Here is a 57671-nt window from a genome sequence, read left to right on the forward strand (position 1 = left end):
CAGGAGATTAAAACGAATACTGAGTCATCGGTATCTTTGGCGTTTTCCCACATTGTAGAAACCAGCCAGAAGTTTCTATTGGCAAAACTTTCCTTTATCGGACTTGTGATTAATAGAAGAAAAAGGAAAAGCGACATCATTATAATTTTAACGGCTTTGCGTTGATTTTACAATTAAAAAAGAGTAAAATTATAAACTCCTGCGAGGAGTTGGCTATGATAGATGATTTTAATTTGAGAGAAATTGAGAAGAAATGGCAGAAGTTCTGGGAAGAGAAGAATTTGTACAAAACGAAAGAAGTTCCTTCCAGGAAATATTACGTATTGGAGATGTTCCCTTATACCTCTGGTGATCTTCACATGGGACACCTGAAGAATTACGTTATCGGCGATGTGGTTAGCAGAGTGAAGATGATGGAGGGCTTCGATATATTACATCCCATTGGGTGGGATGCCTTCGGATTACCTGCTGAAAATGCTGCTATTAAACATGGAATAAACCCGAAGACCTGGACTTATAATAACATTGAAAATTTCAGGAAAACCTTTAAAATGCTCGGTATCTCTTATGACTGGGATAAAGAGCTCGCAACTTGTGATCCAGAATATTATAAGTGGACTCAATGGCTTTTCCTACTTCTTTATAGAAAGGGTTTGGCTTACAGGAAAAATGAGTTCGTGAACTGGTGCCCCAATTGTAAAACAGTTTTGGCCAATGAACAAGTGGTAGATGGGAAGTGTGAGAGGTGTAAAACTCCGGTGGTTAAGAAACAATTGGAACAATGGTTCTTTAAGATAACGGAGTACGCAGAAAGGCTCCTTGATGATCTTGAACTTCTCAGGGGTAAGTGGCCTGAGAATGTTATAAAGCAGCAGGAAAACTGGATAGGTAGATCGTATGGTACGAGGATAGTCTTTAAATATGAAAAAGATGGAACAGATATACCGGTGTTTACAACGAGAGCGGACACGCTTTTTGGTGTAACCTTTATAACCGTTGCCCCTGAGCATGATCTTGTTAAGAAGTTTATTGAAGATTCCCCCTACGCAAAAATGATTGAGGAATATGTTGAAAATGCTGTACAAAAGAGTGATGTTGAAAGGGAATTCGGCGCCAAAGAAAAGAGTGGAGTATTCACAGGCCTTTACGCAATACATCCTTTTACCAAGGAAAGGATCCCTATTTGGGTGGGGGATTATGTACTTGCCCACTACGGAACGGGTGTGGTGATGGGTGTTCCTGCACATGATCAAAGGGACTTTGAGTTTGCGAAGAAGAATAACCTTCCAATAAAGGTTGTAATAAGGCCTGTGGACGGTGAGCTTGACGCTCATACCATGGATCATGCTTTTGAAGACTATGGAATAATGGTTAATAGTGATAAGTTTTCTGGGCTAACATCAGAGGAAGGGATAAGAGCTATCCAGGTGGAACTCGAAAAATTGGGCCTTGGTGGAAAGGCAGTCTCCTACAGGCTTAAGGATTGGCTCATTTCAAGGCAAAGGTATTGGGGGGCGCCAATACCTGTTATTCATTGTCCTCATTGTGGTATTGTACCTGTACCAGAAGAGAATTTACCCGTTTTGCTCCCAGAAAATATCAAAGATTTTAGGCCTAAGGGTAGGTCTCCCCTTGAAGATGTAGAAGAATGGATAAATACGAGATGTCCCGTTTGTGGAGCTGATGCCAAAAGGGACCCCGATACGATGGATACTTTTGTTGATTCCAGCTGGTATTTCTTGCGCTACATAGATGCCAAAAATTCAAGAGCTATATTTGATCCTAATAAGGTGAATAGATGGATGCCGGTTGATCAGTACATTGGAGGAGTCGAACATGCAACAAAACACTTAATCTATGCAAGATTTATTCAAAAGGTTCTTTATGATGAAGGACTTGTGAACCAGAAGGAACCTTTTGCAAGCCTGTTTGCTCAGGGACTTGTACACAAGAGCTTTAATTACTGTAAGTACTGTGGTGAGGTAGTTAAAGATGAGGAGGTTTTAGAGGGCATTCATGTTAAGTGTGGAAATAAAATTGAAGTCCTGACTGAGATGATGTCCAAGTCTCGAGGAAATATCGTTCCTGTTGCACCTTTTGTTGAGGAACACGGCGCTGATGTTGCCAGGATTACTATTCTTTTTGCGGGACCTGCTGAAAAAGATATGGTCTGGTCTGATGCAGGCGTAGAGGGTGCCAAGAGATTTTTGGTTAGGATACTCAGATTTTACAAAGAAAATGGCCACATCGTTAAAGGTCAAAAGATCTCCGTTGACCCTGGAAGTCTTGATGAAAGCGAAATATATCTTTATATTAGGCTTCAACAGACTATAAAGTCTGTAAGGGAAGACTCTTCTCAATTCCATTTCAACACTGCTATCGCAAAGATGATGGAGTTTTTAAATGATTTGCAGGATTTTAAGAGGAAAGATTCTGTTGTCCTCAAAAAGGCGTGTGTAGATTTCGCTTTGCTCCTTGCTCCTTTTGCGCCACATATTGCCGAGGAATTATGGCATATTATGGGCTTTGAAGACACTATTTTTGCTGAAAGGTATCCTGATTATGATGAGAGGTTTTTGCATTTTGAACAGATTGAAATCCCCATACAAATAAACGGGAAAGTACGTGGTAAGGTTACAGTGCCAAAAGGAGCCAGTCAGGAGGAGGTCCTAAACAGGGCCCTTGAAGTGGAAAAAATTAGAGGTTATTTAGGGAATGCTAATATTGAAAAAGTTATCTTTGTTCAGGATAGGTTGTTAAATATTGTAATAAAAATTCGGGGAGGTAAAGCTGATGGTTGAGAAGATTAGAAATGTTACTCTTATAGGACATGGCGGGAGCGGAAAAACCACGTTATGTGAGGCCATATTTTATAAGACAGGCATTATCAATAGGATGGGATCGATTGATCAGGGGAACACCTTGATGGATTATGATGAAGAGGAAATCAAAAGAAAATCCTCCATAAGGTTAGCTGTTGGGTATATTGAACACGATGGTTATCTTATCAATTTGATCGATACGCCCGGTTATCTCGATTTTGCAGGTGAAGTGGTTGCAGGAATTAAGGTTGCGGATAACGCAGTGGTTGTGGTGGATGCTACATCGGGAGTGGAGGTGGGTACAGAAAAATACTTTGAAATGGCAAAGAAAAAAGGGATCCCAATTTTTCTCTTCATAAATAAGATGACCGGACAGGAGATTAATCTCGATGGGCTCTGGGAAGAATTGAAAAATATTTTTGGGCACCATGTAACTCCTTTTCAGATACCTCTTGGAAAAGGTGCCAGTTTCAAGGGCGTTTTCGATTTGGTAGCGGGAGATGTGAATTCCCTTCCTTCTGATGTGAGAGAGTATGCAGTAAAGGAGAGGGAAAGGTTTAGAGAGAATATAATTGAGACTTCAGAAGATTTGCTTGAGAAATATATGGCTGGTGAGGAAATTACTGACGCGGAGTTGATGCCAGTTTTGAAAAAGTCTATTTTGAATCAGGAGATAATTCCGGTATTTTATGGCGATGCTAAAGAGGCTATTGGGATAATAGAGCTCCTTAATGGTATTACTTCTTTCGGTGCTTCACCCCTTGATGCAAAACCAGAAGTTGGAAAACTTGGTGGGAGTGATGTTGAAATTAAGGCTGATCCTGACGGTAAGGCTGTTGCTTTTGTGTTTAAGACCTTCCAAGAGGCTCACTTAGGTGAAGTGAGTATCATTAAAGTCCTTTCAGGGAAAATTGAATCGGGTAAAGAATATCTTAATTCGAGAACGCAGAGAACGGAAAAAGTTAACCAGATGTATATGATAAGGGGAGCGGACAGAAAAGAGGTTCCTTCTTTGACTACAGGTATGATTGGTGCTCTTGTTAAATTGAAAGATACGAAGACAAACGACACATTGAGTGATAAAGATTTTCCGATAGAAGTGGAAAAGATAGTATTTCCCGAACCGCTTGTTTCGATTGCCATTATCCCTGAAAGTAGGGAAGACCAGGATAAAGTTTCGGATGGGTTGAATAGATTAAAAAATGAAGACCCCACTATAGATTTTAGGTATGATCCTGAACTTAAGCAGACCTTGCTTTGGGGGTTAGGCGAAATTCACCTGGATGTTGTCATATCAAGGTTGAAAGAAAAGTATGGAGTCAACGTAAGAACGGAAAAGCCTAAGATACCTTATAGAGAAAGTATAAGAAAAACAGCCGAGGGATTTGGAAAGTATGTGAAACAGACGGGTGGCCATGGACAGTATGGTATATGTAATATAAGGATTGAACCGCTTCCACGAGGTGGAGGTTATGAGTTTGTGAACCAGATATTTGGTGGAGCTATTCCAAATAACTTTATTCCTGCTGTCGAGACTGGCGTTAAAAAGGCAATGGAAGCAGGAGTGCTTGCAGGTGCAAAAGTCGTTGATGTGAGAGTAGTTCTCTACGATGGTAAGTATCACCCTGTGGATTCTTCTAACTTGGCCTTTGAAATTGCTGGTTCTCTTGCCTTTAAGGATGCACAGGCTAAGGCAGATCCCTATTTGCTTGAGCCTATTTACGAACTTGAAGTTACTGTTCCCGAAGAATTTATGGGTGATGTGATAGGCGACATTAATGCAAGAAGAGGAAAAATTCAGGGTATGGATTCTCAGGGCAGATACCAGGTTATACGAGCCCTTGTCCCTCTTGCAGAGCTTTATAAGTATTCTTCAACTTTACGCTCCATTACAAAAGGTAGGGGTACATATACTATGAGGTTTTCTCACTATGATGAAGTCCCAGCGGAAATTGCCAAGAAGATAATAGAAGAGGCAAAGAAAGAGAAGAAGGAAGAATAGATTACTTATAACTCAGAATGTAATAAGTATTGAAACTCCTAAAATCCAATCTGAGATTGCAGAAAGCATCGACCATTGAACCTCTAACACCAAGGGGTTCAATGGTCCTTTTTGTTTTCGGTGAAGTAGGTGATTTGTAAACTATTTCAACATAACGGTTTTGCCTGCCAAGGAGAAAGATTTCCCTCGCAACAGGGTTTAGTTTAATATTGAAGTACCCTCTTTCATGAAGCTCTTTTAGTGTCTTAAACCCGTGAATTCGGAAATGTTCTAATAACTTTATCCAGATTTTCAGGGTAGTCTCTGCATCGGGCAGTGCTCTATGAAGGATGGTGGTTGAGATATCCAGTTCTTTTGATACAAAGTAGAGGGATTTCTCCCTTGGTGTTCCCAAAATTTTTGTAGCAACTCCTTGTACATCAATAACGTAATTGTAAAGGGGATTTTCCCCCTGAAGCCTCAGTTCTTTATTGAGGAGCGAAAGATCTAAAGAGAGGATGTTGAAACCGATTAGGATTGAATCTCCGATGAATTCAACTATTTTTTCCTTAAATTTTCTAAACTCAGGGGCGTTCTGGAATTCTTCTTTAGTGATACCATGAACACTTATCGAGTGCTGTGTAGGTTCTATGCCAGGGTTAAATAGCGTTTCGAAATATTGTTTTTTCCCATTGTACTCCCATTTCACTAAAGCAATTTCCAGAATTCGGTCTTCTTTAATTTTTAAACCAGTAGCTTCAATATCTAACGCTACAAAGGAACATTTTTCAAATGGGAACTCGTTTTTCAGATTTTTTTCAAAAATCACTTTGTATTCTCCTTTAAAATTTTCAAAAGTTCTACATTGTAATTAACAATTTCCTGGTCTGTGGCCCCGTGGTCTCTTGCTATATTGAGAAATTTAATGGCATTTGTGGTATCCTTTTCCCTTATGTAAAGATCTGAGACCATAAGACAGAAGTCTTTTTTAAACGGAAAATCTTTACTTGCGAAGTAGTTTACCAGTGAATTAAAGGTTGATACTTTACCTTCATTTTTCAGAGCTTTAAGAAGAAGTTCTACAATGCGATAAGAAGTATATTCTCTGATTTCTTCCGGCATTATTTCTGTTCCCAGCATCTCAACTTCGTTGTATTTATTTAATAAAAAATAGATTTCCATTATTTCAACTTGCGCCTGGTTGTAGTAGTTACCTTGCTTGACCAAGCCAAAGAATTTTAACGCATCATCATACAACCTTAGTCTTTTATAAAGTCTTCCAAGAGTTAAATGTACGTAATCTTCAAGCTCGGGATTTTTTATGAGTAGGTTCTTTAATATGGTCGAGTCCTCTAAGGAAGCTACGGGACTGCCAAAATACAGGCTGATTGCCTCCAGGGTTTTGGGATTTTTGAGGAACTTATCAATCATAAATAACAGTATTTCTCTTGCATTTTCTTTTTCTTCCGAGTAAATGTAGTTGAACAAAAGATCATAGGAAAGCTGAGGAATAAAAGGGCTTTCAGGGTATTTATTTAAGTAATTTTGGTAGACTTCCCTAAGGCTTTTGTAATCTCCTCTTTTATATTTCAACAATTCAATGTGGTAGTAAATTTCGTAGATTTTTGGCTTTTGAGTCACATATTGTAGCATTGTTTGATATGTACTGATTGCCTTGGAATACTCTTTTTGAGATTCGTAGATATTTGCTTTGATTTTAAGTAGCTTTAACCTTAATTCTTCCTGAATGTCTTGTTTCTTGAGGACTTCATCAATAATTTCGAGGGCATCGTCGTATTCAAGAATTTGGTAGTAAGCAGTGGCAAGATTGTAAGATGCATCATAATATAAATGGGAATTTCCCCTTACTTTTTGGAGAAATTGAATCGCTTTTTTATAATGCGCAAATTTCAAATAAGTTAATCCGAGCAAATAGTTGCAAGAATCCTTGGTAATGGGGTCCTGTGTTAAGTTGAAAGCGGAGACAAGATGCTGGGTAATCCTTTTTAGAGTGCTTCCTTTGTAATAAAGAGCTTTCCCTTTGATCCAAAACTATTCACCTTTGAGTGAAGGATATTTAGAAAAGAATTGAAAAGTATCGATGGTGTTTAAGATTTGAAGGCATCTGGACCATTGATTTTCTTGGCCCAAATCCTCTGCAAATAAGAATGATACGTAGTCCTCAAGTGGGTTACCTTTATTGGCAATAAGCCATTCATTATAGTAGCTCAGAGGGACTCTCCTTCCTGATTTTCTTAGCGAAAAAAAATAGAGTACTTGGAAGTAGGGTAGTGAGGGCTCATTTAAATCTATATTTAAGTGTTCAAGAAAAAAAGCAACAGAATCCCAAAGTTGTCGTCGGGCAAAGGAGAGGATGGTAAGCTCTTTCCAATTCAGATTCTTGCTAAGGGATTCCGCCTCGCAATATCTTCCCAGTTTGAACAGGGCGAAAGCTTTAACGTATTGGGCTTCTGGCAAATGGCATCTTTCAGTGACAGAGATTGCACTGTCCAGTTGATTCAAATTGAACATTGTTAAACTTACAATAAAATATAGGGTGTCATCTAAGGGAATTTCATCCTTCAATTCTAAGATTTGGTTTAGCTTTTTTAAGTTATAGAGGTAAATGAAGTAATCGATGTAGAAAGTTACTGAATCAGAATAGTTTGAGGCTTTTAAAAATTCCTGCAGTGCGTTGTAAGCGTCTTTTGCATTTCCTGAATACTTGTAAATTCTGTAAAGATACAGCAGGGCTTTTTTTCTCGTTTTTAAATTTCTTGAGCTTTTGAGTAGCTTTTTTGCAAAGTATTCTGCTGAGTCGGTAATTCCGGCCATAAGATATTTTTCAATTTTTGAATCCAAGGTTGTTCTCTCAAGAATATTCTCAAAAGATGGAATAAAAAAGTGGAGAGAAAGAAAGAGTAAAAGCATTCTACTTTCTGAGTGATTTAAAAAATGTCTGTATCAAGTTTTTGGCTTTTTCTTGTAATTCAGGATCTTCGAATTTCCGCACTTCAAAACGATGGTTGAATTTAAAAAGCTCATTCACGTTCAGCTGGCTTTGTAGTGCTCCAAATTTAGGATCTTCAACAAGGTATACCACCTTATCAATTCTTGAGAGTATGAGAGCCCCTGTACACATCAGACAGGGTTCCAGGGTAACGTACATTGTGCATCCGGTTAGTCTCCAGTTTTTAAGCTTATCTCCTGCTGATCCCATGGCAATGATTTCGGCGTGCGCTGTAGGATCGTTTAAGCTTTCAACACGGTTGTGCCCCTTTGCAATAATTTCACCGTCTTTTACTATAACACACCCTACTGGCACTTCGCCTTCTTTAAAGGCCTTTTCAGCCTCTCGGATTGCTTCTTCAAAATAATACTTCTCTTCATTAATCATTATAGAAATTTCAAAATGCGCCCGGAGGGACTTGAACCCCCAGCCTACGGATTCGTAGTCCGCCGCTCTATCCTGTTGAGCTACGGGCGCATCGTTTTAATTTTAAAATCAGAAGATCGAATATTCAATGGGTGGGAATTGTATTAACCAGAACTTATAGAAACCTTGACTGCATTAAAAAGTAATCTTATAATTAAAATATGTTGAACCTACAGGATGTTAAAAAAGGTTTATTTAAGGCAATTCAGAAAAAGAATTTCCACGAGGCAATGGAATATTATAACATTGCCGTGAATCAACAGTCCGATGATCCTTCGTTACGGCTCATTGGTGCAGATATCTATCTAAATATTGGCATGAAACAGCTTGCTATTGGTGAACTTCGGCAGGCATTCAACCTTTTCATGGAAAGTGGAAAAAAATCGCAGGCAGTATCGGTTGCCGAAAAGATACGCACCCTTTCACCTTCTGATACAGAAATACTTGAGATCCTCGGACGGCTTTACAAAGAATTAAATAGAGAGGAGAAAGCGGCTTTTTATTATGGTGAATATATCAACCATCTCATCAAGATGGGTAAAGTTAATGATGCGAAGAAGTTTTTGATGCGAGTGAAGAACGAGGGGCTGGAAAAATACCTTTTAGGTAAGTATCAGTTTTTACTTTCTGATACACAGGTTCAGAACATTTTAGCAGAAATATCCAAGGAACCAAACTATCCAGCTTTTTTTGCATTAATGAGGAAGGAAATTGCAAGGTCCGAGAGGTACCAGAGGGAATTTTCCATAATATTGATTGAATTTGACAAAATTCTTGTTCAGGATAAAAAGGCCCAAATTCTTGAAATTTTCAAGAAAATGCTAAGAGAGTCGGATATGTATTCCATTGGATACCGGTGGGTTTTCGTTATTTTACCTGAAACCAACAAGTATGGACTGGAAGCGGTGCTTAATAGACTTAAAGATAGTATAGATAAGATGTTTACTTCCAAGCGTTATTATGTGGCTAATTATCCTGAAGATGGTAAAGATGTGAAAGAACTTATAATTAGTGCTCTTAAATATAGGGTTTTAACTTGATTCTTAAAATAGTATTGAGTAAAGTACCAAGTTTACCCCAAATCTAATAGCTTCCTCTCTCAAGGAATCAGGATCGTTATATTTGTCAGTCCATCCGTCAGAAATGTTTGAGTTGAAAGTGTAAAGCAATGAAAGTCTTCCTCCTACGAAAAGGCCTAAAGCAACCGGTCTTCCTTCAAAATGTTCGTGAATTTTTGGTACCCCTCTCGGAAATTTGTAGTAAAGGTTATATATGGGATGGTGTATCGGAACTTCTTTCAGTTCATAATCTGGAAACCATTTTTTGAATTCTTTTCTGAAATATTCGTCCATCCCGTAATCATCGTCAATATAAACAAACCCGCCGTTAAAAACGTATTTCCGTAAATTTTCAATTTCGACCATGCTTAATGAAATGTTGCCGTGTCCAGTTATAAAGAGAAAAGGATACTGAAAAATTCTATCATCTTCAAGAGTTAATACCACTTCTGCTGGTTTGGCCTTCGCCGACGGCACTCTCTTTATAAGTTCAATACACAGATTTGGTAAGATTTCTGGGTCGTTGTACCAATCACCCCCACCATTATATTTAATTCTCACAGGCTGAAAGACAAAACTTAAAAGTGTTACTAACAGCAAAATCATCGCCTATCTGCTTTTTCTTCGATAGAAGTTATAAGTTTTTCAATGAGTTTTCGGTCTTCCAGGATCTTATAAAGTTTTTCATAGTCCTTTACGGTGAAGAAAGCCTTTACAAGCGGTTCAAAAAAAACCATTGCCTGACTTGCAAAAAAAGAAAGAGGCTTTATTGATTCAAGAGTAACCACTGCTATAACAGAAAGGTTCAGGTTTACTATTTTTTCAGAGAATTTATCAATAAACTCTTCAATCTCTTTTTCTTCAAAACTTGGTGTCTCTGAAGGTTTTAACTCTTCATTCAACATAGACTTTTCCCTTGAATTTTACAGCCTTTAATGCAGGATCAGATTCTAATCCTGATGAACGAATTGTCTTGTTTTCTTTGTAAAGGAAAGACTCTGAAGGGCTATAAATTAAGTTTAGCTTTTGATTCCAAATTAGAATATTTGAAATAAGCGAATCCCCGCTGGTGCTTGTCAATTTAACTTTTCCTCTTGCTTCCATGAATCCAGAGTTTTCGACAATAGTTCCAGTGTCCCCCACCATTGTCGCAGTGATTTCACCTTTATCAAAAAAATTCACCTTGAATTTTATAAGGTGAATCGTGTCGCCAGAATAAGTGGCCTTTTCTGAAAACACCTCAATTCTTTTTGCCTCGTATTCTTTTATTTGAAGATGGATGTTGTATGTCTCCTGGGGAGGTGTATTGTCTCGTTCCTCAAGAGATTTTTCTCTCTCCTTTTCACAGGAGAACAGAATCGCGATTGAAAAAAGAATTAAAGGTGTTGCTTTTATCTTCATATTACTTTAGCCCTCATCAAGTCGTGTAAGTGGATTATTCCAATTGGTTTATTCAAATCATCAACGACAATTAATGCGGTAATTCCATAATGTTCCATTTTTGAGGCAGCAGTAGCGGCAAGTTCGTCTTTTTTAATGGTTTTGGGGTTTGTTGTCATGACTTCTTTTGCTTTGAGATTAAATATATCTTGAGTTTTTTCCAGAAGTCTTCTGAGGTCTCCATCCGTTATAACACCTATGAGGACTCCATCATCGTCCACTACACTGGTTATTCCACGTTTTTGAGTCATTTCAAGGATGACTTCTTTCATCGGTGAATCTTTGTGAACGATAGGGACATGCTGTGGACCAGTAAGCATCATATCTTCTACTTTAAGCCAGTATTTTTTTCCAATGGTTCCTCCAGGATGAAGTGTGGCAAGTTGTTCCAGTTTAAGACCTTTTAATTCAGCAAGAATTATTGCTATCGCGTCTCCAAGAGCCATCATTGCAGTTGTTGACGTTGTGGGGACTATGTTGTATGGACATGCTTCCTTTTCCACTTTTACTAGTATGATGATGTCTGATTGTCGTGCCAAATCGGAATTTGGGTTGGATGTCATTCCAATTACAGGGATGTTTATTCTTTTTACATATGGCAAAATTATGCTAAATTCTTCCGATTGCCCACTCTTTGATATTGCCAGGAATATATCATCCTTTTGGATCATTCCCAATTCTCCATGTAAAGACTCAGAGGGATGTAAGAAGACGGAAGGAATTCCTACTCCATTAAGAGTTGAGGAGATTTTTCTTCCCACAATTCCAGATTTGCCGACTCCGGAGACGACTATTCTACCTTTGCACTGAAGGAGAAGAATTAAAGCACGGTAGAAATTCTCATCAAGTGAATCTCTAAGAGATTTTAAACCTTCAAGTTCGATATCAATTATTTCTTGAGCCCTTTTAAGTATTTTTTCTTTCATAAGGGTATTCTAACTATGCTTTTGTAAACTGGTCCAGAAGGTGTTAAAGTACTTTGAAAAACGGTTAAATGGGTGATTTCGAATTCCTTAGAGGTGTATTTCAGCCAGTCCTTATCTAAGGCGGTCGATGATTTTAATCTCCCAATAGTTACATGGGGAATGTACTCTTTTTCTCTTTCACCGATTTTAAGAGTTTTTGCGACCTCCTCCAGAGAGCCCCACACTTTTTTTAATTTATCTACTTCACCCTGAACACCTAACCACATTACCCTTGGATGGCGGAAGTTCGGGAAGCAGCCAAAATTTGTAATTAAGATTCTAATCTTTTCGCCCTTTTTAAATTTTTTTTCGAGTCTTGAAAGAAGTTCCTGAAGTTGTTTTTCCGTTATTTCCCCAAGAAATTTGCACGTTATATGTAAGTTTTCTTTCTCAACCCACTTCACATTACTTAACAGGGCGCTTTTCTCGTTTATAATTTTGTAGATTTCGCCCTTTATACTTTCAGGTAGGTCAAATGCAGTAAATACTCTCATATATGCCTCTACGGAGGGGGTGGGATTTGAACCCACGATCCCCTGTTAAGGGGATACACGATTTCGAATCGTGCGCCTTCAGCCGCTCGGCCACCCCTCCATCAGTTAAATAAATATGAAGCCATATTTAAGTTTAATCAATTAAACTTTGCAGTGATTGGTGCTTTTATAAACGAGATTGGCACTATAATATTAAGAATGAGATGAAAAAGAGGTTGGTTTTTGTTTTCTTGCTAAATTTACTTATCTCTCTTTCTGAAGTAATTGGTAGTATTTTTTCTGGTAGTTATTCTCTACTTTCGGATGCGTTGCATAATTTTCAGGATTCTCTGTCACAACTTTTTTCTTTAATTGCGTTAATTCTGAGCGAAAAGGGAAGAACCAAGAAATTCACTTTTGGTTTTGCAAGATTTGAGATTCTTGCCGCTCTTATTAATGCCACGGTCGTATCTCTTTTAGCTCTTTTAATGATTGTTGGCGGTTTAAAAAGAGTTTTTAAGCCCCAAGAGATTAAACTTACCGTTCTAATTCCAGTTAGTATGATTGGATTGGTTGCGAATGCGCTCTCTTTGACATTACTTCATACTCATTCCAAGAAAAGCTTAAACATAAAGTCCACTTATCTTCATTTATTGGGCGATGCCCTTTCCTCAATTGGAGTAATAGTTGGTGGATTATTAATGCTCTTATTTAAAATATTCTGGATTGATGGAATAATAGCGGTCCTTATTGGAACGTTTATTCTTAAAGAAGGTGTTCAAGTAATAGTTGAGTCGCTGAGGATCTTCCTTCAGGCAGCACCTTTCACTGTGAATGAGAGTGAAATTTTTGATTTGTTAAAAGATATTCCGGGGGTAAAAGGAATTCACCACATTCATATCTGGAGTTTAAAAGACGGGAGAATTCATTTTGAGGCCCATTTAGAAGTGGATGATATGTATATATCACAATCAAAGGAGATTATAGAAAAGGTGAACCTCCGTCTGCGCGACAGGTTAAAAATCAGCCATTCCACATTGCAACTTGAAAGTGCAGACTGTATGAATAGAACATGTTAGAGGTTTGTTTCTTTTCGGTGTTTGACTTTTCACTGTGTAATATATACAATTTAACGGGTACAATTTAAACAGTATGAAGATAGCTCATACCTCTGATCTTCACATCGATTCACAACATCAAGAAAGATGGGACGCTCTTCAAATTGTTCTGGAAAAAGCGGGGCAGGAAAAAGTAGACTATCTTGTTATTGCGGGAGATCTCTTTGATGATGTTGAAGCTGCAAGCGAATATATTACTAAACTGAGAAGGTACTTTTCAGGTTTAGGCTTTAAAGTGATAATGATTGCAGGTAATCACGACTACAAATCCTTTGAAGATGAAAGGGATTTGGGTGACGATGTTATAGTTCTCTCCCGAAAAAACCCACTTTTCAAAGATGCTTCAAACGGGGTTTCCTTCTTCACTGTTCCGTATTTACAGGGTGTGGGAAATGAATATTTTTATGAACAGTTGGCTTATATTTCCAAGAATTTAGAAAGCACTGTTTTCAACATTTTAGTTTATCATGGAGATCTTGATGAAGTTGTGAAAAAGGTGAGATACAGAAGGGAGGTTACAGGTGGTGAAGTGGAATCTGCCTTTTCCTTGTCTGTGAGAGTTTTGCAAAAGTTTCCCATGGTTCAACTTGTACTATCAGGCCATTATCACACCTATGGAGATCCGATCCCTATTGATGAAACTGGACGTTTTGTGGTTTATTCTGGCGCACCCGTTTCAATTACACGAGGCGACTTGGGACCAAGATATTTGGTGGTTTACGATGTAAACCGTGAAAGCAAAAGCGTTTCTGTAAGTAAGCTTCCCCTTGGTACTCTTTACTTCGAGAAGCTTGAAATACATTTGAGTCCGACGAGCGTAGAATCTATTGAGAATGTCGTTTTTTCAGGGATTCAGAATTCTCTCAAAGGGGACTCTGGCAAAATCTTGCTATTGCAGTTGAAAGGATATATTAATAGCCAAGAGCAGGGTATAAATGAGGTAAAGTTAAAAGATATTGTGAGAAGATATTGTGAAGAGAAATGGAAAGGGAGAGTCGTCCTACAAGAGGACTGGTTTGGAGTTCTGGACGTTGCCTTTCTTGTGGACAAACCTTTTAGTCGTAGTATTCTTGAGCAGATCGAACGTTTGGACTTACAGGAAGAGGACAAAAGAATCTTAAAGGAATGGTTTGTTTCAGCTCTCAGCAAGGTTTATTCACAGAAGGTTAAAATATGAAGATTAGACGAATTGAAATAAAAAATTTTGGACCGCTCAGTTTAAAAAATCCCATTGAGCCTGGGGATTTTACGCTTATATGGGGACTTAATGAGAAGGGTAAGACTCTGGTTATAGAGGCTCTACTTAATAACCTGCCAATGGATGTAACTGAAAGAGGATTTGACAAGAAAGTTTTGAGAATTTTGGATAAGGAGGGAGTTTCTGTCGAAATTGAAGACGAAGGAAGGACATACAGTAAATCCCTGAACAGATTTTTAGATTTAAAACTAACAAAGAGTGATATTTATAATCTGTTTTTTGTATTGAACAGTTCCCTCATTTACACAAAGGACGAGGAAGTTTTCAGATCCGCTCTTGACAGGTTGAGCAGTACCTACATTGATATTCTTCAGAGTGTGAAGAAAAAGCTTTTGGAAACTAATAAGTTAACAGAAACCCTCAGTTTAAAGAATACGCGGGATGAAGATTACCTTGCAGATCGTTACGAAAAAGCAAAGGAAACTTTAACGAAAATAGAAAGCCTTTTCAAAGAGATAGAAGAGAAGAGTTACGCTGAGCTGGAATACAAGGCAGGGGAGTTAAAGCGTGAACTCGAGAATATTATGAATATTGAAGAAAATTTAAAAAGAAAAAAGGCTGAGAAGATATTGGGAAGAACGGAAGAACTTATGAATCTCTATTTTGACTACAAAGCGCGGGCTGAGGCGTTCAAAAGCTATACAGAGGAAGCTTTGGAAAATTTAAGGAACCTTTACAAAGAACTTGAAAATGTTAATAGAGAGATAGAGGTAGTTAAGGAGAAAGATCTAAAGTCTTTTGAAGAAAAAATTTTGGAACTTTCTCAAAAACTTGTTAATTTCGGCAAAGTTAAAAGTGAAATTCAAAGAATTGAGTTGACGGAGAAGCTTTTGGAGGAAAAGATAGTCAAGTACAGGATAATGTTACCTGACTATGAAAAGAACTTGAAGAAGAAAAAGTTAATGATTGTATTATTCAGTATTTCAGTACTTCTTTTTGTGGGTTTTTTAGGGAGTGCTACAGTTCTCAAAAATAACCTTTTATTTGGGGTGTCGTTATTGTTTTTTGTTATTACCTCTGCCTTTCTCTATCTATATTCAAAATCACTTAACTTTGTAAAAGATTTTACCCTTTTAAAGTCCGAAATTTTTGATAGGGCAAGGAGTGTGGGATTTAAGTCAAATGAGGTTGACGAGCTGTTAGATGAACTGGAAAAGATCAAGCAGGAATTGATTGAAAAGGAGAAAGAATTGGAGGGTTTCAGACGAGAAAAAGAGACACTGGAAACTTTGAAGAGGAGTAAAGAAGATGAGCTCAAAAATTTGGAAGGAAAAAGAAACGAAATTAGAGCCAGAATTGAGGTTGAAAGTGAAAAGTATGAAGTTAAGAATTTATCTGAATTTGAGGAAAAAGTGAAGGAGAGAAGAGATTATGAGAATAGAATGCGGGAATTTTTTAAAGAACTGGAGGGACTTTGGCACACTGAAATCGGTTCTTATAATGATGAAAATGACTTCTTTGTCAAGCTTCAGGAAGAGTTGAGAAAGCTGAGAGTCCGTAGTAGTGGAGAAGGAGAAGAGTACCATCACGAACTGCAAGATCTTGAGGCAATTGAAGAAAAAAGAAAGAAGCTGGCACAACTTAAAGAGGAAGTTGACAAAAGACTTCTCAATTTACGGGATAATTTTGCAAAGATTGAAAGTGAGGTACAGCAAATCATTAAGAGCTCAGTACCTGTAAAGACGATAAGTGACCTTATAGATTGCAAGAAAATTCTTGAGAATTTTATATATGAATTGGAAAAAAGAATGAGGCTTAGTAAGGTTTTGGTTGATATTTTGGATAAAGAAATTGAGGGGAGCAAAAACAGATTTAATGATCTATTTAGCGACTTAACGCAAACATCCGAATTTTTTGAACGAATAACTGGTGGAAGATATAAAGTTATACTATACGATCAGGAGAAGAGGACTATAAAAGTTGAGGATAAAAAGGGGAATGTCATAGAAATCTCTAAACTTTCAGGTGGTACAATTGATCAGTTATTTTTTGCCATAAGGCTTGGCCTCGGAATTAAAGTTTTAGAGGGGAGAAAAGGATTTTTTGTTTTTGACGACCCGTTCATTAAAAGTGACTCCGAAAGGCTGAAAAGGGAATTGGATCTGCTTGTGGAAATTTCAAAAGACGGGTGGCAGATTTTGTATTTCAGTTGTAAGGATGAGGTTAAAGATTATTTACTAAGAAATTATGCAGATTATGTAAAATTTGTGGATCTTAATGAAAATTCAAGTCTTGCACACGAAATTTGAAATTTTACCTCTTTGAGATGAGTAAAAATCCTGAATTGGGGTCTCTAATTTTAAAGAAGCCCCAAGAAGCACCATTCATTGTTGTTCCCACTTCTGCTGGGTCCGGAAAGACCGAACTCCTTGCAAAGAGATTGGTATTTTTATTACTTTCAGAGTGTAATTCAAAGAATGACCTTAGGAAGTTCCTTGCTATCACCTTTACCAGAGAGGCTGCCAAGGAGATGAAGAGGAGAGTAGTTGAAATCCTTGGTGAGTTGAGGAAGGGCAATTTTGATAGATTCCCGGGCTTGGAAGAAATTTTTAAGGATAAATTGGCGGAGAGAGTAGGTAAAGTATATGACATTGTTCTTGAAAATTATCCTCGTCTTAGAATTGGAACTATTGATAGTTTTATGGAAAGGCTTAGACGTCTTCTCCTCCACGAACTGGGATTGAAATTTACTTTGAAAGTCCACTATGAAGTTGATGTGGAGGTATTAAATCTTGCGATAGAGAATCTGTTAAGGTCATCTAATCTATTTTCAGATTTCTTAAAGATTGTCGTTGAACTTGCTAAAGATAGTGAAAGATTCGAATGGGATCTATTGAAGGCCTTTAATGAAAGGATAATTAAACTAAAAAGTGCGGAGGATAGGTTACTTTATGATTTGAAGCCTCATCCTCTCTTTGCTTCCATTCAATGGGAAGACCGTAAAATTGGTGAGGAAATTGCGAGGCTTCAAAATAGTATTCCAAATGTTAGGAAAAAAATGAATGAAAATGATAGTTTCCTGCAGCTACTGGAGTTCTTGGCAAGAGGAAATAATGCATATAGTTTTTCGAATATATTGTTAGGTAAAGCTGATTTGTATGAAAGGGTATTCAGGGGGCTGTTGTGTGCCTTTGGGGCTTATAATAAACTGGAGACAAAGATTGCAGAATTTTATGAAAGTTTTTATAAGCCTGAGTACAGAAGGATACTCAATACCATGGGAATTATCACCATCTCCGATACCAGTAGGATAATGAGAGATTACATGTTAAACCCCGAAAACTACTGTGATAGGTTAATAAATTTTCTTTATGGTATAAATCATATTTTGATCGACGAATTTCAAGATACAGACCCACAGCAGTGGGAGATCTTGCTTTACTTAATAAAGGAACATGTTCTTAGCTCAGGGGGAACACTATTTATTGTTGGAGATATTAAACAAGCTATATACGGTTTTAGAAAAGCGGATTACAAAATTATGTATAGCCTACTTAGCCAGGACGGTTACAAAAGATATGGACTTAATATGCCTCCCTTTGTTCCTGAGATTAACGACAGAAATTTTAGGAGTTCAGAGGCTATAGTAAAGTTCGTAAATGATGTTGTCTTCAAAGAGGATGCTTTCGAGTCTTTTCTCCAGAACGAAGTTAAGAATTTGCTTGAAGGCGTCATCTCTAAGCAAAAGGCAGAAGTTAAGGCCCAAAAGATAGTGGAGCGGTATCGAAACATTTGGATACCGATTAGACAAGTTGCGCAAAAAAAAGAGATAGGATATGTCAAAAATATTAAAATACCTAAAACCGAAGGGGTAAGAAGTAAAAAAGAGAAACTTGACAAGATTCTCCCGTATATTAAAGAATTGATAACAGAACTACTCGGCGAGTTTACCCCAGGCGAGATCACAGTGATGGCGAGAGACAATGACATGGTTCTCCAAATAGCCAGCTTCATTGAAAGAGAATTGGCTCAGCCCGTAATTTGTTTTTCCTCTCTTGACATTAGGAGTCATAAAATATTGTGGGAGTTAATATCTCTGGTTAAATTCTTGATTGATGAAAAGGATTTAAAGTCTGCCTTCGTATTTGCTACAGGTACCATAGCTCAAAAAGCGGTTGGAAAGGATACAGTAGAGCTTACACGCGATTTTTATGAGTTTGTATTTAGAAGGTTTGAGGCTGACAATGAGCTTACTCGACTATTTAAGAGCTTGAAGGAAAAATATTCAAAATTTTATGAGAAAAAGTCTCTTGCAAGGCTATTTTCTGAATTATTATGCGGGTTTGAATTTTTGAATGAGGATAGCTCGCGAGGTGCTATTTTGAGGTTTCTGAATTTTCTTTTTAATAGTGAATTAAGGGAAGGATATATCACAGTCGACAAAGTAGAGGAAATTTTTAATCAGTTTCTTGATAGTATGAGTAATTCTCAAGCTGAGGATTTATCTATACCACAAAAAACGGAAATAAATGCCATAAAAGTGATGACTTTTCATAAATCTAAAGGGCTTGGATTTCCAGTTGTGATAAACGTTTTCATTGACTCGAAAGGCGGGGGCAATGACCTTTATTTTGACAAAGAACATAAAGAAAGATTGCTTTATCCTTTTAAAATGAAGAAAGATTACTTAAAGATTATTGATAGTGGATTGCTAAATAATGAACATACCAAGCGTATGATGGAAAGATACATTGAGGAGAAAATTGACGAGCTCGTACAGGAGATAAACACGATCTATGTTGCTCTCACAAGGGCTAAGAAGAGGTTGTATAATATTTATATGGAAGATACTTACTTCAAACGCTTGGTCGAAGCTGGGAAAGCTGATGAAAGGGTTTATGGTGAAATAATAAAGGAGAAGAAAGAACCGTTAATCGAAAGTTCAGAACCTCCTTTAATAACCTTTTATAGAAGGAAAAATCTACCAAAGGTCTTTATTGAACCACGTCGTGAGGAATTTCAAACCACCGACTTGATTTCGCGATTGAAAGCAAGTTGGGTAGGAGATGCTGTGCATGAATTCCTTCGCACTATCGATTTTATAGAAATGCCAGAAGAACTTATAAAATACAGAGATAGGATGGTGGCTATCGCTGACAAGTATTATATCGATTCATTTACAGCTGAAAAGATTCTGGGCGTTTTGGTGGACTTTTTTTCCAGAGATGGTAGAATTAAAATACTGTCCAATAGACAGGGGGGTGAACTCTACAGAGAGAGGGAAATAGGATTAATTGATGGAAGTTTTGAAAGAATTGACCGACTGATTGTTGGTAAAGATTTTGTGGAGGTAATTGATTTTAAAACGGGGGAACCTAAAGAAGAGGATATAAAGCAAGTAAAGGGTTATATTAAGGTTTTGAAAAAGATTTTTACCGCTCACGAAATTAAAGGGTACCTTGCTTATGTGTTTAATGATCAATTGAAGGAAGTGAGTGATGAGGAGTGAAAAAATTATTTTACTTGAGCCAAAGAATTTTCTCTCGAATCTTGCAGGATATATTGTTGATAAATGTGAAGCGGGTGAGAAAATTGAAAACTTCATTTTTATTATGCCTAATAGGCGTTCCGGTGTGTATCTGAGATACTTCATCACTCAGAGAATCGGTAAACCAGTTGTTTTACCTATGATCTTTTCTATTGATGATTTCGTTGATTATCACTATGAAAACTTTATTAAGAGGGATAAAAAACTGAATGAACCAGATGCCCTGTATGTCCTGTACGATCTCTATAAGGATTATCTTGATACAATGGTTTTCTGGGATTTTGTATCTCTCGGGAAAAGGATTTACAACGATTTTGAAGAACTCAAGATTTATAGAAGGACGAAAGAAGAGATTCAAGCGGTATTAACGCACTTAGATCTGCCTGAAAACTCAAGGACCAGAATTTTGCTTGAGAATTACCCTGCAGTATACGAGACGTTCTATGACACCATTAATAAAAATGGGTTTTCTACCCGTTCTACGAGGTATTTCCTTACTGCTGAAAAGATTGATTTGGAAAGGGATTATAAAGATTTTAGTGTGGTTATGTGTCTTCCCTTTCTTTTGACTGAGAGTGAAAAGTTATTTATTAATAGGGCGTTAGATTCTGAAAATTTCACGCTGGTTTTACAAGACTCTAAGTTTGCATTGGATGAATTTAGAAATCAATTTGGAGAGGATTTGTTTCCTTTAGCAGTTTCAACAGAGCACCCCTTGCTTCCTCAAGATTTGAGGGTTGAATTGATACCCACAGATGATGATATTTCCGAGATATACTTAGTTGCAGATAAACTGGCGAATGCCAATGTAAAAGAATTGAATTCTATTGATACAGCTATTATTTTGCCCGACTCTTCAAAGTTGGTTCCATTGTTAGAATTTGCGATTCCTGAAGGGGTAGATTTCAATGTATCTATGGGGTATCCTGTTAAGTTAACGGGGTATTTTACTTTTTTCAAAGATTTACTGGAACTTTTGAACTTCACTCAGTATGACTCAGAAACTGATTCGTGTTTAATTAATGTCAAAAAGCTAAAGAACTTTCTTGAAAGAAATTTTCAAAGCGAAGGCGTTAGCGATATCTTACAGTTTTTAAAAATTCTCGGGTCCTCAGGGTATTCGTTGATAAGTGACAAAATGACGCCTTTTTTAGTTGACAAGCTTATATTGAACGATGAAGATTCTAAGAAAAGAATGAAAGAATTTTGGGAAAACTTTTTAAAGGAATTTTGGATTCCAATTTTTTCTTATAAAACTTTTGCAGGTTTTGTAGATTTTCTGATAGATTTTCTCGGGAAAAAGGAAGGCAAAAGTTTGTCTCTCAATGTGGGTGAAGACATTGAAGGACTTCGGCAAAGCCTTTTAGAAGAATTGTTTGTTTTAAGAAACTCTTTGCTTTCGAACATTACACAAGATCCTTCCAATGACAAAGTTGAAAATTTAAAAAATTTTGTCAGATTTGTTTTAGACTTCACTGAATATCTTTCGATTCCGTTGAAAGGTACACCCCTTAAGGGTCTCCAAGTCATTGGATTTCTGGAGACCCGACTTTTAAGCTTCAAAAGGGTAATTATAATTGACGTTCAGGAAGGAGTGTTAACACGAAATTTTGAATATGATACTCTTCTCCCTTATGACTTGAGAGTAAAACTTAGAATTGATGATTTAGATTCTAAGAATAGACTCTCCCAATATCTTTTTTTCACCCTTCTACAGTCTTCAAAAGATTGCACGGTTATTTACAAAGACTCCAATTTTGATGAACCTTCACATTTAATTTTGATTTTGAAAGAGTATCTTGCACGGGATGGGCGAGAAGTGGGATCAACTTCTCACAGGAGTTATTACACTCTTATTTCCACAGGGGGAGAAAGAAGATTCAACTTCGAAGATGGAATTAAAAAGAACGCCAATATGCTTGAGAAATTGAAGAGAATTACTTATTCCTATACCCACTTGGAGACTTATCTCGAATGTCCAGTAAAGTTTGCTCTTACCTATGTTTATGGCCTTAAAGAGGACATACAGGATGAATACGATAGGAGAATTATAGGGACCGTTATTCACGAAGTATTACAGAGGTTCTTTTCCGCTCTTGATGGAAAATTCAAAGGAGATGATTTTGAAAAAAGAGGATTTTTTGAGGTTTCTTCTAAGGTTCTGGAGGAGGAATATCCAATTGAAACTCCCAGAATAAAAATTCTGAAGACTGCAATTACCGAGAGATTGTGGATTTCTTTATCAAAGTTGCAAGGAAGACTGGAGGAAGAGATTAAAAAAAATGAACTCGGTGAGTTCGTTAAATATTACACAGAAAAGGAACTTAATGCAACGGTAGAACTTGAAGAAGGAATTAGACTTAACTTTACAGGAAAAATTGACAGAATAGATATCTTCTCAAATGGAGTCATAATTATAGATTATAAAAGCGGTAGCTCCTTTCGGGATTACGAGAAAGGAGACAACCTGGTGGGTTTGTCTGAACGGTTGAAAAATCCAGGTGTCTTTGTGTCCGAAATTATTACAAAGCCTAAGATTCAGCTTCTTGTGTACCTTTGGCTGTTTAAAAATTCAAAGCTTGAGTTTGTTGAGCTCAACGGAGGCAGGGTTTATGCAACTATTTTCCCATTGTTAGGACTTAGTTCTAAGAGCCAATTTGAATTAATTGACCTTTCACAAAAAGAGGTTTATGTGGAAACTGATGTGCTAATCAAATCGTTGTTACATGAAATTCTTAACCCAGAGATAGATTTTTACTTACCATCAAACAAAAAAGAACTTTTAACAAGGTGCAGAAATTGCCCATTTAAGGTTGCTTGTAATACGTACATTATGCTGTAAAATCTTTTTTAGAGGGAGGAGAGGATGTGGTTGTTGTTACCCTTTTTAGTAATTTGGGAGGTAAGGATGATTAAACTTCCTGAGCCGAGAAGGGATAGTAATTTTTCTTTGGAGAAGGCAATTAATGAAAGGAGATCGGTAAGGACTTATAAAGATTCTTCCCTAACTCTGAAAGAAGTGGCTCAACTTCTCTGGGCAGCCCAGGGCAAGGTTAAGAGTGGAAAGAGGGCAACCCCTTCTGCGGGCGCGACCTATCCCATGGAGATTTATCTTATCGCAGGTAAAGTAGAGAATTTAGAACCAGGGCTTTATAAGTATAATCATGATGAGCATTCTCTGCAACTCGTGAAAGCGGGTGATCTTAGAAGGGAAGTTTCTGAAAGAGCACTCAGACAGGATATGATTTTGAAAGCGCCAGTTACAATTGTAGTCTCAGCGGTTTTCGGAAGAACGAGGGCACGATATGGGGCAAGAGCGGAAAGGTACGTGTATATGGAAGCTGGTCACATTGGTCAGAATATATACTTACAGGCAACGGCACTGGGCCTCGGCACTGTGGCTGTGGGAGCCTTTATCGATGAAGAAGTTAAAAGGGTCCTTGGTATAAAAGAGGAACCTTTGTATCTATTCCCCGTCGGATGGAAGTAGGGTAGGGTTTGTTAATATGCAATAATAACAGAACATTAAGGCGTGCAGAGGAGGTTTGTGAAATGATTAGATTTTCCTACATTCTTATATTGCTTTTAGGCCTATTTGCTCTTTCTTGCGAAAGAGATCAACTAACGGTAGAATATGTTGTATCAGGAAAGTCTTCAAGTGCATACACTATTACATTTGTCTCAAATGCGGCTGGTGAAACTTCTGCAATTATAAATGCTTCCCTCCCGTGGAATTATGCCTTTACTGCTGATAGAGGTGATACCGTTTATATTAGTGCATGGAGTTCTGATTCCGTAAAAGTTCAAATTTTTGTTGATGGTGACCTTAAAGCAGAAGATTGGGATGATAATGTTGCCGAAGCCCGCTGCGTAGTTGAGTAAATTTTAAAATTTATTTAGCGTCGGCTCATTCTTTCGTATATCTTACTTTGGATAGTTTAACCGCCAGTGCGTCGTCCAGTCTCTTTACCGGTGTGGTATGAGGAGCGGTTTTCAGGATTTCAGGGTTTTTCTCTGCTTCTTCTTTTATTTGAAGCAAGACTTCTACAAATTTATCAAGTGTTTCCTTGTTTTCAGTCTCTGTTGGCTCAATCATTATCGCTTCAGGCACAATTAGAGGGAAATAAATTGTCGGTGCATGCATGCCAAAATCCAGAATTCTTTTTGCAATATCCAGTGTCCTTACCCCATATTTTTTGAATTCCTTACCAGACAATACAAATTCGTGCATGCAGGTGCTCTTGTAAGGTAGTTCGTAATGGTCCATTAGTTTCTTTCTTAGATAGTTGGCATTCAAAACGGCGTCTTCGCTAACTTTCTTTATATATTCCCGACCAAGCATTCTGATGTAGGTGTAAGCCCTTATTAAAACAAGGAAGTTTCCATAAAATGAGTGAATTTTCCCTATGGAATCTGGGTAGTTATAATCTAATTCATACCCACCATTTATTTCTACTATTCTTGGCACGGGAAGATAAGGCTCTAAGAATTTTTTCACACCTATAGGACCACTCCCTGGACCTCCTCCACCGTGAGGAGTAGAAAAGGTCTTGTGTAAGTTAAAATGCATTACGTCAAATCCGAGGTCTCCCGGTCTTATGTGCCCTATGAAAGCATTTAAATTGGCACCATCCATGTACATTAGACCACCCACTGAGTGAACCAGGTCAGAAATTTCGTGGATTCTATTTTCAAAAATTCCAAGGGTATTTGGATTTGTTACCATAAAGCCTGCTACTTCTTCATTCAGGTGTTTTTTCAGGTCCTCAACGTCAATTCTCCCGGTCTCATCGGATTTTATTGTGATAGCTTGATAACCAGATAGAGTAGTGGACGCAGGATTGGTTCCATGAGCCGAGTCTGGTATCAAAATATATTTTCTCGGATTTCCTTTCTTCTCGTGGTACTTTCTAATTATTTTTATACCAGAATATTCACCATGAGCCCCTGCTGCTGGCTGAAGGGAAATAGCATCCATACCACTAATTTCGGCTAATAAATATTCCAGTTCTTTCATTAGTTTCAATGCACCTTGAACGGTTTGGGGTGGTTGCAATGGATGAAGATGGGTAAAACCTGGAAGGTTTGCAGTATGTTCGTTAACTTTGGGATTGTATTTCATTGTGCAGGAGCCAAGTGGGTAAAATCCTTTATCAACATGATGATTTAGTGTAGATAATGCAATAAAATGCCTTACAACCTCATTCTCTGCCAGCTCGGGAAGTTTTGGTTCCTCTTTTCTCATATATTTTTCAGGGATAGAGATATTTGCGGTTTTTTCAAACTTTTTAATTGTGAAACCGGTTTTTCCGGGCTTTGAAATTTCAAAAATTAGTTCCATAGATATACTCCTTTTTACCCAATTTTGTACTTTTTAATGGTGCTAATTAAAGAATCAATAACATCTTTTTCCGAACCTTTTAAGGTACACCCTGCAGCATTAAAGTGACCGCCACCTCCAAAGGTTTCTGCCACTTTTGCAAGATTAACTTTATTTTTCCCTCTTAAACTGATTCTCCAAACTTGGTTATCTACCTCTACCATACTAATTCCAACGATGGCTTCATCAATGGACAGAGGATAGTTTACAAATCCCTCTGTCTCCGATCTGTCGAGTCCAAATTCCTCAAGGAATTCCCTTCTTACCGAAATTATACCTACTTGTTCTTTCACTGTAATCGTTGATAGGGCTTTAGCAAGAAGTTGGAGGGTTTTTAACTTTTTCCGTTCATAAACAAGAGAGGCAATATCGGTTACATCTAAGCCATTGTTAACCAAATAATATGCATCCTTGAAGGCCCACTTGAAGCTGTTTGAGTGTCTGAAAGAAGATGTGTCTGTTAGCAGTCCAGTATAAAGGCAAGTTTTAATATCTTTGTCAATCTTTGATGAATCATATTTTTTCATAATCTTCATAATTAGACTCGTTGTACTTGGGGCTTGGGGTATGATTAGGTCGTAATTTGAATAGATTTTACCCGAAATATGGTGGTCAATCCTTATTATCTTTTTGTCAAGTGGCTCCGGGAATCCGGTTCTTGAAAATTCACTGGCATCAATAAGAAAGATCAAGTCCAGATCGTGAGTCATTTCTTTTCTAATTTCATTTACCCCTGGCAAAAAATCAAGAAAATAAGGAACATTGTCTTTAAGAAAAGGAATCGCCTCTTTCCCTACCTTTCTAAGAAAAAGATAAAAAGCCAATAGACTTCCTACCGCATCACCATCGGGGTTTAAATGGGATACTATTCCAATTTTACCATTTGTAGCTTTTAGAAGTTCCACTAAATTTATAACTTTTTTAGTCATTTTTAAAATTTTATGGCAGACTATAAGTGTATTCCAGTTTTTAAAAATATCTCGAGGCTATTAAAAAAGTTTGTTGAATCTCTTTATTTAGGGGTATATTATTGTTCTACGAAGGAGGTTGATATGTTTACGATATTTTTCCTTACTATTATTTTGAATTCTTTACCGGTTAAAGCTTTCGGGACTTTTTCCATTGTAGCCTGTGACACCCTTACCGGTGAAGTTGGAGTAGCAGTTGCATCCAAATTCCTTGCAGTGGGAGCTGTTGTTCCTTTTGCTGAGGCTGAGGTTGGTGCGATAGCATCTCAGGCCTTTGGTAATCCGACCTTTGGGCCAATTGCTCTTGACCTTTTAAAAAAGGGGTATTCAGTGGATAGTATTTTGAAGTATCTACAAAGTATCGATTCTCTTTTTGACAGAAGACAGGTCGGAATTGTTTCGGCTAACGGCACATCCACATCTTGGACTGGAAAAGGATGTATAGCATATGCAGGGCATTTGAATGGATTTTGTTATGCAATACAGGGAAATATTCTTGTTGGCGACACAGTTCTTAAAGCTATGGAAGCAGCTTTTTTGAACACCGAAGGAGATCTTCCCGAAAGACTTATTGCAGCACTTGAAGCAGGAGATAAAGCTGGTGGCGACGCCAGGGGTAGGCAGTCAGCAGCCCTTCTTGTAATGAGAAAAAATGGTGGCTACGGTGGATATTCTGATAAGTATGTGGATATCAGGGTTGACGATCATCCTGATCCTGTATCAGAGCTAAAGAGAATTTATAAAATATGGGAAAGATTCTTCCTGATCGACGCCCATGGAAGATTAGGGGATGAATACCTCAAAGGAGGAAAGAAGGAATTAGCCCAGATGGAGTATGGACGTGCCATGAAGATCCTTAAAGAAGTTATTGCTGAAAATCCCAGCGATCCTGATTTGCTTAATGAAGTTGCATGGTTTATGGTACTTAGAGATATTGAACTCTCCAGGGCTAAAGAGCTAATTGATAAAGCACTTCAAATCAAACCGGAAGATGCAAATATACTTGACACTGCCGCCCTTATCTATTTTAAACTTGGATACCGGAAAAAGGCTATTGAATTTGAAGAGAAGGCAGTTAAGCTTGACCCTGAAAATAGCTACTTTAGAGAAATGCTGGAAAAATTCAAAAAGGGTAGTTTGTGAGTTTGAATTAGGGCGTTTATAATATCCATATGGCTGAACCGCTGAAAGTTTTAGATGTTTTGTCTTTTGTAAGACCAGTCAAACTTGATACTCCAATTTGCGAAGTAGCCCGAATAATGAGAGAAGAATTTACTTCTTTGGTGCCAGTAGTTGATGATCAGGGTAAATTGTTAGGTGTAATATATGCCGAAGATTTACTTGCACCTTTTATTCCAGAATTTTTTGATCTTATGAAGGACTTTGATTATGTAACGACCTTTGGTGTGTTGGACTATGAGGTTTTTTCAGATTTTACTTATAAGTTGTTTCTTGCTGCAGATGTTATGCAAACAAACTTTGTAGCACTCAAACCTGAGGATTCTATTTTAAAGGCAATATTTTATTTTACTAAGGAAAGAAGGACCTGCCTCGCAGTTACAGATCGTGAAGGGTATTATAAAGGTGTTATTTCAAGACTTTCTATTTTGGAAAGGCTATATGGAAATGGTAAGTAGTAAATATTTGCTCATTGTTATTTTTGTCGTTAGTTTTTTGCTTATTGTGTGGGAAAGGTGGCATAGAACCGTTGTTTCTATGTTATCAGCAGTTGCAGTGATCATTTTGGGATATCTTACGCCTCATGAAGCCTGGAATTTCATCGACTTCAATACGCTGGGACTTTTGCTTGGGATGATGATCATCGTTTCCTTTTTCAGGCGTACCGGATTTTTCGAGTACATTGCTATAAAGGCAATTAAAGTATCTAAAGGTGATTATTTCATTTTGTTCGCCTTTTTTTTCATTCTTACAGGTGTCGTTTCAGCTTTTCTTGATAATGTTACAACCGTTCTGGTTTTTTCGCCGATAATCATTCTCGTTACCAAAATGACAGGGGTTTCTCCATTTCCATACCTAATTGGAGAGATTATAGCTTCAAATTTAGGTGGCACTGCAACATTAATTGGCGACCCCCCGAATATTATAATTGGTAGTGCTTCAGGGTTGTCATTTAATGATTTTATAACAAACTTGACACTTCCAGTTATAGTCACTATGGTGTTAACAGTTTTCCTCCTTAAATGGATGTTTAGTAAGGACTATAAAATCTCAGGAAAATTTGACCTTTCTCGTGTTAAAATTGATGAAAGAAGTGCCATCAAAAATAAGGGGCTACTTGTAAAGACTCTTATTGTTTTTGGTTTTGTTATAATGGGTTTTGTTCTTCACGATAAACTGGAAATTTTGCCTTCAATCGTAGCTTTGACGGGGGCTATCGTCCTACTCTTTTTAAATAACGAGAATCCTGAGTCTTTTTTTCATGAAGTTGAATGGACTACCCTGTTCTTTTTTGGCGGTCTTTTTATACTTGTAGGTGCTTTGGAGAAGTTCCATATAATTGAAAGTATTGCAAATTTTCTTCTAAAATTTTCTAAAGGCGAACTAACACTCATTCTGATAATTGGCTTTTTATCCTTCTTTTTTACTACAGTAATGGGTTCAATCCCCTTCGTTGTAACCATGGCTCCAATTATTAACACGATCATAGGTAAAATGCCTAATATTCACGGAGAAGCCCTCTGGTGGACTTTGTCTCTTACTTCTTGTTTTATGGGAAATGCTACTTTAATTTCGGCAGCGGCGAACCTTGTGGTTGCCGATATCTCTGGAAAGACGGAGAAAAGAATAACCTTTAAAAACTATTTAAAGTATGGGTTTCCCGTGTCGGTTTTTACTTTTATTATTTCAATGTTTTATGTGATTATAAGGTACTACTTGTTAGGGTGAGGAAGTTGATTTTAACTATAAAACAGAAAGCCGTTCTTGATTTTATACAGCAGTTTATACTTACTCATGGGTATCCACCCACAATTAGAGAGATTGCTGAGGGATTAAATCTTGGATTGAACAGTATATACAGCATTCAGAGGCATTTAAAAGCTCTGGAAGATAAAGGCTTCATAAAAAGAAATCCCAGAAAACCAAGAGGAATTGAACTTTTACATTTTAAGCTTTCAAATGCAGCTATGATACCCCTCGTGGGAAAGGTATCAGCAGGATTTCCAATTCCTGCTATAGAAGAGGTTGAGGGTAATGTGGTGTTTGATACACTTTTTATAAGGGACGCTAACAATACGATAGCTTTGAGAGTAAAGGGTGATAGCATGATAGGCGCAGGGATTTACGACCGAGATATTGTTGTGGTAAGACTTGGAGCAGTTATAAAAAATGGTGATATTGTGATTGCTTTTGTGGATAATGAAGTTACGTGTAAACGTTTTAAGGAAGTTAACGAGTTTGTATACCTTATACCCGAAAATCCGGCGTATAGAGAAATAAAGTTAAGAAAAGAGGAAGCCAGGCTTTATATTCTTGGGAAAGTGATTGCGCTTTTTAGGAGGTTAGAATAATGCCTGACATTTTACAGATTTTTTCGGACTATTTTTTGAGAAAAATTGACGAATCGGAAGTGGGCGAATTCAAAATTAAAATACCTCAGGATTTAATTGAATACGTTTTAAAGTTTTACCTTCAACCTTACCTTGCAGAAATGAAAGTCAGTTTTTCTGAGAAGGGTTTGGAAATAGAGGGGACCAATATCTTTCCCGTTTGTTTAAAACTACAAATAGGTGAGGTACGATGGGACAAAGAGCAAAAAGTGGTGGAATTTCAACTTAATGTTTCTGATCTTGTTTACAACTTCATACGGTCCCCTTTGCAACTGTTGAAAGAAAGAACAAAAGAGATAATAACTGTAAATAATAAGGAGATCTTTATTAATTTCGAAAGACTATTTAGCCTGAAGCCCCAGTGGAACAGCATTACTTTTGCTCTGCGAAATAAAGTAAGGTTAATCAATATCAGGTTTATAAATGGCTACCTTGAATTAGTTTTTGAGAGAGTTAAGCCTTAATAACGTTTCCTTCTTTTAACCCTTTAATTTTAAAAGCGTTTCTCGTGTCAAGTATCAAATTAGCATGTTTTCTTATAAATTCATAATCGTAACTGGAATGGTTAGTTACCACAATTACAAGGTCGAATTTTTTGATATTTTCCTCTGTTAATTCTACGGATTTCAGAGGGATATTATATTTCCTAACAGGGACGAGTTCGGGAAAGAAGGGGTCGTTGTACTCTATATGGGCTCCTTCATCTAAAAGGATCTTTATAATTTTCAGTGCGGGACTTTCTCTCATATCGTCAATGTCAGGTTTATAAGAAACACCAAGAATAAGTATTTTCGCCCCTTTTATACTTTTACCTTGAGAATTTAATGCTCTAATAGCTTTGTCAACTACGTAGTAGGGCATAAGGGTGTTTATTTCACCCGCAAGTTCAATGAATCTTGTTGTCATATCGTATTCTTTTGCTTTCCAAGAAAGGTAGAAGGGGTCGATGGGAATGCAGTGACCTCCAAGACCCGGGCCGGGATAAAAAGGATGGAATCCAAAGGGTTTTGTTTTTGCAGCTTCTATTACCTCCCAGATGTCAATATTCATCCGTTCAAAGATCATTTTTAGTTCGTTAACCAAAGCTATATTAACCCCCCTATATATATTTTCCAGAAGTTTCACTGCCTCAGCAACTCTTGTAGAAGAAACAGGTACAGTAGTTACAACGATTTGATCGTAAAGTGTTTTTATCATTTCAAGACATTGGGGGGTAATTCCACTGACTACCTTAGGAATTGTAGCTGTGGTATATTGCTTGTTGCCGGGGTCCTCCCGTTCGGGAGAGAATCCAAGGAAAAAATCTTCTCCCACTTTAAGTCCTGATTTTTCAAGTATTGGAAGAACTTCCTCATCCGTTGTGCCTGGATAAGTGGTGCTTTCAAGCACTATTATATGGCCCTTCCTTAAGTTTTCCGAAATAGTTTTTGCAGTGTTTAAAACATAGGACAAATCTGGTTCCATATGCTCCCCGAGGGGAGTTGGAACACATATAATTACTGCATCAACTTCTTTTAGTCGAGTAAAGTCAGTGGTCGCTTCAAAAGTTTTTTCTTTAACAGCACTATAAATGAATTCACTCTGAATATGCTTTATGTAACTTTTCCCTTCATTTAACATTTGAACTTTTTGGGGGTCAACATCGAAACCTATTACTTTAAAACCATTTTTTAGAAATTCGCGAACCAGTGGAAGTCCTACATAGCCAAGTCCTATTACACCAATTCTTGCTTCTCTTTTTAGAATTTTGTTCTTAAGTTCGTTTATCATATGCCTCCTTTATTTAGCAATCACTTCTTTGTAAACAGACCACAATATTCCCGTTGTCGCTGCAAATTTATAAATATCTTCAAGGCCGATAGTAAACTTTTTGGGAACTTCAACGACTGTTCCGGAAACTATTCCTAAATCATTGAGTTTTAGATTTTTAATTATCGTTTTTCTAAAATTCAGGTGAGTCTTTTTAGAGCCAGAGTAAACCTTTATTCTGCTTAGATTTGCGTCGGGAAGAGGACCACCGCTTATTGCTATTAGGTCACCAAAGCTAGCAAAGGATGGGAGGTAGTAGATGCCAGGCTTATTTACTCTTCCTATTATAGAGATACGATATAAAACAAAAACTGCTATGTCGGGTTCTTTTAAGTATTTTGAGTAAGTCTCAATGAAGTACTCCCTTATATTGCTTTCGTCAATGAATGCGACATTTACCCGGCCAATATATGGCAATTCTGCTGTAGTATCCCCGAGCACAAAGATCGTGTCATTAAGCTCTTTGTAATTCGTTGATTTTATTGCTATGGCATCTCCGGGGACTAATGCTATCAAAGAAAGAAGCAATGAACTAAACATTAATCCTCCTTCACAATTTTAAGCTTTTTTATAAGATTGCTTAGTGAGTTAACATTTTTCCCAGTTTCATGGTGATAATACTTGTAGTACCTGTAATGGCTTTCTGCTCTCTTGTAAAAGTTTAAAACGAAGCCCAAAAGTCGGATGTTCTCCGGAATAGAAGTTGCAAATTCAATGAGTAATTTTTTAGGTGTGTAATCCGCTCTGACAACAAGTAACAATTGCCCTGCGAAATCTGCAAGTGTATTTACCTCAGCAACTGGAAGAGCTGGTGGAGTATCAAGGATTACGACGTCAAAATTTTCTGTTAGCAATTCCCTAATTTTCCTGAGATCGAAAACCTCCAGAATTTTTAAAACATTCAAGGAATTTTCCCCGGCTGGGAGAATGAACAGGTTTTGGTGGAAAGAAGGATAAGGTTTTAAGATGTTTTTTGTTACAAGCTCTGTAAATCCGTGTTCATTGGGCGTCTTGAAGATTTTATGTAGAGAAGGCTTTCTAAGATCTCCGTCAATTATGAGGGTTTTGTGCCCAGCAAGGCTGTAAGCGATAGCGAGATTTGCAACGATCGTTGATTTGCCTTCATTCTCTATAATGCTTGTAACGGCGATTATCTTTGGAAATTCTTTCGTCAAAATGTCTATATTGAATCTGAGTTTTTTGAAGGCTTCAGCTTCGGGACTTAACGAATTTTTGTGAAGAATTAGATTATTATATTTTTCTCCATCATTGTTTGCAAATGGTGGAATTTTTCCTAAACAAGGTTTCCCTAATATCATTTCCACTTCGCTAGAGAACTTTACAGAATCATCAATATAATAAAGGGCGAGTGTCAGGAATAGGCCAAGTAGGCCACCTAAAATTATACTGATGAATATTGTCTGAACCTTCCTTGGTAAAACAGGGGAAGAGGGAACTATTGCAAAGTCGACAATTCTGACATCGGAAATTTTTGAGGCCTCTTCTATTTTGGTTTGTTCGAGTTTTTCTAAAAGGAGGTTATATATTCCAGAGAGGGCTTGGATTTTTCTCTTTATTTTACTGTACATTAAGGCATTCTCAGGGAGTGTTGATATTTTGCTTTCAAATACTCTTAAAGCAGAATCAATTGCGGCATTTTTAGCCGATAAAGTTAGTAATTCGACCTGATTTTTAATTAGTTGCTGTATTAGTTGTTGAAAAACAGGATCGGAGGTAGATGGTATAGATTGTTCAATGGATTCCTGCTGTGCTTTGCTCAGCGAACCTTTTATTTCACTTATTTGATTCTCAATTGCTTTGATTTCAGGGTTTTCTGGGTTATATTTTTCCAAAAGTGAGGCCTTTTTAAGCTCGAGCTCGTAAAGTTTACTTGTTAAGGCAAGGATTCGTGGGTCTCCGCCGGTTTCCAGGCTGGTAGCAATTTTTGCGTATTCCTTAAAATACCCCTTACCTTGAATCTGTTCCTTTATAATTGATAGTTCTCTTTCGACCTGTGCTTTTTCAATTATGTTTCTTGTCTTTTCAAATTCTAAATCGTTTAATTTTGAGAAGATGTCTTTCAAGCTTTCTGATATATTTTCGAGCGCTATAAAATTGTATGTTCCTAGTTTATTTTTTATTGCAGCTAAGTCTTTTTCGTAATCAGTCAATTCCTGTTCAATCTTTGTTATTTGCTCTTCCAGGAACAGTCTCAAGGAGCTTGCTTGTAGTTTTGCATCTTCCAGGGTGAATTCATAATAGCCCTTAGCAACGTATTCGGCTATGTTTTTCGCTAAGATTGGATCTTTTGCACGTGCTTTAATTACTGCAATAAAGGACTTACCTTCCTGAGAAACCTTGATATTTCTGGAAAGGCTCTTTATTGCTGAATTCAAAGGTTTTATAACGAATTTTAAGGTTTTACCATATGCCTTCTCGTTAATTGGGACGACTTTCAAGGCAATATAATCAGTGGAGATGAGTCTCCCATAAGGTCCTTCGATAAGTTTTACACCCTTTTGGTCAGTTATTGAAAACTTATCCAAAAATAAATTAAGTGCATAATTTCCTGCTGGTGCTGAGTCGCTTATTGTCAGAGAATCTATTCTTATGTAGTTGTAAAGCTTTTTATCTAATGGTTCAAATCTTAGGTTTAATTGGTCAATTACCTTTTTTAAAATTGTTTTAGATTTTATTAACTCAAGTTGGGTAGGAATGTCGTTCCAGGGTTGCGTTACACCTGCGAGCACCATTTCAGAAACAGAAGACGCCCCTGGAAGTCTTATCTTTGTTTCGGATTCGTAAACGGGCTGTTTAAGTAGAATGTAGAGGATAGCGAGAAAAACGGTAGCGGCAAAGGCTAAAATGCCATATTTACCTTTCCTTATTAAAGCTTCCTTTAAATCCTCAAAACTAAACTCTTCGTTGTTCATATCTTTTATTATATATTCTCAGGGAAGAAAAACCAAAATACCAAGGTCAGATATGTTTAAGGTGTGGTTTGAAAAGTTGTCGAAAAAGTTTTAAATTATTAACTGTGATGAAAGTAAATAAGGTCCTTGCTAAAAAATTCGAAGAACTTGCAAATGCCCTCGATTTCTTGGGCGAGAATCCTTTTAAGATTCGTGCCTATGTAAAAGTTGCAAGGGTACTGGAAGAACTTCCTGAGGATGTTACGGAAATATATAGAAATCAGGGGTTTGAGGGGCTTGAAAAAATTCCTGGTATAGGGGAAGGGATAGCCAAAAAGATAGTAGAGTTTATAGAAAAGGGTACATTTGAAAAGTATGAAGAGGTGATGTCAAAAGTTCCGACGGATCTTCTTAAATTGATGGATGTACCCGGTATTGGTCCTCGAACATTGAAATTGGTTCACGACAAATTCAAAGTTACAACCGTGGAAGAATTTATCAAAATTCTTGACGACCCTCGCATTCTTTCTTTACCTGGCATGGGGGAGAAAAAAATCGAAAATATCAAGCGGGGACTCGAACTCTATTTCAGTATGCAAGAGAGAATTCCTCTTGGTATCGCTGTAAGTATTGTAGAGGAAATTATAGAACATATGCGTGAATTGGGGAAAGTTGAGCTGATTTCTGGGTGTGGTTCTTATAGGAGAATGAAAGAGACTGTCGGTGATATTGATATATTGGTGGTTGGAGAAAATGGCGCAGAAATTATTGATCATTTCACGAAGTTCCCTTCAGTGACTGACGTTCTGGCCTCTGGAGAGACCAAAGGGTCTGTGATAATTGATGGAAAGTATCAGGTTGATATGAGGGTGGTTGGAAGAGAGTCCTGGGGAGCGGCCTTACAATATTTTACTGGCTCAAAGAATCACAACATCAAGTTAAGGACAATAGCAAAGGCTAAAGGATTAAAGATTTCTGAATACGGTGTTTTCAGGGATGAGAAGTTCGTAGCAGGTACTGAGGAGGAAGAAGTTTATAATGTCCTCGGTTTACCATGGATACCTCCTGAGCTGAGAGAAGATCAGGGAGAAATTGAGGCTGCGATAAGCGGTAATCTGCCCCTTTTGGTGGGATACAATGATTTAAAAGGAGATCTTCATGTACATTCTGACTACTCTGATGGTACTTCAACTCTTGAGGAACTGGTAGAGTATGCAAGAAGACTTGGCTATCAATATTTAGGTGTATGCGATCACTCGAGGTCTGTTAAATATGCTGGTGGTTTAGATATTGACGAGCTAAGGGAAAGAAACAGAGAAATAGATAGGATAAATAAACTATACAAGGATTTCAGACTGTTGAAAGGTGCTGAAGTTGATATTTTAAGCGATGGTCAGTTGGATTATCCGGATGAAGTGCTTCGTGAACTTGATTTTGTAGTAGCTTCCATTCACATATGGAAGAAGAATGAGGATGCTACCTCAAGGATTATGCGGGCTATGGAAAATCCCTTTGTCACAATTATTGGGCACCCAACAGGGAGACTTATTGGGCAAAGAGAGGGTTATCATGTGGATATTGATGCTGTAGTTGAAAAAGCAGCGAAAACAAAAACTTTCTTGGAGATAAATGCCTACTATGAACGACTTGATTTTAACGATATTAATGCCAGAAAGGCCAAAGAAAAGGGGGTTTTGTTAGTTATAAATACAGATGCACACCACGTCGGTCAACTTCAAATGATAAAATTAGGGATCGGCCAAGCGAGGAGAGCATGGCTTGGGCCTTCGGATGTGGTCAATACAAGAAACTTAGAAGAAGTTATAGAACTTTTAAAAATTAAGATCAAATAAGATATTCTGCTGGGTCAATTCCATATTTCCATGGTGATTCTACTTTGACGATTTCTATTTCAGATTGACTTAGGTCAAGGGTTCTGTGAATCTGGTCTTTTCCTTCAGCATCTTTTATAACAAGTACAACCGGCTTATGTAATTTTTCGGGATCTTGAGGTTGTCCCACCACCAGTGCCCATTCTCCTGTAGAGAGAAACACAAGACTTCCCAGTGGATAAATCCCGAGTAGATTAATGAAATGCTTAGAAAGAAGTGGATCGAAAAGTTTTCCCGAATATTTTACCAAGTAGGCGATTGCTTCGGAGGGCGACATTGGAATAGGATTATAGAACCTTGGGGTCGTTACAGCATCGTAGAAGTCCGCGATTTGAATAATTCTTGAATAAAGTGATATACTGTTTTTCACGAATTCTGGATATCCAGAACCATCGTATCCTTTTTGATGCTCTAAGATAGATAGTAGAATTGGTGCCGTTTCTTCAGAAAGACCCATTAAATCAAGAGTTATTCTAAATCCATTGATGGGATGAGTCTTCACAATTTTCCATTCCTCCTCTGTGAGGAGTGATTCCTTTTTAAGGATGTTTCTTGGTATGTTTATCATGCCTATATCATGGAGTAATGCTGCCTGACCTAATTTCAACAGTTCTTTGCTTTTTAAACCTATTCGAACGCCAAGGGAAAGGGATAGGATCGCGGTATTAACAGAATGGTTGTAAAGAAAGTCATCATAGTTTTTAACGACTGTTAATCCAAGAAGCAGGCTTTCAGAGGTTTTTAAGGTGTCAATGAGATAGAGGACGCCAACGGTAAATTTGGTGTGACTTGGTTTTGACACGCCCCCAGGGATGGAAATATTTTTGACCAGGTTTATTGTTTCGAAGTAAACTTGTTTCACTCTCTTTTTAGGATCAACTATTTCAGTTGGTTGAACTAACATGGGTAGAATTTTTATGGAAGCCACGCCTAAACTTGCGAGATTTTCTCTCAAGTTCTCGGAGTTTGTGACTTCTTTTGATAATTGCTCAAGGAATATCCCCAATTCCTGAACAGTACAGTTTTGACTTATCTTTATTCCTCCGATTCCCTTTTCTTGGAATAGATCTACAACTTGTTTGATAAAAGGAAAATTGACAGAGGAAATTTTTAGTCTTTCACCCATTATATAAATGTGTAATCCTCGAAGAACGAAATTAAATTCATCGGCTTGTTTGAGACTCTCCGAAAGTATTTCAAATAATTCGCCCAGACTTTTCTCGCTTACGTTGTGTTTGATATCATAGAGTTTCACGTTATTATACGCAGAGAGAAATTTAACCAGAATTCTATTCATGTAATTTTCGTCAAAAGTCGTCATCCTGTCACTCCTTAAACTGTTTCAAGGCTTCTGAACACATTTCTCTAATTTTTGAATCTTTCGTTTTTTTAACCGCTTCTATTAGAAGTAAATAAACTTTTCGTTTATTTGATTCTACCAAGGAGTTGATTAGAAACTGGAGTGTCTCGTAATATTTTTTTGACTTTGTTATTTTGTTTAGCAAAGACAAATTCTGTGTGAGAATATTTCTCAGAGCTTCTTCGACTGCAGGATAGTCGATATATTCGGGTATAAGACTCAAAAACTGTTTCTTTTCCAGAACATCAAATTTGAAAAATAGTTCATCACTTTTAAGCCTTTCAACGATCAGGTTTACAAAAGATTTTCTTGGATTTCTCTTCATTTCCAGATAAGTGGTCATTCTTACCGATATATCATCATCGTAAAAAAATGGTGTTAAGTCACCTTCAATGGCCGAAAGCGCCTCCAAGAGGTTCTTTTTAAGATTTTTGTCTATATTCATTTGAAGTTCTGTCAGGAATTCCTTGGCTTGACTGTATTTTCCTACAGATATAAATTCAAGACCGGCCGAAAGGATCTTTTCGTTTTTCTTGTTAGTCACGATGTATTTCAAGATCCGATTTGGTTCAAAATTTTGCATGTTAATCATAGCTCTGAAGATTAATTGTCTTTGACTCTTCTGAGGCAGTTCTGCCGCGATTTTGAAAAGCGCGAGTGCTGCATTTGAATCGAGTCCGGATAAGAGTAGTTCAAGTTCTTTCGGCCTGTTATCAATGTGGTTCCTTATCATATTTTCAATCAAAGATGGTTCAGAAATTCTCTTGAGCAAAAGATCAATGGCCCGTGCTTTTTCAGTGCTTTGTAATTTTATCTTCAGGGTCTTGAGATCGTGAATTACTCTTGAAACCTTGCTAATCCCGGAGTCGTTTATTTCGAGTAAAATAAACTCTTCAAGTGCTTTTAGTAGTGATTCAATTTCTTCCACTGATTCCAGCTCGATGATAGTATAAAGATAGTATAACACTTTTTCTAAATGGTTGGTTTCCCTTTCTTTAGCAATCTCTTCGTTTAGCTTTTGCTCTTCTTCAAAGGATATCGTGAAAACCTCTCTTGATTCAATTATGATCGGTATCTCTATAGTAGCAGAAATAGGTCCCTCATATTCTACAGGTTCTGATGATGGTTCTTTTTCTTTGAGTTTCAGCAAATCCTGATATGTTTCTGGGACTACCACATTCTGGTCTTGTAAAAACTCTGGTATGAATTCGAAGGAAATACCACTATATTCTCTTAGATTTATCTCATAGATTAAAGCAAATTTGTCATTTGATGCATATGCATTTTGTATTGCTTCGAATAAATTCTGAAGGTCAGTTGCAGTGATATCTTGAGTAATGGAAATCCCCCTGATTCCATGTTTATACATTACCCATGCCAGATTATCATCGTCTTCACTTTCTTTCCAGATAGTTTTCCCTTCTAAATCAAGAACTTCTCCTTTATCAAATATGAATTCTATTTTTGTTGTTCTGGAAATGTTTATTTTTAGGTTGTCCCATAATTGCCTTAGAAAATATTTGGGAATTTCGTGCCCTTTTGGATAAATTTTATAAGCCCGAAAGGTTTTATTAAATAAGTTAAATAAATCAGCCATCATATTGAATGCTAAAATTTTATATCAACTTTCACTTTTATGCAAATTTTCAATGAGTGGTACGAGGTTGGTTAATCTGTACTTATTCATTTCTTGTCGTAGCTGCTTAATTTTTGATTCTTTTAAGGCAATATCGGTGTCGCCTATTAATTTGTACTGGATCACACTTAGAAGTATTTTTTGTATTGGAAGACGTATGATGTCGAGTTGAGTTAAGATTTCTTCTATCATATAGTACTTTTCGAGATTATCAATGTCTCCATTATAGACGATGTTTCCAAATTCAAAAATTAGCGAACTTTCACGGATCGCCTTTATTCTTGGGTTATCTCCTCTTTGTTTAACAATTTGACGGCCTTTCTCCATGTTATTCTTCAGATAGTGGTAGATAAGGAGTGTGGAATTATAGTGGGCAAAGTCAAGGATATTTTCGGTGCGCCCTTGTAAAACAAAAAGTACTCTGTTTACTAAATCATCGAGAAGTTCATCTTTTTTAAGAGATGTTAGCAAAAGAAAGGTGTAAAGGAGTAGAATTAATATTTCCGAGTTTGAATAAGTGTAATTTGCTTTTTTTAAACTATTAACGCCATTTTTGGGGTCTCCAATCATGAGCTCTGTTATGCCTTTCAATATTTCCAGCATATTCTTAATTTTATACCACTCAAGGTTTTCTGGTACCTTCAAGTTGGAAGGAAGTTCATCATAAGTGTTTATATTTCCAATATAAATATTTGTAACCCAGGAGTAGATTTTTGTCAGGAAGAAGATTTTTCTTTCACCGATTTGCTGTAGAATTTCTGATGAAGTTGCGAAATTGGTTAAAGCGCCAAGGCGTTCTCCCAGATACCCCAAGTTTAGAATACCTAAATTGAATAGGATAGTTCCTCTTAAGAAGTGGTTTGGTATGTCTTCTGCGATGCTACGAGCTATATTTAGTAGCTTCTGTGCTTGTGCAAATTCACCCTGTTCCCTCTTAATGATGGAGTCAAAAATTAGTAACCAAACATAACTATCCTCGTCGTACTCTTTTTTGATAATATTTTTAGAAAATTCTATTTCCTCACGAGCATGATCATATAGACGGGAATCCAAGAGTATTTTAGTTTTTCTGAGCTTGTATTCTGGAAGTATTAGTTCATCAACTTTGGATTCGGCTTCGTTTAATAGTGTTATTATTTTTTCCGTTAATTTTTTGCCTCCAATATTATTTATGTGTTCAATGTTTACTTCTGCGTATTTGGCAAATTCTATAGGTTTAGCGTTTTTCATTCTTTTGGTGCTCATTTCGAGAGAAGCTTCGTCAAATTCATAAGGATTCTTTTCCAAAATTGCATAATTTTTATAGGTTTCAAAGAATGTGGATGGTAAGTGGTTTTTGTAAGCTTCGAGGTTTGCTATTAAAGTATGAAGATTCCCACTTTGATAATTAATTTCAACTTCGATCTGATAACAATTGCTGAGAAGGTAGAAATCGCTAATTTCTGTAGCGATATTAATTGCCTTCTTAATTTTAACCTCGGCCTCATTGAAGTGCCCGACTTTAAGAAGTGCTTCAGCGTAGCGATAGTAGAGGTCAAAGATCATACTCTTATCAACCATTTCATTTTCACTTCCTGAAATTTTTTCAAGAATTTCTTCAGCTTTTCTTAGCTTTGAGCAGGCAGCTGAATACATCCTAATATTTGCGAGATTGATTCCTGACTTATAATTATAGTACAGGGCTTTCTCTAAGACATCGCTCAGCTCAAAATGGTATGCAAGACTTTCATAGAATTCCTCTAAGTGGTTAATGTAAAGTTTTTCAATTGCTTCCCCTACTTTTTTGTGTAATTCTTTCTGCTCCTTTCTGAGTAGCAAATTGTAAGCTGCATCACGAACAAAGGAATGCTTAAATATGTAATGGTCTTCTTTAGTTTTGTCAGCATAAGCGATGCCAGATTCTTCTAATTTTCTTAAGTGAAATCCAAGATCTTCACGTTGCCATATTTCCTCTAAAATTTTTTTACTAAATTCTCTCCCTATTACCGATGCTATTTTGGCTACTTGTTTGGTGTCAGGTGGAAGTTTGTCAATTTCTTGGAGGAATAGATTAGTGATTTTATCAGGAATTGATGCCTCGTTCAGGTTTTTAATCAGCGAAAGTTTTCCATCTTTTATTTGGAAAAATCCGTCCTTGTAAATTCTTTCGATTAGTTCTTCTATAAATAGAGGGTTGCCTTCTGTTTTACTGTACACAAGTTCAACAAATTCGGCTGGTAATTCCTGAGCCTCAAGTAGATTTTTAATTAGTTCCTCTGACTCCTCCTTTGTTAAATTTTGTAGCACTATGTTTTCTGTCAACGACAGTTCAGGAAGTAAAATGGTTTTCGTGGGCCTATAGGTTAAAAGGTAAAATATTCTAAGATTTGAAGTCTTTTCTATTAAAAATCTTAGCAGGTCAAGGGAGGCTTCATCAATCCAATGGATATCTTCGAATATTAAAAATAAGGGCCTGTTTTGTGAAAGGCTTTTGAATATTTCATAAAAGGCCTCGAAAATGTCTAATTTTTCCTTTAATTTGAACTCGGGGTCAAGCCCAAGAAGGTTTTGTATTACCTTTTCTGCATTGACTGGAATATCATGTTTTTCGAAAGTGTTATGGATTTTGACTCGTTTTGTCTCTTTGTTATCTTCGGGTTTTATTTGTGTTAGTGCCTTTATGATGTCCAAAAAAGGTTCATAAGCAGATTCTTTACTTTGACTTTTACAAAGGGCTTCTAAAATTATATAGTCCTTATATTCTTTACAATACTTTTTGATTTCGTATTTCATTCTTGATTTGCCTACTCCTGCTTCTCCAATTATTGACACTGACGTGCTGATTCCGCTTTCTATTGAATTGAGAAGACTTTTCAATCTTTCAAATTCCCTTTTTCTACCCACAAGTGGTACCAGTTTCCCTTTGAAAGTTGGAAGTGAACCGTATTCCAGGATTTTCGGCTGCACATACTCATAAAGCTTTATAGGTTCTTCCCTTCCCGGTATATTAAATTCTCCTAAGGGCTTGAAATCAAAAAGGTGCGCCGTATATTCGGCCACCCTTTCTGTCACAACTATAGAGCATGGATGTGCAAGGTCATTTATCTTTTCAGCTACATTTACAGTATCACCTATAACTGTATACATTCGTTTCCTTGATCCGCCAGTGTATCCACTGATTACATAACCGTTGTTTATAGAAATTTTAACTTTTATGTCTTCTTTAAGATCTTCTGCAAGCCTTTCTACTGCTGAAAGAATCTCAGTTGAACAACGGATTGCACGTTCAAGGTCGTCTTCATGGGCAATAGGGGCACCAAACAAAATCATCACGCCATCACCAAGGTATTTATCTATAAAACCTTCATATTTATAAACAACTTGTTCGATCGTTTCGAAAATTTCGTTTAACATGTTGAGAACATCTTCTGGGTCCTTGTTTTCGCTAATTCTTGTGAAATTAACGAGGTCAGCAAAAATAACTGTAACAATGCGTTTTTCTGGAAGTATTAATTGCTTCAAAGGTATACCACAGTTGATACAAAAATTGGCGGTTTCGTTATTTTCAAAACCACAATTAGGACATTTCATTTTAGTAAATAACAAATCTATTGTATAACGTCTTTCCGAAATAAGCAAATCAAAAGCAAAATTAATGCATTTGCTGGTGCTATTTGGACGCATTAAAATTAAGCTATGATAGAGACTCTATTAAGTATCGTTATTATTTCACTTATTCCGATGCCAGAGTGGGGCAATTTTGGTAAAGTAGAAGAGGGAGAAGTTGTCTCAGCCAGATTTTGGTTGAAAAACAACACTAATGATACCATCAAGATAGTTTCTATAAAACCATCATGCGGATGTACTTATGCCTTGCAATCTTCAAATGTTGTAAAACCAGGTGATTCAACCGCTGTGGATGTTGAGTTTAATACTAAAGGTTACTCTGGAGAAGTTATGCAATTAGTCAGGGTTAAATACGAAGGAAAAAATAGTGGAGAATTGTATTTAAAACTCAAGGGAGAAGTTATCAAGTCAACCTTGGCTCCCGATGAGCTTATCCGCTATATGAGCGTCTTAATAGATATAAGGGACAAATCTGAATTTGACAAGGAGCATCTTATAGGTTCAATATGGGTTGATAAGAATAGGTTTTTAAGCACAGTTAAAGCTTTAAAGATACCCCGAAATACACTGATTGTTCTGGTGACAAACGACGAAGGTGACAGGCGATTTTTAGAATTATTGAGAAAAGAGGGCTACGGGAATTCTTACATTCTTAAAGGGGGGATTCCTAATTGGAAAAGGAAAATGGGAGAGACTTTAGTTAAAAAGGGAGAAAATTAGGTGCTTACATTTGTGTTGGTTTTACTATTTTTGGGAATCCTTATAGCGGTTCACGAGTTTGGTCATTTTATTGCCTGTAGGATTCAACGCATTGGAGTGGAGGAGTTTTCAATAGGCTTTGGTCCTCGACTGTTAACTTTTACCGATAAGGTAGGTACGAGATATAGTTTATCTCTGATTCCCTTTGGAGGGTATGTTAAAATAAAGGGAGAAGAAAAGTCCGAAAACCCAGAACCAGGTGATTTTTGGATTCAACCTTTTTACAAAAAAATTTTCGTTGTTATCTCTGGTCCTGTTTTTAATCTTATCCTTGCTCTCGTGGTGTTTGTACTTGGATATTCTCTGGTAGGGTACGAAACCATTCCTATTTATAGAGTTTATAAAGTAAAGAGCGAAAGCGCTTCTATTCAACCAGGTGATAGCATCATCGCTATAGATGGCAAATTTGTCAATACTATAGAAGACCTTTATTACTACTTCTCAAAAAGAGAAAAGCATATTTTGTTAATTGACCGTTGGAATCAGAGAGTCACCATAGAATTATTGGGCAAAAACTTTGATTCACTGGGGGTTATCTTTGCAATTCCACCTATTGTAAATCGGATTGAAAAGGGAAGTCCTGCACATAAGGCAGGTCTTAAAAAAGGTGACAAGATTGTAAGGTTTAATAACACTCCCGTTTCATTGTGGCAAGAGGTTGTAGATTCTATAAGAAGTTATCCCGGAAAAGAGATAAGCCTTGCCGTTGAAAGAGGAAGAGATACTGTTGAATTTTTAATCACTCCGTTGGTTGAAACTACGCCAAATAATGAAAAAATCGGAAGGATAGGTATTACCGCACCGTCCGTAAGGAAGAGGTTAAATATATTTGAAGCCGTTAGAGTTTCTATAACGAGAAGCCTTGAGATAACTTGGATTTACATAGTGTATCTCCTGAGGCTGATTAGGGGCAAGGTTCCTTTATCAAATCTTGGGGGTCCTATAATGATTGGAAAGGTTATATACACTGCATCAAGTTATGGACTTTTCCAGCTTCTTTATCTTTTGGGCTTGATATCAATAAATCTCTTTATAATAAATTTGATACCATTACCCGCACTGGATGGATGGCACTTTCTGGTTTACTTGGTTGAAGGTATTACAAAGAGAGAACTGTCGCCACAGGTCAGGAGGGTTTTGCAGCTTATTGGATTTACTTTTCTTCTAATTTTAATGGTTGTGATTGCATTTTTTGATATTTTGAGGATTGTTCGTTAAAATTAATGCAAGTAAATATTTTAAGTTGATATCGGGAGGTTAATATGGCAAATGGAAAAGAGCTTGAGAGAGTGATTGCAACCGATTGTGGAAGTACGACAACTAAGGCTATTTTAATTGAGAAAAAGGAAGAGGGTTACAGGTTAATAACCAGAGGGGAGGCGCCTACTACAGTTGAAGCCCCTTATGAGGACGTAACAAGGGGAGTCTTAAACGCTTTTAGAGAGGTTGAGGAATTAACCGGTATTACCATTCTTGATGGTGAAACGATTATTAAGCCCAAAAAAGATGATAAAACTGGTGTGGATATTTATGTATCAACTTCTTCTGCCGGTGGTGGTCTTCAGATGCTGGTTTGTGGTGTCGTTAAAAGCATGACAGCGGAAAGTGCTGCAAGGGCTGCTTTAGGGGCTGGTGCAATTGTTATGGAAGTGATCGCTTCCAATGACGGTAGAATGCCACATGAACGTGTTGAACTTATCAGAAGATTAAGGCCGGATATGATATTGCTTGCCGGTGGCGTTGATGGAGGTACTATAAAACATGTTGTTGAACTTGCAGAATTAATTAAGGCTGCTGATCCCAAGCCGAGGTTCGGAACGGGATATAAGCTACCTGTTATATATGCTGGTAACAAAGATGCAAGGGAGGAGATACAAAAGATACTTGGAGATAAAGTTGCCCTTTATATTGTAGATAACATCAGGCCTGTTCTGGAGAGGGAGAATTTAGGACCGGCGAGGCATAAAATCCACGATCTTTTTATGGAGCATGTAATGCAGCATGCTCCAGGATATAAGAAACTGATGAGCTGGACTGACCACCCTATAATGCCAACCCCGGGTGCGGTGGGCCTTCTTGTTGAAAAAGTGGCAAGAAATGAAAATATAGATGTGCTCGGGGTTGATATAGGGGGTGCTACAACGGATGTATTTTCGGTTTTTGGTGGTGTTTTTAACAGAACGGTTTCTGCTAACTTGGGAATGAGTTACTCCATTTCTAACGTCCTTGTTTCCGCTGGTGTTGAGAATATTTTAAGGTGGGTGCCGTTTTCTATTGACGAGAATGATTTGAAAAATAGGATTAGGAATAAGATGATTAGACCTACTACGATTCCTCAGACACTTGGGGAGTTAATAATTGAGCAGGCGATTGCCAGAGAAGCACTGAGGTTGGCCTTTGAGCATCACAAAACGATGGCCGTTGGCTTAAAAGGAGTTCAGCAGGAAAGAACAATATCTGAAGCCTTTGCCCAGACTCTCTCAGGCGCTACCCTTGTAGATATGATGTCCCTTGCTTTGATTATTGGTTCGGGTGGAGTTCTCTCCCATGCACCCCGCCGCGTACAATCTGCTCTTATGATGCTGGATGCTTTTCAGCCTGAAGGTGTTACGATGCTCTCTGTCGATTCCATATTTATGATGCCTCACTTGGGGGTTTTATCAGAAGTAAATGAAAAGGCTGCAACGGAGGTATTTGACAGGGATTGTCTCATTCGCCTTGGCTCTTCAATTTGCCCTGTGGGTCTCGATAAAGAGGGTAAAAAGTGCATAGATATCGTGATTCTCAAAAAGGATGGTACAAGAATTGAAAGAAGTGTGAATTTTGGGGAATTGGTAAGAATCCCTCTTGAAGTTGGTGAGAAAGCAAAGGCAATTATTGAGCCTACTAAGAATTTTGATGTTGGTGCAGGTAAGGGAAAAAGGCTTGAAACCGAAGTAGAAGGTGGAGTTGTGGGTCTAATTATTGATTGTCGTGGAAGACCTTTGAACATCCCATCAGATCCAAAGGAAAGGGTAGAGAAATTGTCTTCCTGGGTGAGAGCTCTTGATGTCTATCCAATAGAGCCTTACGAAAAACTTCTGAAGAGATAAAGCGGTCTCAAGGAAGAGACGGGGATAACAAGGCCTTTTTATAATGTCGGTAAGGCAGGGTGATAGTTCTTTTGAGTATCTTTTAGGCGATTTAGAACACATTTCTAAAAATTTAACCCCGGAAGAGGAAAGAGAATACCTAAAAAGAGCTAAAGCGGGTGACAAAGAGGCCATTGAAAAAATCGTTGTAGCATGCCTTCCCCAAGTTTTTGAAATAGCTAAGTATTTCGCAGGTGTGTTTCAGCTGGGAAATGACGTAATTCCAGATCTTGTTAACGAAGGGAACAGGGGAATTCTAACAGCTATCAAAAGGTTTGACTTTTCCAAATCCAACCGTTTTTTCTCTTATGCGTGGTATTGGGTTAGGGATTATATGATAAAATTTATAAGGAGTTATCTTGGGGATGTAAAATTTCCCGAAGCGGTCTTAAAAAAGTTGAGAAAGATAAGGAAAGCCGAAGCTGATCTGATTGCTAGAAGTGGAAAACAACCCACTGATGAAGAGCTTTCAGAGGTATTAAATCTTTCTCCTCATGAAATAAGAGCGTTGCGTTCAATTTATCTTTCCTCAAGGAGCCTCGATCGTGGTCTTGAAACGGAAGAAGAGGAGAGTAGAGAAAACTTAGTTGATATTTTGGAACAAAAGGCCCTTCCCTCGCCAGAAAAATACTATGCAGAAGTTAAGATGCACCAACTAATAAAGGAAATTTTCAGTTTTTTGAGTAAAAAGGAAGCTGAAATAATAAAACTTTATTTTGGTTTTGAAGATGGAAAAAAGCATACCTTGGAGGAGATCGGAGAGAGACTCGGAATATCAAAACAAAGAGTATCCCAATTACGTGATAGAGCCTTGAAACGACTCAAAGAAAAGTTTGGAGAGCGGATTGTGAATCTTTTCCGAGAACTATATCGAGAAGAGTAATAACTTTAAAATGTTTTTCGCTACAATAAAGTAAAATCAGTAAATTCCTAACTTTCAGGAGCTCACTTTTTATCTTGAAGTATTTTAATCCCTGGCAAATCAATCCCTGCTAAAAATTCAAGGGTGGCACCACCGCCAGACGATACATGGCTGAAGGCATCTTCATCGATTTTGGCTTTTTCAAGGACCGTAAGGGTGTCACCGCCTCCTATAACAGAAAACAGACCTTTTGATGTTTTATAAGCCACCGCTTTTAATAACTCTATACTACCTTTAGCAAATTCTTCAATTTCAATTACTCCAAGGGGGCCATTCCAAAAAAGGGTGCCTGAATCTGGAAGTGCAGAAATATATCGTGTAACGGTTTTGGGACCTATATCCACACCAATCATGTCATCAGGTATTTCTTTAACTGCCTTGTAGGTGCAACCTTCTTCCAATTTATCGGCTACCACGTGGTCTTCAGGAAGAATGATCTTTTCTGTGGCCAAGAATTCCTTTACTTGGTCTAACATATCTTTATCGAGAATTGACTTCCCAATTTTTTGTCCGAGAGCGTAAAGAAAAGTGTAAGCCATTCCACCACCGATCATCAAAGCATCTGCTTTAGGCAATAGATACTTTATTATTCCTATTTTATCCTTTACCTTTGCACCACCGAGAATTACTACAAATGGATGTTCAGGATTGTCTCTTACCTTAGATAGCACTTCAATTTCTTTTTTCATCAGAAGACCTGCAAGACGGATTTCCATGTATTCAGCCATGCCGTAAGTTGAAGCATGTGCCCTGTGGGCGGTGGCGAAGGCGTCATTTACATAAACATCAAAGTATGAAGCCAGCTTTTTCGAAAATTCAGGATCGTTCTTCTCTTCTTCTTTATAAAATCTTACGTTTTCCAGCAATAAAATTTCTCCATCATTTAGTTGTTGGATAGCTTTTTCGACTTTTTCACCAATACAATCATCAACAAATTTCACTTCTCTTTGGATAATCTTAGAAAGGTGCTCTGCAACGGGTTTTAGAGAGTATTTCAGATCTTTTCCTTTGGGACGCCCTAAATGGGAGGCGAGAATTACCTTGGCTTCCCTGTCAAGGAGATAGGTGATTGTTGGTAGCGTTTTTCTAATTCTTGTGTCATCTACAATTTTCCCATCATTGTCGATAGGAACGTTGAAATCTACCCTTACGAAAACCTTTTTGCCCTTAAATAAATCATCCGATACGTCTAATATGGAGAGCTTATTGAGGCTCATAATCTCTCCCCAACATATTCGATTAGGTCCACCAACCTTGTAGAATAACCCCATTCATTGTCATACCAACCGTAAACCTTTACAAGTGTTCCGTTTACTACCTGCGTAAGGGTAGCGTCGAAAATTACAGAGTGTGAATCGCCGACAAAGTCTATGGAGACGAGGGGTTCCTCGCAATACATTAAATATTTAGAAGCAGACTTTTTAAATGCTTCATTAACTTCTTGGGGTGAAGTTGCTTTTTCTACCTCACACGCGAAGTCCACTATGGATACATCTGCTACGGGTACCCTTAGAGCATGTGCCTCTATTTTTCCTTTAAGTTCCGGGTATATTTCAAAAATGGTTTTGGCTGCCCCTGTGGAAGTTGGGATGATTGAAAGTCCTGCAGCTCTTGCTCTTCTTACATCTTTATGAGGCTGGTCAAGGATTCGCTGATCGTTGGTATAAGCATGTACGGTCGTCATGACGCCTCTCTTAATATGGAAGTTTTCATGAAGTACTTTTACTAAGTGTGCAAAGGCATTTGTGGTACAAGAAGCGTTAGAAATTACATGGTGCTTCTCCGGGTCGTAGATGTGTTCATTCACTCCCATTACTATGGTTGCATCAATCTCACCTTTTGCTGGTGCAGAGATAATAACTTTCTTAACTGTATCTTTTAAATGTACTGAAGCTTTCTCCTTATTGGTAAATAATCCTGTTGACTCTACTACGATCTGGGCACCTACCTCACCCCAATTAATTGCTGAAGGATCTTTTTCCTTGAAAACTTTGATGCGTTGGGAGTCCACGATAATATAATCTCCCTCTACCTTAACTTCCTTATCGTATTTGCGAAAAACGGAGTCATATTTTAAGAGTGTGGCAAGAATCTCAGGCTCTGCAAGATCATTAACTGCGACAAACTCAAGGTTTTTCCTTTCAAAGCCAATCTTTAAAATTTGTCTTCCGATTCTACCAAACCCATTTATTGCCACCTTTACTGCCATTGTGCCCTCCTTCTTACAAATTAAATGTTTTCTGCCCTTTCTTCCTCTATTTTTCGTTTAATTTGCTCTGCCAGATTTTGAGCAAGTGATTTTATTTTCTCTCTGTTTTCTCTCCCCGTTGATGGGGAGAAAAGTAAGCCTAATATTGCTCCAACCAGCACGCCCCCTATGAAGGGTAATACGAGGTTTTCTTTTTCTTCACACATTTTATTCCTCCCTTCTTTTTTTGATTAGGGTGCTTACAAGTTTTAAAAAAGAGTTTATTGGGATTAAAAGAGATGAAATCTTTGATACCTGTCTTACGCCCTTTTCAAAGTCTTGACTTATTATTCTTACTTTTAACGTGGTTATTCTTAAATTCTCCAAAATTTCGGGAATTTGAGCCTCAAGAATATCTACAAGCCTATTAATCTTTTTCACACTCTCGTTCAATCGGAATAGCAGAATGATCAAATAAATCTGCATTCCAATAAAGACCCCTAAAGCTAATATTATTAAAATACCAATCGCCACATTCATATTAAAACTTATAAGGCTTAACCCTTAGTTAGTCAAACGGCATTTAAATTTTACAAATTGTTTGTAAGTCAAATAGCAGCGAACTTCATCTGAGCTTTTAATTAACTATACTCGCTTTTTTGTTTGGAAACAGGAGTTTATAATTTAGAAAAAGGAGTTGTTTATGTCCTTTGATAAGGAATTTTTAACAGAGGAGGATTTGGCTCAACTTGAAAAGCTGGGCAAGTTAGTTAGAGGCGACATTCTAAAAATGACAACCCTTGCACGGTCAGGGCATCCTGGTGGGTCTATGTCTTCCTGTGATATATATTTGGTAGTGTGGAAATATGCACGGGTAAATCCTAGTGATCCTGATTGGGATGATAGAGACAGAATTGTAGTCTCTCACGGTCACACATCCCCCGGAGTTTATGCGGTTCTGGGAAGGCTTGGATTTTTTGATATAGATGATGCCATAGCATACTTCAGACTTGCAGGTTCTCCTTTCGAAGGTCATATAGAAAGAGAAATTCCCGGTGTGGAATGGACGACTGGTAACCTGGGACAGGGGCTTTCTGCAGGGGTTGGATTTGCTCTCGCTGGAAGAATCCTCAATAAGGATTATCATGTTTTCGTTTTGATGAGTGATGCAGAGCAGGCTAAAGGTCAGGTGGCTGAAGCAAGGAGGATTGCAAAGAAATACAATTTAACCAATATCACCGTGATTATTGATTACAACGATAAACAAATTTCTGGAAATGCCCATGATGTGATGCCTGTAAACATAAAGGCGAATTATGAAGCGGATGGATGGAAGGTTTTTGAGGTAGATGGTCACAACTATCAGGAGATTTACCAAGCTATAAGAAAAGCGCTAAATGAGAAAGATTATCCTGTCTGTATTATTGCTAAAACTGTTATGGGCAAAGGCGTTTCTTTTATGGAAAATGTAGAGGCCTATCATGGCAAACCCCTGACAGTGGAAGAATACCGGAAGGCTTTAAACGAACTTGGAGTGGAAGACAATCTGGAATATTATGTGGAAAAGAGAAAATCAAAACAATTTCCCACCTTCGGGAGAAAGCTAAAATACCAAGTCAACTTCAATAGTGCAGAATTCAAAATTTATAACCCGGCTGAGAAGGTTGCAACAAGGGTAGCGGTAGGTGAACAGCTCACAAGGATTGGAAAAGCAAATCTGGTTAATCAAAGATTCACTCCTTTTGCGGTTTTTGATTGTGACTTAGCAGAATCATTAAGATTTGTCGAGTTTTCTAAACATTTTCCTCAATATTTCTTTGAATTTGGTGTTCAGGAGCATTCAACTGCAACAGTCGCAGGTGCTTTAAGTACTCAGGGTGTGATAGGTGTATTTGGAGATTTTGGGGTTTTTGGCGTTGATGAAACATACAATCAGCACAGGCTAAATGATATAAACCATACTAACCTCAAATTAGTTATTTCTCACATAGGCATTGATGTTGGAGAAGATGGTAAAACCCATCATTGTATTGACTACATTGGGATATTGCGAAACCTATATAACTTTAAACTCATTATCCCTGGAGATGCTAATCAGGCTCAAAAGGCTTTGAATTACATTATGAGCGAATATGGAAACTTTGTTATAGCGGTAGGACGTTCAAACTGGCCTGTAATTCCTGATAGAAATGGTTTGCCCTTTTATGGAGAAAATTATGTGTTTAAATACGGTGTCGCAGACATCATTAGGTATGGAATCCATGGAACCTTGATTGCTTATGGCCCTACTTTGGCGATGGCCCTCGAAGTTTTCGAGAGATTGAAAAGCAATGGAAAAGAGCTTACAGTTATCAATATTTCAACGCCTTTTTGCCTTGACGAGGATGTTCTTTTAAGGGAGGAAATAGTAAAAAGGCCCATTTTTGTTTATGAAGACCATAACATACGCAGTGGATTAGGAACAATACTCTCAGATTTTTATCTTTCTAAAGGGAAGTGTGTTAATGTTTTTAAGTTTGGCTTAGAAAATTATTCGGTTTCAGGAGCAGCAGGAGACCTTTACGAAGTAAACAATCTTTCACCTTCAAAGGTTTCAGAGAGAATTCTTGACATTTTAAAAAGTTTGGAATAAACTGAATTAAATACGGAAGAGGAGGTGCTATGAACATTGTAATTACTGCTAAAAACTTTGAGGTGACAGATGCTCTGAAAGAATATATTGTAAAAAGGCTTGGTGTGCTGGATAAGTTTGCCGATTATATAATAAGTGTTGAACTCACCATGGAAGAACAAAGGGGTAGATATTCCGGAACCTTGGTCGTAAAGGTGAAAGGCCAGACTCTTACCGTGAAATCTATGGAGAAAGACCCTTATATTTTAATTGATGAAATTAAAGATCGTATAAAGCATCAGATGGTTAAGTATGAAGAAAAGCTTCAAGATAGAAGAGCCTGAGTATGTACTTTTCAAAGACTTGTTTCGCCTTTTGGCCGATGAAGAAGATGTTGAATTAGTTAGTAAAGTTGAAGAATTTGAAAGGATTAGAGTTTTTGAGAGAAGGCTAATAGAATTTCCTGAATTTTTTAAATCTAAGGAAGGCACTAAAAAAAGTGGTTTACTTTTTTGGACTCGTGATACCGCTTCTCTTTTAAATCAAAAGGAAAAATTAGATGAACTGATTCAGGGAGTAAATAGTGGTAAAATCACGGGGCTAATTGTAGATAATTCCACTTACAACGAGATTTTTGGAAGAATGGGGAGTCTGGCTAACAAGTTGCCTATCATTGTATATAAGGGCAATGAGATCGACTATTTTAAAAGTAGAGTTAACTCTCACCTAGCCTTTTGTTTCTCCCCTTACTCAATCTGTCACGGTAGTGCTGTTGAGGTATTTGGAGAAGGTGTCCTTGTAATTGGCAAATCAGGCAGTGGAAAATCCGAATGTGTACTTGAACTTATTGAGCGCGGTCATCTCTTTATTGCAGACGACCTTGTAAAGTTAGTCAACTACCCGCCTACATCTATTCTTCTGATGTCGGGTTCTCAGAGTGAGAATTTCAAATTTTTTATGGAGTTGAGAGGAATAGGTATAATTGATGTTCTAAGGACTTTTGGACCAGCGAGGGTTAAAGTTAAAGGAGAACTTACGATGGTTGTTGAAATAACTTCTCAGGAGTCAGAGAAAGGATCCTACACAGAAAATCGGAGTGTTCAATTATTCGGAAAAAAAGTGCCGTTTCTTTCTTTTTCCGTGAAAGAAAGGGGATTGATACCTACCAGAATTGAGACTTCCGTCCTAAAATATAAACTTAAAAAATTCGGTTTTGAAGCTGATCGAGTGATTAAAAGGGTACTTGGAGGGGGACGTGATAAAGAAGCTCCCAGATGAAGTCATAAAAAAAATATCGGCTGGGGAAGTTGTAGAGAACCCTGCTTCCTGTGTGAGGGAGCTTATTGAGAATAGTCTTGATGCTGATGCTAAGCATATTAAAGTGAGTATTTGGGGAGGTGGAATTGATGTTATCGAGGTCGAGGATGATGGAATTGGAATGCCTCCTGAGGAGATTCCTTTGGCAGTTCAGCGTTTTACAACCAGTAAGATATCATCTTTTGAAGACCTTAAACATCTTAAAACATTAGGATTTAGGGGCGAAGCCTTGTATGCTATTGCACAGGTTTCCAATCTCACCATAGTATCCTCTGCCAGTGACGATGTTGTATCAGGTTGGGAGTGCATTTTTGATGCGGGAGAGCTTACTTCTTCAAAACCTGCACCAAGGAAAAGAGGAACGACGGTTGTTGTTAAAGATTTGTTTTTTAATTTACCCGTAAGGAGAAATTTTTTGCTCTCTAAAAGGGAAGAAGGAAAGCGTGTTTTTGAGGAATTGATTTCATACGCTTTGTGGCATACCGAAGTTTACTTTGAATATTATGAGGATGGTTCTAAAAAACTGGATTTGCCACCGGGCGATTTTGCACAAAGAATAATTTCGGTTTTTGGGAAGGAATTCATTGAAAGGGCAATTTTATTTAATTATAGAGATGAGTATCTGTCCATAGAGGGATTTATTGAAAAGCCAGAGATGGTTGATCAGAAAGGACATGAGCAGATTATACTGGTAAATGGTAGGAGGGTAAGAGGGGATCAGTTGAGAAGAGTTATATATAGGTCATTCGAAAAACCTTATGGGCAACCGGATTTTGTCATCAAAATTGAGATTGAACCTGAGTTTGTAGATTTCAATATCCATCCCCAGAAAAGAGAAGTTAAAGTGGCACCGTATATTCGAATAACAGAAAAACTTTATAAGGCTTTAACTAATAGTTTCAGACAATACTCAAAAGAGATTGTTGATTCCATTAAAGTTCATATAGATTCATTGTCTTCTGCCAGAGTATCTGAACAGTATGGCGGCACAAGACAGCTTGAATTTGGTGAGGCGTTTCAATCCTTAACTTTAAAGAATGTACCTAAGGAAGGTCAAACGGATTTGCTGAATATCTGGCAAGCTCATAAATCTTATATTTTTGTGCAAACCAGTAACGGAATTATGATTATTGATCAGCATGCAGCACACGAGAGAATTATTTATGAGAAACTAAGAAAGAAAGATTTTTCGAGTCAAATGCTGATGTTTCCAATACTTGTAGAACTTTCTGCGAAGGAAAAGAAAATTTTTGATATGTATAAGGAACTTTTTAATTCTTTTGGATTTGACTTCAGATTTTTAGGTTCAGGTTCCCTTGTAATCGATAAAGTTCCTGCCATTTTTAGGAGTGTGAAGAAGGAAGACATCAAAGATTTAATTGCATCTCTCGACGAATCTCCAAGCTTACCAGATAGACTCGAAAATTTTCTTAAAACTGTTGCTTGCAAATCCGCCATAAAATTTGGCGACGAGCTGTCAAAGGAGGAAATGGAAAAGTTGGTGGATGAATTGATGGCTTCAGATACCCCGTTTTATTGCCCGCACGGAAGGCCGACCATATACTTTATTTCCCTTGATGAATTGGCATCGAAATTCGAGAGGTGAATTATGAGAAAAAAAGTCTGGGACATGGTAAACAAGATTTCTTATCCATATACTGCGTGTATAATTGATAATCAGCTTGTAGGACTTGGGATGGAGTTTCCTGAAAGTTCCAACATAAAACTACTCAGTGTTGTTGAAGGGGAGGGGAGAAGGACATATGAGCGAACTTTAACTTTTTTGAGCGATTATCTTCTTTCAAAGGCAGGTTATAAGAATTCACTTAAGATGGAGCATTCTCTCGGAGAGGCTCTTTATGGGGAAGCAAGGGGAGTAGATCCTGATTTAGCGATTAAGATAATTGAAGAGGGATTATATGAATTATCTAAAAAGGAAATTCCCATAGAAATGGTTGATCTTACTAAACAAGAAGCTATCAGATACCTGCGTGAGGAAAATCATTATTCTCAACTGAGACTTGTTGAATACATGGCTAAAAATATTTTTACTTTTTATAAGATTGATGATTATATGGCTTATATGGCAGGCCCATTGGTTCCACATACAGGATTCGTTAAGGTTTTTAAACTGCAACGTTATAACCATGGATTTTTAATATTTCTTCCAGATCATAATGACCCGACGAAGCTTGCAAGCCCTGTAAAAAGGGACAAGTTATTTGAAACTTTTCAGGAGTCTAAGTCTTGGGCAGAAATTCTCGGAATAGAGGACGTGGGACAACTTAATGAAGCTATTCACAATGGCAAAATTTCAGATCTTATCAAAATCCAGGAAGGTCTTCATGAGAAAAAAATAGCCCAAATTGCTGATTTAATAACTAAGAAAAAAAATGAGATTAAAATCGTTTTGATAGCCGGTCCCTCTTCCTCCGGTAAAACTACTTTCTCAAAAAGGCTTAAAATACAACTAATTGTCAACGGATTAGTGCCCAAAACAATTTCGCTTGATGACTATTTCGTCGATAGGGAATTTACCCCTCTTGATGAAAATGGTGAACCCGATTATGAAAGTTTTTATGCTCTGGACTATAAACTTTTCCGCGAACATGTAAAAAGACTTATTGCGGGTGAGAAAGTTCAGATCCCAAAGTTCAGTTTTTTGAAAGGGCGGAGGGACGGAATTAGAGAAGAAATGACACTGGGAGAGAACGAAATAATAATAGTAGAGGGAATTCATGGATTAAATCCGGAACTTACCGAAGGCATTGCAGAGGAAAACAAATTTAAAGTTTATGTATCCAGCTTAACTCAGCTTAACTTGGATAGGCTTAATCGTATTCCAACAAGGGACGCGAGGATTATCAGAAGAATCGTAAGGGATTATAAATACAGGAATCATTCCGCATCAGAAACTATTTCTATGTGGCCAAAAGTTGCAAGGGGCGAAGATTTGTATATTTTCCCTTATCAGGAGGAGGCAGATATAATGTTTAATAGCGCTCTTACCTATGAGCTTGCTGTTTTGAAAAATTACGCCGAACCGCTCCTACGCTCGGTAAAATGTGAAGATGAGAGCTACAGTGAGGCTTTAAGACTTTTAAACTTTCTCTTTCATTTTATGGGGGTAATGCCCTTTGAAATTCCCCCAACATCTATAATTCGTGAATTTATAGGCGGTAGTTCCTTTGAATATTAATAGAAGGAGGGCGTATGACAAAACACAAAGTAAAGTTGAAAGTTGTGGAGATACAGGGAAGTGGTAAATGCCCATTGGGTCATAAAGTAGGTGATGAATTTGTGTATCAAGGATGGCCCATCGCAACTCTGTGCCCTGCAGCCTATAGTATACTTTATCCAATTATCAGAGTCCTTTCTTATGGAGGAAAAGTGGGTGATGGAGAAAACGAGCATAAAATAAGACTTTGTTGTTATGATCCTGCTAATCCAACGGTTTTTGAGCTTGAAAGGCTCGATGAGGAATACACATATTAGAAGAGTTAGAAAATTCAATTAGCTGTTTTTGTTCGATTTGAGATATTTGTCACTGAGAAGTTTTTTGAGCTTAATTA

Annotated in this window: 48 protein-coding genes and 2 tRNA genes (1 of these 50 running past the window's edge); 26 read left to right on the forward strand and 24 right to left on the reverse strand. The window is 37.4% G+C overall.

What is annotated here, in order from left to right; translation table 11 throughout:
• Positions 1–215: 215 nt before the first annotated feature.
• Both leuS and fusA read left to right on the forward strand, forming a co-directional pair.
• Complete coding sequence (leuS, locus tag QMD82_01235) at positions 216–2801, forward strand: leucine--tRNA ligase (protein MDI6850549.1); 2586 nt, start codon at positions 216–218, stop codon at positions 2799–2801.
• On the forward strand, positions 2794–4824 hold the full coding sequence (gene fusA / locus QMD82_01240) for an elongation factor G (GenBank protein MDI6850550.1): 2031 nt from the start codon (positions 2794–2796) through the stop codon (positions 4822–4824). Before leuS ends, fusA begins: the two co-directional genes overlap by 8 nt.
• Position 4825: 1 nt before the next feature.
• Here the strand turns inward: fusA and QMD82_01245 are convergent, their stop codons facing one another.
• The 5 genes from QMD82_01245 to QMD82_01265 all read right to left on the reverse strand — a co-directional run bounded on the left by QMD82_01245 (position 4826) and on the right by QMD82_01265 (position 8290).
• Positions 4826–5632 carry an exonuclease domain-containing protein gene (locus tag QMD82_01245; GenBank protein ID MDI6850551.1) on the reverse strand — a complete coding sequence of 269 codons (807 nt, stop codon included), beginning with the start codon at positions 5630–5632 and terminating at the stop codon, positions 4826–4828.
• Positions 5629–6717: a tetratricopeptide repeat protein gene (locus QMD82_01250; GenBank protein MDI6850552.1), complete on the reverse strand. Its 1089-nt coding sequence runs from the start codon at positions 6715–6717 to the stop codon at positions 5629–5631. The genes QMD82_01245 and QMD82_01250 overlap by 4 nt, the downstream gene beginning before the upstream one ends.
• 138 nt (positions 6718–6855) lie before the next feature.
• Positions 6856–7734 (reverse strand): hypothetical protein, encoded by an 879-nt coding sequence (locus tag QMD82_01255; protein ID MDI6850553.1) that lies wholly within the window; start codon positions 7732–7734, stop codon positions 6856–6858.
• Position 7735: 1 nt separating this feature from the next.
• Positions 7736–8200, reverse strand: a complete 465-nt coding sequence (locus tag QMD82_01260; protein ID MDI6850554.1) for a nucleoside deaminase — start codon at positions 8198–8200, stop codon at positions 7736–7738.
• 16 nt (positions 8201–8216) lie between these two features.
• Positions 8217–8290: transfer RNA gene (locus QMD82_01265), tRNA-Arg, on the reverse strand.
• A gap of 110 nt (positions 8291–8400) precedes the next feature.
• Between QMD82_01265 and QMD82_01270 the strand changes: the two genes are divergently transcribed.
• The gene (locus tag QMD82_01270) at positions 8401–9279 is read left to right on the forward strand and encodes a hypothetical protein (GenBank protein ID MDI6850555.1); all 879 of its coding nucleotides are present in this window, start codon (positions 8401–8403) and stop codon (positions 9277–9279) included.
• Between the two features lie 3 nt (positions 9280–9282).
• Here the strand turns inward: QMD82_01270 and QMD82_01275 are convergent, their stop codons facing one another.
• The 6 genes from QMD82_01275 to QMD82_01300 form a co-directional block, all read right to left on the reverse strand.
• Positions 9283–9903, reverse strand: coding sequence for a DUF4159 domain-containing protein (locus QMD82_01275; GenBank protein ID MDI6850556.1), 621 nt, complete (start codon positions 9901–9903; stop codon positions 9283–9285).
• Entirely contained in the window at positions 9900–10202 is a 303-nt protein-coding gene (locus tag QMD82_01280; GenBank protein MDI6850557.1) for a hypothetical protein, read from the reverse strand. The genes QMD82_01275 and QMD82_01280 overlap by 4 nt, the downstream gene beginning before the upstream one ends.
• Positions 10192–10698 (reverse strand): LPS export ABC transporter periplasmic protein LptC, encoded by a 507-nt coding sequence (lptC, locus tag QMD82_01285; GenBank protein ID MDI6850558.1) that lies wholly within the window; start codon positions 10696–10698, stop codon positions 10192–10194. The genes QMD82_01280 and lptC overlap by 11 nt, the downstream gene beginning before the upstream one ends.
• Positions 10695–11663 carry a KpsF/GutQ family sugar-phosphate isomerase gene (locus tag QMD82_01290; protein MDI6850559.1) on the reverse strand — a complete coding sequence of 323 codons (969 nt, stop codon included), beginning with the start codon at positions 11661–11663 and terminating at the stop codon, positions 10695–10697. Before QMD82_01290 ends, lptC begins: the two co-directional genes overlap by 4 nt.
• Positions 11660–12196, reverse strand: a complete 537-nt coding sequence (gene thpR / locus QMD82_01295; GenBank protein MDI6850560.1) for an RNA 2',3'-cyclic phosphodiesterase — start codon at positions 12194–12196, stop codon at positions 11660–11662. Before thpR ends, QMD82_01290 begins: the two co-directional genes overlap by 4 nt.
• A gap of 11 nt (positions 12197–12207) precedes the next feature.
• Positions 12208–12296 (reverse strand) — tRNA-Ser (locus QMD82_01300).
• A 103-nt stretch (positions 12297–12399) separates the two neighbouring features.
• Between QMD82_01300 and QMD82_01305 the strand changes: the two genes are divergently transcribed.
• The 7 genes from QMD82_01305 to QMD82_01335 all read left to right on the forward strand — a co-directional run bounded on the left by QMD82_01305 (position 12400) and on the right by QMD82_01335 (position 23921).
• On the forward strand, positions 12400–13254 hold the full coding sequence (locus tag QMD82_01305) for a cation diffusion facilitator family transporter (GenBank protein ID MDI6850561.1): 855 nt from the start codon (positions 12400–12402) through the stop codon (positions 13252–13254).
• 73 nt (positions 13255–13327) lie between these two features.
• Complete coding sequence (locus QMD82_01310; protein MDI6850562.1) at positions 13328–14470, forward strand: metallophosphoesterase; 1143 nt, start codon at positions 13328–13330, stop codon at positions 14468–14470.
• Entirely contained in the window at positions 14467–16800 is a 2334-nt protein-coding gene (locus QMD82_01315) for a hypothetical protein (protein MDI6850563.1), read from the forward strand. The genes QMD82_01310 and QMD82_01315 overlap by 4 nt, the downstream gene beginning before the upstream one ends.
• A 17-nt stretch (positions 16801–16817) precedes the next feature.
• Positions 16818–20000 (forward strand): UvrD-helicase domain-containing protein, encoded by a 3183-nt coding sequence (locus tag QMD82_01320; protein MDI6850564.1) that lies wholly within the window; start codon positions 16818–16820, stop codon positions 19998–20000.
• Positions 19990–22881: a PD-(D/E)XK nuclease family protein gene (locus tag QMD82_01325; GenBank protein MDI6850565.1), complete on the forward strand. Its 2892-nt coding sequence runs from the start codon at positions 19990–19992 to the stop codon at positions 22879–22881. Before QMD82_01320 ends, QMD82_01325 begins: the two co-directional genes overlap by 11 nt.
• A 66-nt stretch (positions 22882–22947) precedes the next feature.
• Positions 22948–23529 (forward strand): SagB/ThcOx family dehydrogenase, encoded by a 582-nt coding sequence (locus QMD82_01330; GenBank protein ID MDI6850566.1) that lies wholly within the window; start codon positions 22948–22950, stop codon positions 23527–23529.
• A 62-nt stretch (positions 23530–23591) separates the two neighbouring features.
• On the forward strand, positions 23592–23921 hold the full coding sequence (locus tag QMD82_01335) for an MmpS family transport accessory protein (GenBank protein MDI6850567.1): 330 nt from the start codon (positions 23592–23594) through the stop codon (positions 23919–23921).
• 25 nt (positions 23922–23946) lie between these two features.
• On the opposite strand, the gene gcvPB is transcribed toward QMD82_01335, so the two are convergent.
• Both gcvPB and QMD82_01345 read right to left on the reverse strand, forming a co-directional pair.
• Positions 23947–25380 carry an aminomethyl-transferring glycine dehydrogenase subunit GcvPB gene (gcvPB, locus tag QMD82_01340; GenBank protein ID MDI6850568.1) on the reverse strand — a complete coding sequence of 478 codons (1434 nt, stop codon included), beginning with the start codon at positions 25378–25380 and terminating at the stop codon, positions 23947–23949.
• Between the two features lie 14 nt (positions 25381–25394).
• Positions 25395–26348, reverse strand: coding sequence for a bifunctional oligoribonuclease/PAP phosphatase NrnA (locus tag QMD82_01345; protein MDI6850569.1), 954 nt, complete (start codon positions 26346–26348; stop codon positions 25395–25397).
• Positions 26349–26471: 123 nt separating this feature from the next.
• Here QMD82_01345 and QMD82_01350 point away from each other — a divergent pair, with 123 nt between their 5' ends.
• From QMD82_01350 to QMD82_01370, 5 genes are read left to right on the forward strand one after another with little or no spacing between them, the layout of a single operon-like run.
• Complete coding sequence (locus QMD82_01350; GenBank protein ID MDI6850570.1) at positions 26472–27530, forward strand: DUF1028 domain-containing protein; 1059 nt, start codon at positions 26472–26474, stop codon at positions 27528–27530.
• A 29-nt stretch (positions 27531–27559) separates the two neighbouring features.
• Positions 27560–28024 carry a CBS domain-containing protein gene (locus QMD82_01355; GenBank protein MDI6850571.1) on the forward strand — a complete coding sequence of 155 codons (465 nt, stop codon included), beginning with the start codon at positions 27560–27562 and terminating at the stop codon, positions 28022–28024.
• On the forward strand, positions 28014–29294 hold the full coding sequence (locus QMD82_01360; protein ID MDI6850572.1) for an ArsB/NhaD family transporter: 1281 nt from the start codon (positions 28014–28016) through the stop codon (positions 29292–29294). Before QMD82_01355 ends, QMD82_01360 begins: the two co-directional genes overlap by 11 nt.
• On the forward strand, positions 29291–29917 hold the full coding sequence (gene lexA / locus QMD82_01365) for a transcriptional repressor LexA (protein MDI6850573.1): 627 nt from the start codon (positions 29291–29293) through the stop codon (positions 29915–29917). Before QMD82_01360 ends, lexA begins: the two co-directional genes overlap by 4 nt.
• Positions 29917–30420, forward strand: a complete 504-nt coding sequence (locus tag QMD82_01370; GenBank protein ID MDI6850574.1) for a hypothetical protein — start codon at positions 29917–29919, stop codon at positions 30418–30420. Before lexA ends, QMD82_01370 begins: the two co-directional genes overlap by 1 nt.
• Here QMD82_01370 and QMD82_01375 read toward each other — a convergent pair.
• The 3 genes from QMD82_01375 to QMD82_01385 are packed head-to-tail and all read right to left on the reverse strand — an operon-like array spanning position 30410 to position 34698.
• Positions 30410–31726 carry a nucleotide sugar dehydrogenase gene (locus tag QMD82_01375; protein ID MDI6850575.1) on the reverse strand — a complete coding sequence of 439 codons (1317 nt, stop codon included), beginning with the start codon at positions 31724–31726 and terminating at the stop codon, positions 30410–30412. The two genes, QMD82_01370 and QMD82_01375, sit on opposite strands and share 11 nt — an antisense overlap.
• Positions 31727–31735: 9 nt before the next feature.
• Positions 31736–32305 carry an SLBB domain-containing protein gene (locus QMD82_01380; protein ID MDI6850576.1) on the reverse strand — a complete coding sequence of 190 codons (570 nt, stop codon included), beginning with the start codon at positions 32303–32305 and terminating at the stop codon, positions 31736–31738.
• Positions 32305–34698 carry a polysaccharide biosynthesis tyrosine autokinase gene (locus tag QMD82_01385; protein MDI6850577.1) on the reverse strand — a complete coding sequence of 798 codons (2394 nt, stop codon included), beginning with the start codon at positions 34696–34698 and terminating at the stop codon, positions 32305–32307. Before QMD82_01385 ends, QMD82_01380 begins: the two co-directional genes overlap by 1 nt.
• Before the next feature lie 107 nt (positions 34699–34805).
• Here QMD82_01385 and polX point away from each other — a divergent pair, with 107 nt between their 5' ends.
• Positions 34806–36530, forward strand: coding sequence for a DNA polymerase/3'-5' exonuclease PolX (gene polX / locus QMD82_01390; GenBank protein MDI6850578.1), 1725 nt, complete (start codon positions 34806–34808; stop codon positions 36528–36530).
• On the opposite strand, the gene QMD82_01395 is transcribed toward polX, so the two are convergent.
• The 3 genes from QMD82_01395 to QMD82_01405 are packed head-to-tail and all read right to left on the reverse strand — an operon-like array spanning position 36523 to position 43066.
• A complete protein-coding gene (locus QMD82_01395) occupies positions 36523–37890 on the reverse strand; it encodes an HD domain-containing protein (protein MDI6850579.1) in 1368 nt (455 codons plus the stop codon). The two genes, polX and QMD82_01395, sit on opposite strands and share 8 nt — an antisense overlap.
• 4 nt (positions 37891–37894) lie before the next feature.
• Positions 37895–39529 carry a hypothetical protein gene (locus QMD82_01400; protein MDI6850580.1) on the reverse strand — a complete coding sequence of 545 codons (1635 nt, stop codon included), beginning with the start codon at positions 39527–39529 and terminating at the stop codon, positions 37895–37897.
• A 21-nt stretch (positions 39530–39550) separates the two neighbouring features.
• Entirely contained in the window at positions 39551–43066 is a 3516-nt protein-coding gene (locus tag QMD82_01405) for an adenylate/guanylate cyclase domain-containing protein (GenBank protein MDI6850581.1), read from the reverse strand.
• Positions 43067–43240: 174 nt separating this feature from the next.
• Here QMD82_01405 and QMD82_01410 point away from each other — a divergent pair, with 174 nt between their 5' ends.
• The 4 genes from QMD82_01410 to QMD82_01425 are packed head-to-tail and all read left to right on the forward strand — an operon-like array spanning position 43241 to position 47944.
• A complete protein-coding gene (locus QMD82_01410; protein MDI6850582.1) occupies positions 43241–43891 on the forward strand; it encodes a DUF1573 domain-containing protein in 651 nt (216 codons plus the stop codon).
• Entirely contained in the window at positions 43892–45148 is a 1257-nt protein-coding gene (gene rseP / locus QMD82_01415) for an RIP metalloprotease RseP (GenBank protein MDI6850583.1), read from the forward strand.
• Positions 45149–45192: 44 nt separating this feature from the next.
• Entirely contained in the window at positions 45193–47022 is a 1830-nt protein-coding gene (locus QMD82_01420; GenBank protein MDI6850584.1) for a glutamate mutase L, read from the forward strand.
• Between the two features lie 43 nt (positions 47023–47065).
• A complete protein-coding gene (locus tag QMD82_01425; protein MDI6850585.1) occupies positions 47066–47944 on the forward strand; it encodes a sigma-70 family RNA polymerase sigma factor in 879 nt (292 codons plus the stop codon).
• Between the two features lie 62 nt (positions 47945–48006).
• Here the strand turns inward: QMD82_01425 and QMD82_01430 are convergent, their stop codons facing one another.
• From QMD82_01430 to QMD82_01445, 4 genes are read right to left on the reverse strand one after another with little or no spacing between them, the layout of a single operon-like run.
• Positions 48007–49200, reverse strand: a complete 1194-nt coding sequence (locus QMD82_01430) for a phosphoglycerate kinase (GenBank protein MDI6850586.1) — start codon at positions 49198–49200, stop codon at positions 48007–48009.
• Positions 49197–50192: a type I glyceraldehyde-3-phosphate dehydrogenase gene (gap, locus tag QMD82_01435; GenBank protein MDI6850587.1), complete on the reverse strand. Its 996-nt coding sequence runs from the start codon at positions 50190–50192 to the stop codon at positions 49197–49199. The genes QMD82_01430 and gap overlap by 4 nt, the downstream gene beginning before the upstream one ends.
• Positions 50193–50212: 20 nt before the next feature.
• A complete protein-coding gene (locus tag QMD82_01440; protein ID MDI6850588.1) occupies positions 50213–50398 on the reverse strand; it encodes a YtxH domain-containing protein in 186 nt (61 codons plus the stop codon).
• A 1-nt stretch (position 50399) separates the two neighbouring features.
• Positions 50400–50711 carry a hypothetical protein gene (locus QMD82_01445; protein MDI6850589.1) on the reverse strand — a complete coding sequence of 104 codons (312 nt, stop codon included), beginning with the start codon at positions 50709–50711 and terminating at the stop codon, positions 50400–50402.
• Between the two features lie 163 nt (positions 50712–50874).
• On the opposite strand from QMD82_01445, the gene QMD82_01450 reads away from it, so the two are divergent.
• The 6 genes from QMD82_01450 to QMD82_01475 are packed head-to-tail and all read left to right on the forward strand — an operon-like array spanning position 50875 to position 57594.
• A complete protein-coding gene (locus QMD82_01450) occupies positions 50875–52803 on the forward strand; it encodes a transketolase (GenBank protein MDI6850590.1) in 1929 nt (642 codons plus the stop codon).
• A gap of 29 nt (positions 52804–52832) precedes the next feature.
• Entirely contained in the window at positions 52833–53126 is a 294-nt protein-coding gene (gene raiA / locus QMD82_01455; GenBank protein MDI6850591.1) for a ribosome-associated translation inhibitor RaiA, read from the forward strand.
• A complete protein-coding gene (locus QMD82_01460; protein ID MDI6850592.1) occupies positions 53095–54060 on the forward strand; it encodes a hypothetical protein in 966 nt (321 codons plus the stop codon). Before raiA ends, QMD82_01460 begins: the two co-directional genes overlap by 32 nt.
• On the forward strand, positions 54038–55705 hold the full coding sequence (gene mutL, locus QMD82_01465) for a DNA mismatch repair endonuclease MutL (protein MDI6850593.1): 1668 nt from the start codon (positions 54038–54040) through the stop codon (positions 55703–55705). The genes QMD82_01460 and mutL overlap by 23 nt, the downstream gene beginning before the upstream one ends.
• Before the next feature lie 3 nt (positions 55706–55708).
• Positions 55709–57298: a nucleoside kinase gene (locus tag QMD82_01470; GenBank protein MDI6850594.1), complete on the forward strand. Its 1590-nt coding sequence runs from the start codon at positions 55709–55711 to the stop codon at positions 57296–57298.
• Positions 57299–57312: 14 nt separating this feature from the next.
• Positions 57313–57594: a TIGR04076 family protein gene (locus QMD82_01475; GenBank protein ID MDI6850595.1), complete on the forward strand. Its 282-nt coding sequence runs from the start codon at positions 57313–57315 to the stop codon at positions 57592–57594.
• Between the two features lie 18 nt (positions 57595–57612).
• Here QMD82_01475 and QMD82_01480 read toward each other — a convergent pair whose 3' ends face one another.
• Positions 57613–57671, reverse strand: the 3' portion of a protein-coding gene (locus QMD82_01480) for a MazG nucleotide pyrophosphohydrolase domain-containing protein (protein MDI6850596.1). The gene runs 580 nt beyond the window's last position; only the last 59 of its 639 coding nucleotides appear in the window; the start codon falls outside the window, past its right edge; its stop codon occupies positions 57613–57615.

This window comes from bacterium, assembly GCA_030019025.1.
Classification (GTDB): domain Bacteria; phylum Hydrothermota; class Hydrothermia; order UBA1063; family UBA1063; genus UBA1063.

Excerpts from the sequence above, each read along its gene's own strand:
- QMD82_01410 (MDI6850582.1), top strand. The coding sequence starts at position 43,241 with ATGATAGAGACTCTATTAAGTATCGTTATTATTTCACTTATTCCGATG.
- QMD82_01440 (MDI6850588.1), bottom strand. The coding sequence starts at position 50,398 with ATGTGTGAAGAAAAAGAAAACCTCGTATTACCCTTCATAGGGGGCGTG.
- raiA (MDI6850591.1), top strand. The coding sequence starts at position 52,833 with ATGAACATTGTAATTACTGCTAAAAACTTTGAGGTGACAGATGCTCTG.
- QMD82_01385 (MDI6850577.1), bottom strand. The coding sequence starts at position 34,698 with ATGAACAACGAAGAGTTTAGTTTTGAGGATTTAAAGGAAGCTTTAATA.
- QMD82_01355 (MDI6850571.1), top strand. The coding sequence starts at position 27,560 with ATGGCTGAACCGCTGAAAGTTTTAGATGTTTTGTCTTTTGTAAGACCA.
- polX (MDI6850578.1), top strand. The coding sequence starts at position 34,806 with ATGAAAGTAAATAAGGTCCTTGCTAAAAAATTCGAAGAACTTGCAAAT.
- QMD82_01310 (MDI6850562.1), top strand. The coding sequence starts at position 13,328 with ATGAAGATAGCTCATACCTCTGATCTTCACATCGATTCACAACATCAA.
- QMD82_01375 (MDI6850575.1), bottom strand. The coding sequence starts at position 31,726 with ATGATAAACGAACTTAAGAACAAAATTCTAAAAAGAGAAGCAAGAATT.
- QMD82_01325 (MDI6850565.1), top strand. The coding sequence starts at position 19,990 with ATGAGGAGTGAAAAAATTATTTTACTTGAGCCAAAGAATTTTCTCTCG.
- QMD82_01315 (MDI6850563.1), top strand. The coding sequence starts at position 14,467 with ATGAAGATTAGACGAATTGAAATAAAAAATTTTGGACCGCTCAGTTTA.
- fusA (MDI6850550.1), top strand. The coding sequence starts at position 2,794 with ATGGTTGAGAAGATTAGAAATGTTACTCTTATAGGACATGGCGGGAGC.
- thpR (MDI6850560.1), bottom strand. The coding sequence starts at position 12,196 with ATGAGAGTATTTACTGCATTTGACCTACCTGAAAGTATAAAGGGCGAA.
- QMD82_01370 (MDI6850574.1), top strand. The coding sequence starts at position 29,917 with ATGCCTGACATTTTACAGATTTTTTCGGACTATTTTTTGAGAAAAATT.
- QMD82_01420 (MDI6850584.1), top strand. The coding sequence starts at position 45,193 with ATGGCAAATGGAAAAGAGCTTGAGAGAGTGATTGCAACCGATTGTGGA.
- QMD82_01255 (MDI6850553.1), bottom strand. The coding sequence starts at position 7,734 with ATGCTTTTACTCTTTCTTTCTCTCCACTTTTTTATTCCATCTTTTGAG.
- QMD82_01380 (MDI6850576.1), bottom strand. The coding sequence starts at position 32,305 with ATGTTTAGTTCATTGCTTCTTTCTTTGATAGCATTAGTCCCCGGAGAT.
- QMD82_01270 (MDI6850555.1), top strand. The coding sequence starts at position 8,401 with ATGTTGAACCTACAGGATGTTAAAAAAGGTTTATTTAAGGCAATTCAG.
- QMD82_01335 (MDI6850567.1), top strand. The coding sequence starts at position 23,592 with ATGATTAGATTTTCCTACATTCTTATATTGCTTTTAGGCCTATTTGCT.
- QMD82_01475 (MDI6850595.1), top strand. The coding sequence starts at position 57,313 with ATGACAAAACACAAAGTAAAGTTGAAAGTTGTGGAGATACAGGGAAGT.
- QMD82_01350 (MDI6850570.1), top strand. The coding sequence starts at position 26,472 with ATGTTTACGATATTTTTCCTTACTATTATTTTGAATTCTTTACCGGTT.
- QMD82_01305 (MDI6850561.1), top strand. The coding sequence starts at position 12,400 with ATGAAAAAGAGGTTGGTTTTTGTTTTCTTGCTAAATTTACTTATCTCT.
- QMD82_01290 (MDI6850559.1), bottom strand. The coding sequence starts at position 11,663 with ATGAAAGAAAAAATACTTAAAAGGGCTCAAGAAATAATTGATATCGAA.
- QMD82_01275 (MDI6850556.1), bottom strand. The coding sequence starts at position 9,903 with ATGATTTTGCTGTTAGTAACACTTTTAAGTTTTGTCTTTCAGCCTGTG.
- QMD82_01260 (MDI6850554.1), bottom strand. The coding sequence starts at position 8,200 with ATGATTAATGAAGAGAAGTATTATTTTGAAGAAGCAATCCGAGAGGCT.
- QMD82_01425 (MDI6850585.1), top strand. The coding sequence starts at position 47,066 with ATGTCGGTAAGGCAGGGTGATAGTTCTTTTGAGTATCTTTTAGGCGAT.
- QMD82_01345 (MDI6850569.1), bottom strand. The coding sequence starts at position 26,348 with ATGACTAAAAAAGTTATAAATTTAGTGGAACTTCTAAAAGCTACAAAT.
- QMD82_01360 (MDI6850572.1), top strand. The coding sequence starts at position 28,014 with ATGGTAAGTAGTAAATATTTGCTCATTGTTATTTTTGTCGTTAGTTTT.
- QMD82_01430 (MDI6850586.1), bottom strand. The coding sequence starts at position 49,200 with ATGAGCCTCAATAAGCTCTCCATATTAGACGTATCGGATGATTTATTT.
- QMD82_01280 (MDI6850557.1), bottom strand. The coding sequence starts at position 10,202 with ATGTTGAATGAAGAGTTAAAACCTTCAGAGACACCAAGTTTTGAAGAA.
- lptC (MDI6850558.1), bottom strand. The coding sequence starts at position 10,698 with ATGAAGATAAAAGCAACACCTTTAATTCTTTTTTCAATCGCGATTCTG.
- gap (MDI6850587.1), bottom strand. The coding sequence starts at position 50,192 with ATGGCAGTAAAGGTGGCAATAAATGGGTTTGGTAGAATCGGAAGACAA.
- leuS (MDI6850549.1), top strand. The coding sequence starts at position 216 with ATGATAGATGATTTTAATTTGAGAGAAATTGAGAAGAAATGGCAGAAG.
- QMD82_01400 (MDI6850580.1), bottom strand. The coding sequence starts at position 39,529 with ATGATGGCTGATTTATTTAACTTATTTAATAAAACCTTTCGGGCTTAT.
- gcvPB (MDI6850568.1), bottom strand. The coding sequence starts at position 25,380 with ATGGAACTAATTTTTGAAATTTCAAAGCCCGGAAAAACCGGTTTCACA.
- QMD82_01395 (MDI6850579.1), bottom strand. The coding sequence starts at position 37,890 with ATGACGACTTTTGACGAAAATTACATGAATAGAATTCTGGTTAAATTT.
- QMD82_01320 (MDI6850564.1), top strand. The coding sequence starts at position 16,818 with ATGAGTAAAAATCCTGAATTGGGGTCTCTAATTTTAAAGAAGCCCCAA.
- QMD82_01330 (MDI6850566.1), top strand. The coding sequence starts at position 22,948 with ATGATTAAACTTCCTGAGCCGAGAAGGGATAGTAATTTTTCTTTGGAG.
- QMD82_01445 (MDI6850589.1), bottom strand. The coding sequence starts at position 50,711 with ATGAATGTGGCGATTGGTATTTTAATAATATTAGCTTTAGGGGTCTTT.
- QMD82_01460 (MDI6850592.1), top strand. The coding sequence starts at position 53,095 with ATGAAGAAAAGCTTCAAGATAGAAGAGCCTGAGTATGTACTTTTCAAA.
- QMD82_01470 (MDI6850594.1), top strand. The coding sequence starts at position 55,709 with ATGAGAAAAAAAGTCTGGGACATGGTAAACAAGATTTCTTATCCATAT.
- QMD82_01450 (MDI6850590.1), top strand. The coding sequence starts at position 50,875 with ATGTCCTTTGATAAGGAATTTTTAACAGAGGAGGATTTGGCTCAACTT.